Source organism: Microbacterium aoyamense, from assembly GCF_023155855.1.
Taxonomy (GTDB): domain Bacteria; phylum Actinomycetota; class Actinomycetes; order Actinomycetales; family Microbacteriaceae; genus Microbacterium; species Microbacterium aoyamense.
This window is the reverse complement of the sequence record NZ_JAKNUT010000005.1, coordinates 286433-337369: the sequence shown is the minus strand read 5'-3', so window position 1 is coordinate 337369 and position 50937 is coordinate 286433. Positions and strand designations below refer to the sequence as shown.

At 69.4% G+C, this 50937-nt stretch carries 45 protein-coding genes and 1 riboswitch (1 of these 46 running past the window's edge); of the genes, 22 read left to right on the top strand and 23 right to left on the bottom strand.

What is annotated here, in order from left to right; genetic code table 11:
• The 5 genes from MA876_RS14865 to MA876_RS14845 form a co-directional block, all read left to right on the top strand.
• Positions 1–686, top strand: a 686-nt coding sequence (locus MA876_RS14865; protein WP_248151108.1) for an RHS repeat-associated core domain-containing protein, incomplete at its 5' end; no start/stop codon positions are given.
• 251 nt (positions 687–937) lie between these two features.
• Positions 938–1345, top strand: a complete 408-nt coding sequence (locus tag MA876_RS14860; protein ID WP_248151105.1) for a hypothetical protein — start codon at positions 938–940, stop codon at positions 1343–1345.
• A 142-nt stretch (positions 1346–1487) separates the two neighbouring features.
• On the top strand, positions 1488–1928 hold the full coding sequence (locus MA876_RS14855) for a nitroreductase family deazaflavin-dependent oxidoreductase (RefSeq protein ID WP_248151102.1): 441 nt from the start codon (positions 1488–1490) through the stop codon (positions 1926–1928).
• A gap of 15 nt (positions 1929–1943) precedes the next feature.
• Positions 1944–2474: a hypothetical protein gene (locus tag MA876_RS14850; protein ID WP_248151101.1), complete on the top strand. Its 531-nt coding sequence runs from the start codon at positions 1944–1946 to the stop codon at positions 2472–2474.
• Positions 2471–4024 carry a polysaccharide deacetylase family protein gene (locus MA876_RS14845; protein WP_248151098.1) on the top strand — a complete coding sequence of 518 codons (1554 nt, stop codon included), beginning with the start codon at positions 2471–2473 and terminating at the stop codon, positions 4022–4024. Before MA876_RS14850 ends, MA876_RS14845 begins: the two co-directional genes overlap by 4 nt.
• On the opposite strand, the gene MA876_RS14840 is transcribed toward MA876_RS14845, so the two are convergent.
• A complete protein-coding gene (locus MA876_RS14840) occupies positions 4015–5481 on the bottom strand; it encodes an NCS2 family permease (protein WP_248151093.1) in 1467 nt (488 codons plus the stop codon). The genes MA876_RS14845 and MA876_RS14840 overlap by 10 nt on opposite strands.
• A 100-nt stretch (positions 5482–5581) precedes the next feature.
• On the opposite strand from MA876_RS14840, the gene MA876_RS14835 reads away from it, so the two are divergent.
• From MA876_RS14835 to MA876_RS14805, 7 genes are all read left to right on the top strand, one after another.
• Positions 5582–6964, top strand: a complete 1383-nt coding sequence (locus tag MA876_RS14835) for a cell division protein PerM (protein ID WP_248151090.1) — start codon at positions 5582–5584, stop codon at positions 6962–6964.
• Between the two features lie 4 nt (positions 6965–6968).
• On the top strand, positions 6969–7565 hold the full coding sequence (gene purN, locus MA876_RS14830) for a phosphoribosylglycinamide formyltransferase (protein WP_248151088.1): 597 nt from the start codon (positions 6969–6971) through the stop codon (positions 7563–7565).
• A gap of 16 nt (positions 7566–7581) precedes the next feature.
• Positions 7582–9186: a bifunctional phosphoribosylaminoimidazolecarboxamide formyltransferase/IMP cyclohydrolase gene (purH, locus tag MA876_RS14825; protein WP_248151086.1), complete on the top strand. Its 1605-nt coding sequence runs from the start codon at positions 7582–7584 to the stop codon at positions 9184–9186.
• Between the two features lie 200 nt (positions 9187–9386).
• The gene (locus MA876_RS14820; RefSeq protein WP_248151083.1) at positions 9387–10865 is read left to right on the top strand and encodes a DNA-3-methyladenine glycosylase 2 family protein; all 1479 of its coding nucleotides are present in this window, start codon (positions 9387–9389) and stop codon (positions 10863–10865) included.
• Entirely contained in the window at positions 10862–11359 is a 498-nt protein-coding gene (locus MA876_RS14815; protein ID WP_248151080.1) for a methylated-DNA--[protein]-cysteine S-methyltransferase, read from the top strand. The genes MA876_RS14820 and MA876_RS14815 overlap by 4 nt, the downstream gene beginning before the upstream one ends.
• Before the next feature lie 328 nt (positions 11360–11687).
• Complete coding sequence (locus MA876_RS14810; protein WP_248151077.1) at positions 11688–13547, top strand: ABC transporter ATP-binding protein; 1860 nt, start codon at positions 11688–11690, stop codon at positions 13545–13547.
• A complete protein-coding gene (locus tag MA876_RS14805; RefSeq protein WP_248151074.1) occupies positions 13544–15361 on the top strand; it encodes an ABC transporter ATP-binding protein in 1818 nt (605 codons plus the stop codon). Before MA876_RS14810 ends, MA876_RS14805 begins: the two co-directional genes overlap by 4 nt.
• A gap of 119 nt (positions 15362–15480) precedes the next feature.
• Here MA876_RS14805 and MA876_RS14800 read toward each other — a convergent pair whose 3' ends face one another.
• A complete protein-coding gene (locus tag MA876_RS14800; protein ID WP_248151072.1) occupies positions 15481–16353 on the bottom strand; it encodes an endonuclease domain-containing protein in 873 nt (290 codons plus the stop codon).
• A gap of 323 nt (positions 16354–16676) precedes the next feature.
• The gene (locus tag MA876_RS14795) at positions 16677–17129 is read right to left on the bottom strand and encodes a GNAT family N-acetyltransferase (protein ID WP_248151070.1); all 453 of its coding nucleotides are present in this window, start codon (positions 17127–17129) and stop codon (positions 16677–16679) included.
• 144 nt (positions 17130–17273) lie between these two features.
• Here MA876_RS14795 and MA876_RS14790 point away from each other — a divergent pair, with 144 nt between their 5' ends.
• Entirely contained in the window at positions 17274–19493 is a 2220-nt protein-coding gene (locus tag MA876_RS14790) for an NADP-dependent isocitrate dehydrogenase (RefSeq protein ID WP_248151068.1), read from the top strand.
• A gap of 62 nt (positions 19494–19555) precedes the next feature.
• Here the strand turns inward: MA876_RS14790 and MA876_RS19340 are convergent, their stop codons facing one another.
• Together MA876_RS19340 and MA876_RS14780 are read right to left on the bottom strand one after the other, a co-directional pair.
• The gene (locus MA876_RS19340; RefSeq protein ID WP_248151067.1) at positions 19556–21403 is read right to left on the bottom strand and encodes a L,D-transpeptidase family protein; all 1848 of its coding nucleotides are present in this window, start codon (positions 21401–21403) and stop codon (positions 19556–19558) included.
• Between the two features lie 68 nt (positions 21404–21471).
• Positions 21472–21942, bottom strand: a complete 471-nt coding sequence (locus tag MA876_RS14780; protein ID WP_248151066.1) for a hypothetical protein — start codon at positions 21940–21942, stop codon at positions 21472–21474.
• Between the two features lie 138 nt (positions 21943–22080).
• On the opposite strand from MA876_RS14780, the gene MA876_RS14775 reads away from it, so the two are divergent.
• The 6 genes from MA876_RS14775 to MA876_RS14750 all read left to right on the top strand — a co-directional run bounded on the left by MA876_RS14775 (position 22081) and on the right by MA876_RS14750 (position 28274).
• Positions 22081–23268, top strand: a complete 1188-nt coding sequence (locus tag MA876_RS14775) for an ROK family transcriptional regulator (protein ID WP_248151064.1) — start codon at positions 22081–22083, stop codon at positions 23266–23268.
• A gap of 71 nt (positions 23269–23339) precedes the next feature.
• Positions 23340–24599: an extracellular solute-binding protein gene (locus MA876_RS14770; RefSeq protein WP_248151063.1), complete on the top strand. Its 1260-nt coding sequence runs from the start codon at positions 23340–23342 to the stop codon at positions 24597–24599.
• A gap of 76 nt (positions 24600–24675) precedes the next feature.
• A complete protein-coding gene (locus MA876_RS14765; RefSeq protein WP_248151061.1) occupies positions 24676–25656 on the top strand; it encodes a carbohydrate ABC transporter permease in 981 nt (326 codons plus the stop codon).
• The gene (locus MA876_RS14760) at positions 25653–26618 is read left to right on the top strand and encodes a carbohydrate ABC transporter permease (RefSeq protein WP_248151059.1); all 966 of its coding nucleotides are present in this window, start codon (positions 25653–25655) and stop codon (positions 26616–26618) included. Before MA876_RS14765 ends, MA876_RS14760 begins: the two co-directional genes overlap by 4 nt.
• 43 nt (positions 26619–26661) lie before the next feature.
• On the top strand, positions 26662–27600 hold the full coding sequence (locus MA876_RS14755; protein ID WP_248151057.1) for an ROK family protein: 939 nt from the start codon (positions 26662–26664) through the stop codon (positions 27598–27600).
• Positions 27601–27614: 14 nt separating this feature from the next.
• Positions 27615–28274 carry a hypothetical protein gene (locus MA876_RS14750; protein ID WP_248151055.1) on the top strand — a complete coding sequence of 220 codons (660 nt, stop codon included), beginning with the start codon at positions 27615–27617 and terminating at the stop codon, positions 28272–28274.
• Position 28275: 1 nt separating this feature from the next.
• Here MA876_RS14750 and MA876_RS14745 read toward each other — a convergent pair whose 3' ends face one another.
• From MA876_RS14745 to MA876_RS14725, 5 genes are all read right to left on the bottom strand, one after another.
• Positions 28276–29658: an FAD-binding oxidoreductase gene (locus tag MA876_RS14745; protein WP_248151052.1), complete on the bottom strand. Its 1383-nt coding sequence runs from the start codon at positions 29656–29658 to the stop codon at positions 28276–28278.
• The gene (locus MA876_RS14740; RefSeq protein ID WP_248151170.1) at positions 29655–30029 is read right to left on the bottom strand and encodes a YrdB family protein; all 375 of its coding nucleotides are present in this window, start codon (positions 30027–30029) and stop codon (positions 29655–29657) included. The genes MA876_RS14745 and MA876_RS14740 overlap by 4 nt, the downstream gene beginning before the upstream one ends.
• 53 nt (positions 30030–30082) lie before the next feature.
• Positions 30083–31972, bottom strand: a complete 1890-nt coding sequence (locus tag MA876_RS14735) for a sigma-70 family RNA polymerase sigma factor (RefSeq protein ID WP_248151046.1) — start codon at positions 31970–31972, stop codon at positions 30083–30085.
• 399 nt (positions 31973–32371) lie between these two features.
• The gene (nagA, locus tag MA876_RS14730) at positions 32372–33514 is read right to left on the bottom strand and encodes an N-acetylglucosamine-6-phosphate deacetylase (RefSeq protein WP_248151044.1); all 1143 of its coding nucleotides are present in this window, start codon (positions 33512–33514) and stop codon (positions 32372–32374) included.
• The gene (locus tag MA876_RS14725; RefSeq protein WP_248151041.1) at positions 33511–35103 is read right to left on the bottom strand and encodes a beta-N-acetylhexosaminidase; all 1593 of its coding nucleotides are present in this window, start codon (positions 35101–35103) and stop codon (positions 33511–33513) included. Before MA876_RS14725 ends, nagA begins: the two co-directional genes overlap by 4 nt.
• Positions 35104–35193: 90 nt before the next feature.
• Positions 35194–35278: riboswitch (ZMP/ZTP riboswitch) on the top strand.
• Between the two features lie 52 nt (positions 35279–35330).
• Here MA876_RS14725 and glyA point away from each other — a divergent pair.
• Both glyA and MA876_RS14715 read left to right on the top strand, forming a co-directional pair.
• Complete coding sequence (gene glyA, locus MA876_RS14720) at positions 35331–36605, top strand: serine hydroxymethyltransferase (RefSeq protein ID WP_248151038.1); 1275 nt, start codon at positions 35331–35333, stop codon at positions 36603–36605.
• Positions 36606–36734: 129 nt separating this feature from the next.
• Positions 36735–37616 carry a bifunctional methylenetetrahydrofolate dehydrogenase/methenyltetrahydrofolate cyclohydrolase gene (locus tag MA876_RS14715; protein ID WP_248151035.1) on the top strand — a complete coding sequence of 294 codons (882 nt, stop codon included), beginning with the start codon at positions 36735–36737 and terminating at the stop codon, positions 37614–37616.
• A gap of 375 nt (positions 37617–37991) precedes the next feature.
• Here MA876_RS14715 and MA876_RS14710 read toward each other — a convergent pair whose 3' ends face one another.
• The 13 genes from MA876_RS14710 to MA876_RS14650 all read right to left on the bottom strand — a co-directional run bounded on the left by MA876_RS14710 (position 37992) and on the right by MA876_RS14650 (position 49943).
• Positions 37992–38726 carry an amino acid ABC transporter ATP-binding protein gene (locus MA876_RS14710; protein ID WP_308221665.1) on the bottom strand — a complete coding sequence of 245 codons (735 nt, stop codon included), beginning with the start codon at positions 38724–38726 and terminating at the stop codon, positions 37992–37994.
• Entirely contained in the window at positions 38723–39568 is an 846-nt protein-coding gene (locus MA876_RS14705; RefSeq protein ID WP_248151032.1) for an amino acid ABC transporter permease, read from the bottom strand. The genes MA876_RS14710 and MA876_RS14705 overlap by 4 nt, the downstream gene beginning before the upstream one ends.
• 22 nt (positions 39569–39590) lie before the next feature.
• Positions 39591–40448, bottom strand: a complete 858-nt coding sequence (locus tag MA876_RS14700; RefSeq protein ID WP_248151030.1) for an ABC transporter substrate-binding protein — start codon at positions 40446–40448, stop codon at positions 39591–39593.
• Between the two features lie 122 nt (positions 40449–40570).
• Complete coding sequence (locus MA876_RS14695; protein ID WP_248151027.1) at positions 40571–41620, bottom strand: RNA polymerase sigma factor; 1050 nt, start codon at positions 41618–41620, stop codon at positions 40571–40573.
• A complete protein-coding gene (locus MA876_RS14690; protein ID WP_248151024.1) occupies positions 41617–42000 on the bottom strand; it encodes a YciI family protein in 384 nt (127 codons plus the stop codon). Before MA876_RS14690 ends, MA876_RS14695 begins: the two co-directional genes overlap by 4 nt.
• Before the next feature lie 70 nt (positions 42001–42070).
• Positions 42071–42616, bottom strand: coding sequence for a hypothetical protein (locus MA876_RS14685; RefSeq protein WP_248151014.1), 546 nt, complete (start codon positions 42614–42616; stop codon positions 42071–42073).
• 20 nt (positions 42617–42636) lie between these two features.
• Positions 42637–43434: a transglutaminase-like domain-containing protein gene (locus tag MA876_RS14680; RefSeq protein ID WP_248151011.1), complete on the bottom strand. Its 798-nt coding sequence runs from the start codon at positions 43432–43434 to the stop codon at positions 42637–42639.
• 23 nt (positions 43435–43457) lie between these two features.
• Positions 43458–44258 carry an HpcH/HpaI aldolase family protein gene (locus MA876_RS14675; protein ID WP_248151008.1) on the bottom strand — a complete coding sequence of 267 codons (801 nt, stop codon included), beginning with the start codon at positions 44256–44258 and terminating at the stop codon, positions 43458–43460.
• On the bottom strand, positions 44243–45025 hold the full coding sequence (locus tag MA876_RS14670) for an FAA hydrolase family protein (protein WP_248151167.1): 783 nt from the start codon (positions 45023–45025) through the stop codon (positions 44243–44245). Before MA876_RS14670 ends, MA876_RS14675 begins: the two co-directional genes overlap by 16 nt.
• Positions 45026–45027: 2 nt before the next feature.
• Positions 45028–46191, bottom strand: coding sequence for a 3,4-dihydroxyphenylacetate 2,3-dioxygenase (hpaD, locus tag MA876_RS14665; RefSeq protein WP_248151005.1), 1164 nt, complete (start codon positions 46189–46191; stop codon positions 45028–45030).
• Between the two features lie 28 nt (positions 46192–46219).
• A complete protein-coding gene (hpaE, locus tag MA876_RS14660; protein WP_248151003.1) occupies positions 46220–47734 on the bottom strand; it encodes a 5-carboxymethyl-2-hydroxymuconate semialdehyde dehydrogenase in 1515 nt (504 codons plus the stop codon).
• A gap of 23 nt (positions 47735–47757) precedes the next feature.
• On the bottom strand, positions 47758–48492 hold the full coding sequence (locus MA876_RS14655) for a GntR family transcriptional regulator (RefSeq protein ID WP_248150998.1): 735 nt from the start codon (positions 48490–48492) through the stop codon (positions 47758–47760).
• Positions 48474–49943, bottom strand: a complete 1470-nt coding sequence (locus tag MA876_RS14650; protein ID WP_248150995.1) for a fumarylacetoacetate hydrolase family protein — start codon at positions 49941–49943, stop codon at positions 48474–48476. The genes MA876_RS14655 and MA876_RS14650 overlap by 19 nt, the downstream gene beginning before the upstream one ends.
• 115 nt (positions 49944–50058) lie before the next feature.
• On the opposite strand from MA876_RS14650, the gene MA876_RS14645 reads away from it, so the two are divergent.
• Positions 50059–50937 carry the 5' portion of an MFS transporter gene (locus MA876_RS14645; RefSeq protein ID WP_248150993.1) on the top strand. 498 nt of this gene lie beyond the right edge of the window, so the window shows 879 of its 1377 coding nt (coding positions 1–879); it begins with the start codon at positions 50059–50061; the stop codon falls past the right edge of the window.

Here is a 50937-nt window from a genome sequence, read left to right as displayed (position 1 = left end):
CGATCGGCACGCCCGCAGCGAACGAGTCGGGCGTCGCCGGCGATGGGACGCTCGCGTGGCATCAGGGTGCCGCGAAGCAGGCTGACACGTCGGCGGGTGGGGTGCTGATCGTGCAGATGGGTGCCCGGGTGTACCTGCCCGCACTCGGCAGGTTCCTGCAAGTGGATCCCGTCGAAGGCGGCGTCGACAACGACTACGTCTGGCCCACAGACCCCATCAACAAACACGACCTCACCGGGCAATTCTGGGACACACCCGAAGAGGTGCTCGGCGACATCTCACTGGTGCTCGGCGTCGCCGCAATATTCGGTTGTGCTGTGTGTGGAATAGTCTCCGCTGGCATCAGCCTCGGTCTTGCGATCAACGCCTTCGCCAAAGGCGACCCGCAGACCGGCGTCTCGGAGCTAGTCGCGGTGGCATCGTTTGGTGTCGGGGCTGCTGTGTCACGCGCTGTCACGAAATCGTTTCAGGGGATCGGCAAGCAGTTCCCGAAGGGTCTGACCGGTGGCCGCGCCAAAGCGATGAAGCGGGAGAGGCAACGCGCCGCCGCGGGCGTGAGAAGGTGGGATCGCAGCTGGGGTAATGCGATACGCGCGGGCGGGACCACAGTTGGCTATGTGCAGACCGCCCAAGGTCTCCACGACTTCTACAACCGCGCAACCTGGCGTGGTAGTCGGGCGGTGTGATGAAGTACCTAAAGTTCTTGCTAACTAGCGGTCATGGAGTGGGATGGCTGATCGCGTCGATCGTCGTTCTTTGCCTACCTGAGCCAATCGGCGTGCGGCTCATCTTCGTGGCGGTGATCACGGTTCTCGCCGCGGTAGCTTCCACATTCGCATTCACACGAGCGGACAAGCGCCATCGGTCGGGGCCGCGCCGTCGTGACTGACATACAACCCAACGCGCTGGCAGTGGGGATTCGGAAGAGGTACATGCGATGAGCGTGGACGAAGCCCTCGCTGTGCTCGAATCCCTTCGCCCCGAACGTAAAGGCCTGCGTTCAGTGGTGGAGGAGCGCAACGGCCTCGCCGGAATGGTGCTCGAACACCACGAGGGAGCGGAGAGGTGGGCAGCCGTTTCCACTCCCGGCACAGGGTGGTTCACACTCCAGCTCGATGGCGGGTTCATGTACGACATCGTGGATGAGGATGCTTCGTCCGAAGAGATCAGAGAGATTCTTCAACACTTGATCGCCATAGGGCAGGCGTATCTGGAAGGCAAGAGTGAGCTCACGACATCGAGGTTCCTCAAGGCGCCTACCCGCATCGTGCAACTCGGGGATCAACGGATCCGCATCCATCTGTCTCTTGACAAGTTGTGGCGCCGAATCTGGGGAAGATCGTAGGTCTGACTCGCGCCTGACTGGAAACGGCTGTGGCCGGAGTGCGTCCGGTGGCTCTCGGAAGCATGTGAGCTTCTGCTCGCCACGTTGGCCTCGACGGTACTGAGACCGGCCGCGAGGCCGAGGCCGCCATTAGGGTGGAGCCATGCCGTTGACCGGAGAATACGCACCGTCCACGTCCGAATGGGCCCGCGTGCAGGCCGAGAAGTTCGAGGCGTCCGCGGGCGCCGAGGCGAACACCCTGCGAGGCAAGCCGATCATCGTGCTCACGACGGTCGGGGCGAAGTCGGGCGCGCTGCGCAAGACGGCGCTCATGCGCGTCGAGCACGACGGACGCTACGCCGTCGTCGCGTCGAAGGGCGGAGCGCCCGACGAGCCGAAGTGGGGCGAGAACATGCGCCGCCACCCGCAGGTGGAGCTGCAGGACGGCGCCGACAAGCGCGACTACGTCGCCCGCGAGCTGTCGGGCGCCGAGCGCGACGAGTGGTGGGCGCGCTCGGTCGAGGCGTGGCCCGACTATGAGAACTACCAGGCGAAGACCGACCGGCTCATCGCCGTGTTCGTCCTCGAACCGGTCGAAGGCTGACATAGCCTGGGCCCCATGACGACGACGCGGGAGCCCTTCCCGGCGTCCCCGTGGGATCGCATCCTCGCCGGGATCGGCGCCGCCGCAGCGATCGTATTCGTCGCGCTCGCGCTCGTCACCGCGCTGCCACCCGTGCTCGCGCAGGCGGGTGCCCGGGTCTCGGACGGCGTCACGCCAGAGCCGGTGGGCGCGGCATCCATCGTCGTTCCCGAAGGCTGGGTCGTGCTCGGCGGCCCCGACGGGCTCACCGTCCGCACGCCCGACGGCGGGCTCGAGGTGCACGTCACCTCGCCGTCCGCGTCTCTGCAGGATGAACTGACGACCGCGTTCGGCGTCGTCCCCGACGTGACGATCGGGCCGGTGCGATCCGAGACGCTGTCGACGGGACTGCGGGTCTCGCACGCCGACGTGGGGGATGACAGCATCGTCGCCGTCGTCGAGACGGATGCGGCATCCGTCCTCTTCGACGTCCGCGTCACCGAGGGGCACGAGCTCGCGGACTACCGCGCCGCGTTCGGTGAACTGCTCGCCGGGGTGCAGCCGTGAACCGGCGCCGCGCGCTCACAGCGACGGTCATTGTCGCGGCGCTGTTCGCACTCACCGCGTGCGCGCCTGCCGTCGACGCCGCGTGGACACCGCCGACCTGGCCCGCGACCCAGACGCGGGTGATGGATGCCGCACCCGCGCCGCTGGATCCTGCCAGCGCGTCCGGCGTGACGGCGCAGCGCCTGCGCAACGACGCGGTGGGCATCGACGCGCGGTTCACGTACCTGCCGGGCAAGAGCGCGAAGGTCGCACGGTTCAATAAGGCCGTCGACGTCGTCGTCCGGCGCGCGATCGACGGGCGCGCCGCAGTCACGGGCACCGCCTATCGGCCCCAGGCATCCCCCGTCGGGGCGGGCCTGGGGGAGCGCGGCTGCGCGGCCGGCTCGACGCTCGCGCCGGCCGACGAGCTGCTCTCGGCACCCGGCGCCGTCGTGGTGTGCGACATCGTCGCCGCGGGCGGCACGGTGTTCGGCGAGCGGCTGCGGGTCGTGATGGCGACAGCCGACGGTGTCGCGTCGGACGCGGCATCCATCCTCTACACCGACACGTCGACGGGTGAGGTGGGCGCGGCGGGGGAGCTGTGGACGGATGCCGCGGCCGCCGCCCTCGGCGACGACGTGATCGAGGCGCTGCGGCGTGACGCCGGTGCGCTCAGCCTCACCCCACCCGACGGCGGGGGCGAGGAGGAGATCGCGGCGATCCGTGCGGCGCTCACCTCGACCGTGCCGACGCCCGACGGCACGCTCGCCTTCACGATCCCGGCGGGCTTCACGACCGCCGAGCTCACCGATCTGGGCGTCGCGGCGACGACGGAGCCGCTGACGATCGAGGTTCCCGCCGAGGTCGCTGCGAGCCTCGTGACCGACCTCGGCCGCGCGGTCCTCGCATCGGGCGGTCAGCCGTACGCCGGCCCGTCCGCCGTGCCGCCGTCGCAGGAGTGGCTCGACTGCGCCCTCGTGCCCTGCATCGCGCTGACCTACGACGACGGTCCGGGTTCGCTCACCCCCACGCTCCTCGACGAGCTGCGCGACGCGCACGTCTCGGCGACGTTCTTCATGCTCGGTGCGAACGCCGCGAATCGACCCGACACGGTACGTCGGGTCTCGCAGGAGGGCCACGAGATCGGCTCGCACACGTGGAACCATCCGCAGCTGCCCACCCTCGACGACGCCGCGATCGGCCGCCAGCTGCACGATTCGCGCGACATCCTGCAGCAGCTCAGCGGGCAGCCCGTCGCGATGTTCCGCCCGCCGTACGGCGAGTACAACGACAAAGTGCTCGAGATCGCCGGCATCCCCGCGATCCTGTGGAACGTCGACACGCGCGACTGGGCCGGTGTCACCGACGAGCAGCTGCTGCGCACCGCTGTCGACGGCGCCCGGCCGGGTGGCATCATCCTGTTCCACGACATCCACGAGAACTCCGTGCGAATGGCGCCCGATGTGATCGCGGGCCTGCGCGATCGCGGCTTCTCGACGGCGACGGTGACTCAGCTGTTCGGCGGAGAGCTGCCCCTGTCCGGCGCGTGGCGGTCGGCGCCTCAGCCCTGAAGCAGCGCCTCGATCGGCCCGCGGGCGAAGTAGAGCAGGAAGCCCGCTGCGACAATCCACAGAAGCGGGCTGATCTGCTTCGCCTTGCCCGAGAGCGAGCGCACGACGACCCACGAGACGAAGCCCGCGCCGATGCCGTTCGCGATCGAGTACGTCAGCGGCATGACGGTGACGGTGAGGAACACCGGCAGCAGCACCGAGAACTCGCTGAAGTCGATGAAGCGGATCTGGGACATCATCAGTGCGCCGACGATCACCAGGGCGGCTGCGGCGACCTCGCTCGGCACGATCGACACGAGCGGCGTGAAGAACATCGCGATGAGGAACAGCGCTCCCGTCACGACGTTCGCGAACCCGGTGCGTGCGCCTTCGCCGATGCCCGCGCCCGACTCGATGAAGACGGTGCTGGACGAGCTCGAGGTGAGTCCACCGGCGACCGCGCCGACACCTTCGACGATGAGCGCCGACTTGATGCGGGGGAAGTCACCCTTCTCGTTGGCGAGCCCCGCCTCTTTCGACAGGCCCGTCATCGTGCCCATCGCGTCGAAGAAGTTCGTGAAGACGAGCGTGAAGACGAGCATGAGGGCAGCCAGCACGCCGATGCGCTCGAACGAGCCGAACGACACCTGACCCAGCAGCGAGAGGTCGGGAAGGCTGATGAGGGATGCCGGCAGCTCGGGCACCGAGAGTCCCCAGCCGCCGGGGTTGACGCCGTCGTCGGTGAACTTCGGCCCGATGTTCCAGATCGCTTCGATGACGACGGCGAGCACCGTGCCGCTGACGAGACCGATCAGGATGCCGCCCTTGACCTTGCGCGCGACGAGGATGCCCGTCAGCAGCATGGTGATGACGAAGACGAGCGTCGGGATCGTCGAGACAGACCCGTTGATGCCCAGGCCGACCGGCGGCGACGACGCGCCGGTCGAGGTGACAAAGCCCGCGTCGACGAAGCCGATGAACGCGATGAAGAGGCCGATGCCGACCGTGATCGCGAGCTTCAGCTGGATCGGTACCGCGTCGAAGATCATGCGCCGCAGCCCCGTAGCCGCGAGCAGCACGATGATGAGGCCGTTGATGACGACGAGGCCCATCGCCTCGGACCACGTCACCTGCCCGACGACGCTGACCGCGAGGAACGAGTTGATCCCGAGACCGGCCGCGAACGCGAACGGCAGTCGCGTGACGAGTCCGAACAGGATCGTCATGACACCGGCGGTGAGCGCGGTCGCCGCAGCCACGGCGACGAAGGGCAGACTGTCGCCGTCGACGTCGACACCCGACGACAGGATGATCGGGTTCAGGATGACGATGTACGCCATCGTCACGAAGGTCACGACACCGCCCCGCACCTCGGTGCCGACGGTTGATCGCCGACGACTGATCTCGAAGAACCGGTCGAAGCCGTTCTTCGGCTCGGGCTCGACGGTGTCGGGGGCGGACGACGGCGCTGTTGTCATGGGTGGACCTCCGTGGATGAAGATAGCGGGTCGGTCAGTCGCCCGAGAGAGGCGTGCCGGTGAGGATGACGCGGCTCGCCGCGGATAGGGTCGTTGAGGCATGCATCGCCTGATCGTCTTCATCCTCGCCGCGGTCGACGCCGTCATCGCGGCGGCAGTGGGCCTTGCCGTCGTGCTCGCACCCCTCACTCTCGTGTGGGTGCTCGCCGGCGGCGGCGCCGCGGATTGGGGACTCCTGTGGCCGGCATCGGCCAAGGTGTGGCAGCTGGGTCACCTCGTGCCGCTGGAGATCTCTCTGCCGCCCGAGTACCTCGCCGTCACGGGGATCGATCCCGCCGCGGCATCCTTCACCGTCTCTCTCGCACCGCTCGCCTTCGCCGGCTTCACGGCGATCTTCGCGGCGCGATCCGGCCGCCGCGCATCGCAGGCCGGAGCGTGGATCACGGGCGTGCTCACCGGCGCGCTGCTCTTCACCGCGATCGCGGCGGCCGTCGCCGTCACCTCGCCGATCGACGTCGCCGACACCACGCTGTGGACGGCGATCCTGCTCCCGGGGCTCGTCTTCGCCGTCCCGGCGCTCCTCGGCGCCGGCGTGACGGAGTGGACCGAGGCCGGCGAGGGGCTGATCGCCCGCGCACGGGACGGCATCGAGGGCACGGCCTGGGGCGACGTCCCCGCGCTCATCGCGCGCGGCACGGCGGTCGTGGTGGTCGCGCTCGCGGGTCTCGCCGCGCTGCTCACGGCAGTCGCGCTCATCGGCCGCGGGGGCGAGATCATCGCCCTCTTCGAGTCCGCGCACGTCGATGCGCTGGGCGCGACGCTCATCACGATCGGACAGCTCGCTTATCTGCCGACCGTGGTGGTGTGGGCGATGTCGTTCCTCGCGGGCCCGGGCTTCCTCGTCGGAACGGGCACGACGGTTGCGCCCGCCGGTACCCAGGTGGGCGTGCTCCCCGGCATCCCCGTGCTCGGCGCCGTGCCCGAGTCGCTCAGCCCGTGGCTGCTCCTGCTCGCGCTCCTCCCCGTCGCGGTCGGAGCCTTCGCGGGGTGGATCGCGCGGTCGCGGCTCGTGCTGCGGCCGGTCGCTGATCGCGAACCTGAGGAGACTGCTCCGGATGCCACGCACACCGCCGTGCTCGCGGGCCTGATCGGGTCGTCCGACACGCCGAGCGACGACCCGCGCGACGAGCCCGAGCCGGAGTCCGACGGGGCGGGCGTGCGTCTCGTCATCGCGCTGGGGATCGCGGTCGCGGCGGCGGGCGCCGCTGCGCTCCTCGCCGCCCTCGCATCCGGATCCATCGGGCCCGGCAGTCTCGCCGATGTCGGTCCGGAGCCCGGCCCGGTCGCGCTCGCGGTCGGCCTCGAAGTGCTCGTCGGTGCCGGCATTCTGCTGCTGTCCCCACGCCGCCGCGATCGCACTCGCGGCGAGCGCGCGGAGCCGTCGGAGTCCGAATCGGTCGTCGACGTGCCGTCGGTAGACTAGGCGCGTGCTCACGGTCGCTGTCCTCATCTCGGGCGGGGGCTCCAATCTCCGGGCGTTGCTGGATGCTGCGGCAGACGCCTCCTTCCCCGCCGAGATCGTCGTCGTCGGCGCCGACCGCGAAGCGGATGGCTTCGCCCACGCCGAGGAGTACGGCATCCCGACGTTCCTCGTCCCGTGGGAGCAGTTCGCGACGCGCGAGGAGTGGGGAGCCGAGCTCGGTGCGCAGCTCTCTGTCTGGCGACCCGATCTGATCGTGCTGAGCGGTCTCATGCGTCTGCTGCCCGCCTCGCTCGTCGAGGAGTGGGCGCCGCGCATCATCAACACGCATCCCGCGTATCTGCCCGAGTTCCCGGGGGCTCACGGCGTGCGCGACGCGCTCGCCGCGGGTGCTGTGCAGACGGGGGCGAGCGTCATCGTGGTCGACACGGGCGTCGACACCGGTCCGATCCTCGCGCAGGAGCGCGTGCCCGTCCTCGAGGGCGACGACGAGCACAGCCTCCACGAGCGCATCAAACCCGTCGAGCGGCGCCTGCTGATCGACGTCGTCCGCCGCGTCGCGACGGGCGAGCTCGATCTCGCGACCGCAGCGAACACCCCCTGACGCCGAAGGAGTCCCCATGGCCGGCCCGAGCCACGACCCGAACCTCTACCGCGACCGCGATGTCGTCGCGGTGCGCCGCGCCCTGGTGTCGGTGAGCGACAAGTCGGGCCTCCTCGACCTGGCCGCAGCGCTCGACGCCGCCGGAGTCGAGATCGTGTCGACGGGGGGCTCCGCGGCTCTCCTGCGTGCCGAGGGGTATGCGGTGACCGACGTCGCGGCGGTCACGGGCTTCCCCGAGTCCCTCGACGGTCGCGTCAAGACCCTGCATCCCGGCGTCCACGCGGGACTCCTCGCCGACCTGCGGCTCGAAGACCACGAGCGTCAGCTCGCCGAGCTCGACATCCGGCCGTTCGAGCTCGTCGTGGTGAACCTCTACCCGTTCGTCGAGACCGTGGCATCCGGAGCATCGCCTGCCGACGTCGTCGAGCAGATCGACATCGGAGGCCCGGCGATGGTGCGCGCCTCGGCGAAGAACTTCGCCAACGTCGCGATCGTCGTCTCGCCCGAGTCGTACCCGGCCGTCATCGAGGCGATCTCGAACGGCGGCACGACCCTCGCGCAGCGCCGCGAGCTGGCGGCACGCGCCTTCGCGCACACGTGCGAGTACGACCGCGCCGTTGCGACGTGGTTCTCCGAGGGCACCCTCGAGCACGACGATCTCCCGGCGCACCTGACGATGAAGGCCGAGCGCATGACGACCCTGCGCTACGGCGAGAACTCGCACCAGCGGGCCGCGATCTACACGCGCCTCGGGGGTCACGGCATCGCCCAGGCGAAGCAGTTGCAGGGCAAGGAGATGTCGTACAACAACTACGTCGATGCCGATGCCGCCCTGCGTGCCGCCTTCGACATGGTGAAGCCCGCCGTTGCGATCATCAAGCACGCGAATCCGTGCGGCATCGCGGTCGCCGCACCCAGCGCGCTCGACCCCATCGCCTCGGCGCACCTGCGCGCGCACGAGTGCGACCCCGTCTCGGCGTTCGGCGGCGTCATCGCGGCGAACCGCACCGTGACGCTCAAGATGGCCGAGAACCTGCGCGACATCTTCACCGAGGTCATCGTGGCGCCCGACTTCGCGCCCGAGGCGCTCGAGGTGTTCGCGCTCAAGAAGAACCTGCGCGTGCTGCAGCTCCCTGCCGACTGGCAGCAGGAGCGCATGGACGTGCGTCTCGTGTCGGGCGGCCTGCTGCTGCAGGACGCCGATCGGTTCCCCGACGACATCGAGTCCGTCGCGAAGGACTGGGAGCTCGTCTCGGGCGAGCGCCCGGCCGACGAGGACATGACGAACCTCATCTTCGCGTGGAAGGCCTGCCGCGCGGTCAAGTCGAACGCGATCGTGCTGGCGAAGAACTCCGCGACCGTGGGCATCGGCATGGGCCAGGTCAACCGGGTCGACTCGTGCCGACTCGCGGTCGAGCGGGCGGGCGACCGCGCGGCCGGCTCGGTCGCGGCATCCGACGCCTTCTTCCCCTTCGCCGACGGCCCGCAAGTGCTGATCGACGCCGGCATCTCGACGATCATCCAGCCGGGTGGGTCGGTGCGCGATGCTGAGGTCATCGAGGCGGCGCGGGATGCCGGGGTCACGATGTTCTTCACGGGCGAGCGCCACTTCTTCCACTGACGGCCGGTCCGCGGCCACGCCCGACCCCTGCCCGCGAGAACTCATCTCCGGCGCGAGAACACCGCGCTCACCTGTGTTCTCGCGACGCAGTCGGGTTCTCGGTGTGCTGTGCGGTCGTGCAGGGGTGAGCGGGATGCCGCGCTGACCGCCGTGTCCGATTTCCGCGAGCCAGGGTCGGCGGGGCGTGTCAGGCTGGAGCCATGAGCCTGACGATGACCTTTGACGAGAGGTATCGCGCGATCGATTCGCGCGATGCCCGCTTCGACGGGCAGTTCGTCACGGCGGTGCGCTCGACGGGCATCTACTGTCGGCCGAGCTGCCCCGCGCGCACACCCAAGCCGTCGAACGTCACCTTCTACCCGACGAGCGCCGCGGCGCACGAAGCCGGCTTCCGCGCGTGCAAGCGCTGCCTGCCCGAGGCCGCACCGGGATCGCCGCAGTGGAACCTCCGCGGTGACACGGCAGGTCGCGCCATGCGCCTCATCGCCGACGGCGTCGTCGAGCGCGAGGGAGTCCCGGGCCTCGCACGCCGGCTCGGCTATTCACCGCGGCACCTCACGCGTCTGCTCACGACCGAGCTTGGCGCGGGGCCGCTCGCGCTCAGCCGCGCGCATCGCGCGCAGACGGCGCGCATGCTCCTCGTCGGCACCGACCTGCCTGCCGCCGACGTCGCGTTCTCGTCGGGCTTCGCCAGCATCCGGCAGTTCAACGACACGATCCGCGAAGTGTTCGGGATGCCGCCGCTCGAGCTCCGCGCGCGGCGCACGCTGCAGCAGGCGCACGCGGCGGTCCCCGGCTCGATCGACCTCGTGCTGCCCCATCGCGGGCCGCTGGACGCCGACGGGCTCTTCGCATGGATGGCGGCCCGGGCCGTTCCGTCGATCGAGACCGCCACCTCGACCTCGTTCGCGCGCGTGCTCCGCCTCGCCGGTGGTCCCGCGTGGTTCGAGCTCCGGATCGACGGGGCCGGCCGGGTGCGCCTGTGCGCACAGCTCGCGCAGCTGACCGACCTCACCTCGCTCGTGACCCGTGCCCGGCGCCTGTTCGATCTCGACGCCGACCCGATCGCGATCGACGACTTCCTCTCCGCGGAGCAGGCGCTGGCCGCCGCCGTCGCCGGGATCCCCGGCATCCGCGTGCCCGGTGCCGCCGACCCGCACGAGATGCTGATCCGCGCCATGGTGGGCCAGCAGATCACGGTGGCCGCCGCCCGCACCGCGCTCACGGCGCTCACGACCGAGCTGGGCGAACCCGTCGACGGCTTCGGCGGGGCGACCCGGCTCTTCCCGACGATGGCGGCGATCGCCGAGCGCGGGCACGAGGTGCTGCGCGGCCCGGCCGCCCGCATCCGGTCGATCCTCGGCGCAGCGGCCGCGCTCGCCGACGGTTCGCTCGCGCTCACGACGGGAGACGACGGCGCCGAGCAACGCGCCGCGCTCCTGGCCATGCCCGGCATCGGCCCGTGGACTGCTGACTACGTCCGCATGCGCGTCCTGGGAGATCCCGACGTGATGCTTCCCGGCGACGTGGCCGTCCGATCGGGAGCGGCCGCTCTCGGCATCCCGTCCGATCCCACCGGTCTCGTCGCCTGGTCGGCCCGTCTCGCGCCCTGGCGCAGCTATCTCACCGCACACCTCTGGCGGGCCGTCCCGCCGCGCATCCCGAAGGAGCCGTCATGACGACCGCCACCATCCAGACCATCGACACCCCCGACGGCGCCTTCACGATCCTCGCCGACGAACGAGGACACGTGCTCTCGAGCGGCTGGACCCCCGATCGCGAGGTGATCCTCGCCCGCCTCTCGGCGACGGCGCAGCCCCGCGACGTGCGCGAACGGGAGACGGATGCCTCGGCCGCCGCGCGTGCCTACTACGACGGTGATCTGTCGGCGATCGACGACGTCGAGGTCGCGCAGTCGGGAACGGCGATGCAGCTCGCGGGATGGAAGGCGCTGCGCGCCATCGTGCCGGGGGAGCCGCTGTCGTACGCGGAGTTCGCGGTGGCGCTCGGGCAGCCCAGCGCCGTGCGGGCCGCGGCATCCATCTGCGCCCGCAACGCCCCCGCCCTCTTCGTGCCGTGCCACCGCGTGCTGCGCTCGGACGGCTCGCTCGGCGGCTTCGCGTGGGGCCTCGACGTGAAGCGCTCGCTGCTCGCGCGCGAGGCTCGGATCTGAGCTTGCACCCAGCGATCTCCCAGGGATAGGCTGGAGGGCTGTCGCGCTCGCGACCGCGCCGTCGCAGAGAATCCAGGAGGATGCCATGACCTATGCCGCCATTGACACCAAGGCCGCCGTCATCCTCCGTGGCCGCACGCCCGTCTCCGGGCTCACGCGGCCGCTCGCGGGTTAACCCCTCCGCCCTCGCCCGGCACCGCCGGGCATAGCGCCTGACCGCGAAGCGTTCCCAGGAGGAAAGCCCGCGCTCCGTCACGCCTGCCGCACCGCAGGCACCCCTGTCGCCTTCGCCGCGGCATCCGCTCCACCCCTCGTCCCCACAAGGATCATGACCACCACCGCTGAACCGCAACGGTCTCAACTTTCCACCCTGAAGGCGCTCGGCAGGCTCCTTCCCTTCGCCAAGCCCGTGCTTCCGCGCCTCGTGCTGGGCGCCGTCAGCGCGCTCATCGCGAGCCTGCTGGCGCTGGGCATCCCGCTCGTCCTCCAGGAGGTCGTCGAGGGCCCGATCGCGTCGGGCGAGATCGTCGCGCTCCTGTGGGGGTCGCTTGCGATCCTCGGACTCGGCCTCGCCGAGGCCGTCATGGTGTGGCTGCGCCGCTGGTTCGTCCTGGGCCCCGCCACGATGGTCGAGTACGAGATCCGTCAGGAGTTCTACACGCGCCTCCAGCGCCTGCCGGTGGCCTTCCACGACAAGTGGCAGTCCGGCCAGCTGCTCAGTCGCATGATGCAGGACATCAGCATGCTGCGTCGCTGGCTCGCCTTCGGTCTCGTGCTGCTCGTCGTGAACATCCTCACGATCATCATCGGCTCGGCCCTCCTGTTCCGCTGGCACTGGCTGCTGGGGGTGACGTTCCTCGTCGTGTCGGCGCCGCTGTGGTACGCGGGGTACCGCTTCGAGAAGACGTACGGCACGCTCGCCCGCCGGAGCCAGGACCAGGCCGGCGATCTCGCGACCGCCGTCGAGGAGAGCGTCCACGGGATCCGCGTGCTGAAGGCGTTCGGTCGCGGAAAGCACGCCCTGCTGAAGTTCACGCGCCAGGCCGAGTCGCTCCGCGAGACCGAGCTCAGCAAGGCGCGCGCCGTCGGCTGGATCTGGTTCTGGCTCGTTCTGCTCCCCGACATCGCGTTCGCGCTCTGCCTCGGCGTCGGCGTCTACCTCACGGCGCTCGGGCAGCTCCAGAGCGCCGAGCTCGTCGCGTTCTTCTTCATGGCCACCGTGCTGCGCTGGCCGATGGAATCGATCGGATTCCTCTTCTCGTTCCTGCTCGACGCGCGCACCGCCACCGACCGCCTCTTCGAGGTGTTCGACGAGCAGAACTCCATCGTCGACCCCGCCGAACCCGTCACGCTCGACTCCTCCCGGGGCGAGCTCGTCTTCGAGGGAGTCCACTTCCGCTACCCCGATGCGGGCAGGACGGAGGCCGATCTCATCGACGGTGTCGACCTCGTCCTGCGGCCGGGCGAGACGATGGCCCTCGTCGGCCTCACGGGCAGCGGCAAGACGACGCTCACGACCCTTCCCACGCGCCTCTACGACGTGACGGCCGGCCGTGTGACGCTCGACGGCGTGGATGTGCGGGACCTCCGACTGAGTGATCTGCGTCGGCACATCGGGATGGCGTTCGAAGATGCGACCCTCTTCTCCCAGAGCGTGCGCGACAACGTGCTGATCGGGCGCGAGGATCTCGAGCCGGGAAGCCCCGAGGCCGAGCGCGTCCTGCGTGAGGCGCTCGGCGTCGCGCAGGCGGGCTTCGTCGACGAGCTCCCCAACGGCGTCGACACGATCATCGGCGAAGAGGGCCTGTCGCTCTCAGGCGGACAGCGCCAGCGCCTCGCTCTGGCGCGCGCCGTCGCGGCACGGCCGAGCGTGCTCGTGCTCGACGACCCGCTGTCGGCGCTCGACGTCGACACCGAGGCCCTCGTCGAGGACGCGTTGCGCGAGGTCATGCACGACACCACGGCGCTCGTCGTCGCCCACCGCCCGTCGACGGTCATGCTCGCCGACCGCGTGGCGCTCCTCGAGGCCGGTCGCATCACGGCGGTCGGCACGCACTCCGACCTCCTCCGCGAGAGCGAGCACTACCGCCACGTCATCTCGAGCCTCGAGGTCGAAGAGGCCAGATTGCAGGAGATGCGCTTCGACCCGTACGGATCGGCGCACGAGACCGAGGAGGTGAACCGATGACGAGTGCAACCGTCTCCGGCACGACCGGCGAAGACCGTTCGGACTACACGCGCGAAGAGAGCCGCGACATCCGTCGTCGTTCCCTCCGCCTGCTGGGCTCGCTCGTCGCACCCCTGCGCTGGCAGCTCGCGCTGGCGGGCGGCGTGCTCATCGTCTCGACGGCGCTACGCGTCATCGGGCCGCTCCTCATCGCCTATGGCATCAACACGGCGCTACCCGCCGTCGTCGACGAGATGAACTGGATGCCGACGATCGGCGTCGTGGCGGTGTATCTCGTCTCCGGCGCGGGCGGTGCCGCGCTCATCGGCTGGTACGCCGTCGTGTCGGCACGCCTCACGCAGGCGATCATGCTCGAACTGCGCAAGCGGATCTTCCTCCACACCCAGCGGCTCAGCCTCGAGTTCCACGAGTCGTACACGTCGGGCCGCATCATCTCCCGACAGACGAGCGACCTCGACACGATCCGCGAGCTGCTCGACGGCGGGCTCAACGAGCTCGTCTCGGGAGTGCTCTACGGACTGTTCACGCTCGGGGCGCTCTTCCTGCTCGATTGGCAATCGGGTCTCATCCTGTTCGCGGCCGGCATCCCGCTGTTCTTCCTCATGCGGTGGTTCTACCTGCGGTCGCAGGTCGTCTACCGCGAGTCCCGCGTCGTCAGCGCGAAGGTCATCGTCAAATTCGTCGAGACCATGACGGGCATCCGCGCGGTCAAGGCGTTCCGCAAGGAGGGGCGTAACGACGAGGAGTTCGGTGACCTCGCGCTGCAGTACCGCGACGTCAACATCCGCTCGATCCGGCTCTTCGGAACCTTCGAGCCGGGGCTCATGGCCATCGCATCCATCGCTCTCGCACTCATCGTGTTCTGGGGTGGCCTGCGCGTAGCCGACGGGGCGATCCTGCTCGGCACGCTCGCGTCGGCCGTCCTGTACGTGCGGAACTTCTTCTCGCCCATGCAGGAGGTCGCGTTCTTCCTGAACTCGTACCAATCCGCGACCGCGGCGCTCGAGAAGGTCTCGGGCGTGCTCGAGGAGCAGCCCACCGTGCCCGACCCGAAGCATCCCGTCGACCTGTGGGAGGCGAAGGGCCACGTGCGCTTCGACGACGTGCTCTTCGGGTACTCGAATGACCGCGTCATCCTGCCGGACTTCTCGCTCGACATCCCGGCCGGTCAGACGATCGCGCTCGTGGGTACGACGGGAGCCGGCAAGTCGACGCTCGCGAAGCTCGTGTCGCGGTTCTACGACCCGACCCGCGGCTCGGTGTCGCTCGACGGCGTCGATCTGCGGTCGCTGCATCCGAAGGACCTCCGCCGCGCGATCGTCATGGTCACGCAGGAGGCCTACCTGTTCAGCGGCACGGTCGCCGACAACATCGCGCTGGGCAAGCCCGACGCGACGCTCGACGAGATCAAGGCGGCGGCGCGCGCGGTGGGGGCGGATGCCTTCATCGAGCGGCTTCCGGACGGCTACGGCACCGACGTCAACAAGCGCGGCGGGCGCGTCTCGGCGGGCCAGCGTCAGCTGATCTCGTTCGCGCGGGCGTTCCTCGCGAACCCGTCGGTGCTGATCCTCGACGAGGCGACGGCGTCGCTCGACATCCCGTCCGAGCGCATGATCCAGGACGCCCTGCAGACGCTCCTCGCCGACCGCACGGCGATCATCATCGCGCACCGCCTGTCGACGGTCGCGATCGCCGATCGCGTGCTGGTCATGGAGCACGGCGAGATCATCGAGGACGACACCCCCGAGCAGCTCATCAGCGGCACGGGCAAGTTCGCCCAGCTGCACGCCGCCTGGCGCGAGTCGCTCGTCTGAGTCTGATTCCGGATGCCTCGGCCGCGCCTTCGGGCGGGCCGGGGCATCCGTCGTCGGGGCTTGCCGCGGTGCCCGTCCGGTCGGAGAATGTCGGCGATGCCGGAGAATTCTCGCCGAGATCATCCGACCGCGATGACATTCTCCGACCGGACGGTGCGAAGGTGGAGTCCGGCCGCGATGGCGCGGGCGATCGTCCGTTCCACGGCCGGCCAGTCGTGGATGATCTGCGCGTAGGTGAAGTGCAGCACGGTGTACCCGCGGAGCGTCAACTCGGCGTCGTGTGCGACATCGCGCGTGCGTGCCGCGGCTGACGAGTGGTGCGCGTAGCCGTCGATCTGGATGACGAGACTGTCGCCGATCACGAGATCCACGAACCGACCTGCCAGACGGAGCTGTTGGCGCAGGGGCAGGCCCCAGGGGCCGAGGCGTGTGACGAAGATGCTCTCGAGACCTGAGTCGGACAGTTCGGTGATCTCGTCGGCGAGGCGTCTGGCGGCGAGGCCGGTCCACTGCACCCGTTGGAGTGCGGCCGCGGACAGCTTCTCGACGCGGGCCGCAGACTCCCAGATCGCGTGGGCGGATTCATAGGGCGCGCACTCGGCGATGTGGGCGAGAGCATCCTCGACGGACTCTCGGAGGGCATATCGGGAGACGGGCGCGAGAGGTTTCGTCCAGTGGATGACATGTTCCGGGCTCTCGCCCGGGTTTCGAGCATGCGGCTTCACACTGAGGTGCCGGCGATCGTCGGCACCTTCCGGCATCCACCATCCCCTCTCTCTCGCGAGAGTCACGCACCCGATGCGACCACCGGCGGCCGCAGCCGCACGGAGATCCAGCGGCGCATCCGCGGTGGCGAGCCAATCGCGGCGGATGACCTGAATCGCGCCGGCGCCGACGGCCGCCCGGAGCCCGCGCGCACGCCAACCTGCATCCAGGGCTTCGGCGCGGTGGACGATGCCACCTTTCAGGGTGATCCACTCGGCGATGTTCATGCCACGACCATGACGGAGTCCCCAGACGCTGTGCCTCACAATCGATGCGCCTGTGGAAGTCGGTGCCGACTTCGCTCATGGGGAGGAGGCACTCCTCCCGTCGGAGCATGTCACCGAAGTCGGAGAATTCTCACCGAAACCGACCGACCGCGATGACATTCTCCGACCGCGCGGCGCGGCGCTCTCCCACTCGTCTCGCGTGCGGGAGAGGTGAAGCGACGGGGCCTCGGTGGGGGAGGGGTATCCGAGGCCCCGCCGCAGCACATGCGACCAGGGAGAAGGCCCCGAAGGTACGAACTCACCCAGATTCGCGTCGCCGAGCGCTAGAGGCGGATCTCGGCGATGACCTCACCGTACTCGGTCTCACCCACCGGGGTGAAGCCCACACGCTGGAAGAATGCTTCGGGTCCGCCGTCGCCGGCCTCGTAGATCACGTCGACCCGGTCGAGTCCGCGGGCTCGGGCCTCTTCGAGGAGCTTCTCGACGGCGAAACGACCGACACCGCGGCCCTGGTCGTCCGCGTCGACGTTGATGCGCCACAGCACGGAGCGGAAGTGCTCCTGCGGTGCCTCGTCGTCGAAGTTCGCGCTGACGAAGCCCACGACCTCGTTCGCATCGAGGACCACGCGCTGCCACGAGGTCTGCGGATTGATGACTGTCGCTGCGATGCCGTAGCTCACGGGAGCGAGGAACTGCTCCTGCCCCGGCTTGAGGGACATGTTGTTGACCGCCACGATCGTGGCGGCGGACAGTTCGACCAGTCGAAGCTCGTGCATACGCACAGGCTAGCCCGGATGACGGCATCCGGTATCGCCGAAGGTCCGTTCTTAACGCGGATTTCATGATCCGAGATATCTCGACGTCAAGATACTTTGGCTCGGTGCGATAGGCTGGGCGCAGACCGAACGGAGACAGCTCAGGTGACCGACTCGACCATCATCTACACCTACACCGACGAGGCGCCGGCGCTGGCCACCGCCTCGTTCCTGCCGATCGTGCAGGCCTTCACGCGGCAGGCGGGGGTCGACATCGAGACGCGCGACATCTCGCTCGCGGGTCGCATCCTGGCGGCGTTCCCGCAGAAGCTGACGCCCGAGCAGCAGGTGGGCGACGCGCTCGCCGAACTCGGCGGCCTCGCGACGCTCCCCGAGGCGAACATCATCAAGCTCCCGAACATCTCGGCGTCGATCCCGCAGCTCAAGGCCGCGATCGCCGAGCTGCAGGCGGACGGCTTCGACGTGCCCGATTATCCGGACGAGGCCGACACCGTCGAGGCGAAGGACGTCCGCGCCCGCTACGACCGCATCAAGGGCTCCGCCGTCAACCCGGTCCTGCGCGAGGGCAACAGCGACCGCCGCGCGCCGCTCTCGGTCAAGAACTACGCGCGCAAGCACCCGCACCGCAACAAGGCGTTCGCGGACGGCTCGAAGACCCGCGTCGCGACGCTCGGCCACGACGACTTCAAGGCCAACGAGAAGTCGTGGGTCGCCGCGCACGACGACGTGCTGACGATCCGCCACACGGCCGCCGACGGCACCGTGACGGTGCTGAAGGACAACCTCAAGGTCCTCCCGCGCGAGATCGTCGACGCGACGTTCCTCTCGGCCGCGGCCCTCGACGCGTTCCTCGCCGAGACGCTGGCCACCGCAGCCGCCGACGACGTGCTCTACTCGGTGCACCTCAAGGCGACGATGATGAAGGTCAGCGACCCGATCATCTTCGGCCACGTCGTGAAGGCGTTCCTGCCCGAGACGTTCGCGACGTACGGCGACCAGCTCGCAGCGGCGGGTCTGACCCCGAACAACGGCCTCGGCTCGATCCTCAGCGGACTCGCCGACCTCGAGGGCGGCGAAGAGATCCGTGCCGCGATCGACGCCGAGCTCGCCAAGGGTCCCCGGCTGTCGTACGTGAACTCCGACAAGGGCATCACGAACCTGCACGTCCCGTCGGATGTGATCGTGGATGCCTCGATGCCCGCGCTGATCCGCAACGGCGGCAAGCTGTGGGGTGTCGACGGAGGAGAGGATGACACGCTCGCCGTCATCCCGGACTCGTCGTATGCCGGCGTCTATCAGGCCGTCATCGACGACGTCATCGCGAACGGCCCGCTCGACCCGGCCACGATCGGCACCGTGCCGAACGTCGGACTCATGGCGCAGGCGGCCGAGGAGTACGGCAGCCACGACAAGACGTTCGAGATCGCCGCGCCCGGCATCGTCCAGGTGCTCGACAGCGACGAGACCGTGCTCATCGAGCACGAGGTCGGCGCGGGCGACATCTGGCGCGCGACGCAGACGAAGCACATCGCCGTCATGGACTGGGTCAAGCTCGCCATCGGCCGCGCGAAGGCGACGGGTTCGCCGGCGGTGTTCTGGCTCGACATCAACCGTTCGCACGACGCGCAGCTCGTCGCGAAGATCTACCAGGCGCTCGCGACGATGGACACCCACGGGGTCGAGTTCAGCATCCTGTCGCCCACCGAGGCGACCCGCTACACGCTCGCCCGCATGCGTCACGGCCTCGACACGATCTCGGTCACGGGCAACGTGCTGCGCGACTACCTCACCGACCTCTTCCCCATCCTCGAGGTCGGCACGAGCGCCAAGATGCTCTCGATCGTGCCGCTGCTCGCGGGCGGCGGTCTCTTCGAGACCGGTGCCGGCGGCTCCGCCCCGAAGCACGTGCAGCAGCTCGTCGAGGAGAACTACCTGCGCTGGGACTCGCTCGGCGAGTTCTTCGCGCTCGCGGCCTCGCTCGAGCACCTCGCGACGTACACGGGCAACGTGCGGGCGCAGGTGCTGGCGGACACGCTGGATGCCGCGACCGGCACGTTCCTCGAGAACGACAAGTCGCCGGGCCGCGCGCTCGGCACGATCGACAACCGCGGAAGCCACTTCTACCTCGGCCTCTACTGGGCGCAGGAGCTCGCGGCGCAGACGGCCGACCCCGAGCTCGCCGCGATCTTCGCGCCGATCGCGGAGTCGCTCGCGGCCCAGGAGCAGACGATCGTCGCCGAGCTCAACGCCGTGCAGGGCTCGCCCGCCGACATCGGCGGCTATTACCGTCCGTCCGACGAGCGCGTCGTGACTGTCATGCGTCCGTCGGCGACGCTGAACGGCATCATCGACGCGATCGGCTGATCGCACGAGAGAGGGGGACGGGATGCCGCGGCATCCCGTCCCCCTCGCACGTTCTCAGCGGGTCACGTGTGGACGTTGACCTCGGTGCCGTTGGCGGTCCAGTCATAGACCCACTTCGCGTCGCTGTCCCACATGTTGACGCAGCCGTGGCTCTGCGGGAACCCGAGGCTCGAACGCAGCGAGCTCGCGCCGTGGAAGCCCACGTCGGGCGCGAACCAGGTCACCCACGGCACGTTCTCGACGCAGTAGGGTGCTCCGTCGAAGCAGCCCATGTTCTGCGAGCGGGAGTAGCCGTTGACGGTCCACCTACCCTGCGGGGTCGCGGATCCCGAAACGCCGGACGACATGATGATGTCCCTGACCAGCACGTCGTTCTCGTAGAAGTACGCGCGCTGCGTCGAGAGGTTGACGTCCACCCGGCGGGCGAGGGTGACCGTCGTGAAGGGCACCTCGGTCATCGGGAGCTCGAACACGGGATCGAAGTGCGTGAGCTGTTCGGCGTAGTCCGCGGCGAAGTCGGACGTGTCGTCCACCGCGCGGCCCGGTGTGCCGTTGGACTCTTCGCGAAGAACCGTGCCCGCGGAGTTGGTGATGACCGAGTTGTTCACCGGAGCGACGTCGACGGTCGCGGCGATCGTGTCGACGACGGGCTGGATCGCCGCAGCGTCGACCGACACATCGAACGAGCCGCGATCGCCGGGGGTGACGGTGAGCCAGGATGCCGCGACCTCGCGCGACACGGGGACGACCCGCTCGGTGCCGATGTAGAAGCCGGCGCGGTCGATGATGTCGTTGAGCCCCTTCGCGGTCGCCTCGACGACGTGCGCCTGCGTCTCGGGCTGCACGTCCGCCTGCACGGGCGTGAACTCGACCCGTGAATCGCCGGCGACGAAGGCCGCCTGGATCGCTTCGCGCACGGCTTCGACGTCGACGCCGGTACCGAGTTCGCCCGGAGTCGTGATGTACGACACGGTCGCTTCGTCGAACTCGAGGGTCGCATCCACCGGATCGGTGTAGAGGCTGGGCGCGGCGGCGCGCAGGACCGGTGTCGCAGCGGCCGCGTCGAGGTGGACGATCGCGTCGATCGGCTCCGAGAACCACTGCGTCACGTTCCACGCGGGATGCTCGGCATAGGCCGTCGCCGCCAGCGCATCGGCGTCGATCGAGGCGCCGAGGTCTGCGGCCGTGAGTTCGACGTCGCCGCCTTCGCCGGTCAGCACGATCGTCGTCTGGTCGAGCCGCTGAGTCAGGGCGTCGCTGGCTGCACCTTCGGTGAGGAAGCCGACTCCGACGCCGGCCACCGACGTGCCGGGTGCGATGAGGACGATGGATGCCGCGACCAGCCCGATGACGGCGGCACCCGCCGCGAGACCGATCCACAGACCTGTGCGACGCTTCTTCGGCGCGGGTTCGGCAGGCGCCCACGCGTAGGTGGCGTCCGTGGGTTCACCCCCGTCGACCTGCGGCGCGGGAACGGGAGCGAGCACGGCGGTCGCCTCCGCGAGGGCGGCAGTGGCCGCCGTGGAGTCGGACCCTGCGTCAGCTGACGGATCGAGTGCGACGGGGGACTCGACCGCTTCGACTGCCGTGTCTTCGACGGCGACGTCCGACTCTATGGCGACGGCGGTTTCGAGAGCTTCGTCTTCGACGGCGACCTCCGACTCTTCGACGACGGCGGTCTCGAGGGCTTCGTCGTCAGCAGCAGGCTCGTTCTCGGCTTCGGCGATCGCGTCTTCGGTGACGGCATCGTCCTCGAACGAGTCCGCCTCAGCGTCGGGCTCGGGTGCGGCATCCGTGTCGTCGACGATCTCGTCGGTCGCATCGACATCGTCGATGATTTCGGCGTCTGCGTCGGGCGCAGCGTCGTCGGAAGCACTGTCGGCCCCGTGCTTGGTAGCGAGATCCGTCACGCCGTCACCCCCCGGATGCGAAGATTCGTCCCTCTATGGTAATGGACGGCCCGGGCGCCGTTCACCCGTCAGGGCGCGCAGACCTCTTGGAACCGCTGAGTCGTGGTCTGGAAGCTCTCGCCCAGCGCCGAAAGATCATCGAGCTTCGACACGTCGCCCTCGACGATCGCCGTCATCGTCTCGCCGACCTGCGCGAACATGTCCTGCAGTGACGGCACGATCGCGGCCACCTCGTCGTTGGTGATCTGCGACGACACCTCGCCGATCTTCTGCGACGCCGCCTGCACTGAATCGACGACGGCTGCCGGGTCGGCGCCCTCGCCGAGATCCTCGAACCCGGACGTGACTTCGGTGATCGTGCCCTGCACGAGGGCGCATGCGTCCTCGACGCTCTGCCCGTCGTCGCCGGCCGCATCACTGCTGACGCTCGTCGGTTCGGGGGAGGGAGTGGATGACGAGGTGCACGCCGCGAGCCCGAAGGCCGCGGTGGCGGTCAGGGCGACGAGGGCGAGACGTCGGGCGATGGCGAGGCGCGTCATCCTCCGAGCCTAAGCGCGAGGGAGAGGGCAGGCATCGCCGATGCACGGTGTCCGCTGAATGTAACGGTTTTGTAAACGCTCCGTTCAAATACGTTTCATCGGTTGCGCGGATTATGTTCGTAAGGTCTACTAACAAACATGACGGCATCGGACCTGCAGCGCGATCGCAGCTCGTCTACGGAGAGCGCGCACACCCAGGGGGCGACCGGGGCCTTCGGTCGCTCGCTGCGCCGGGGGACCAAGGTCCTCCCCGAACACGCTCGGGGTCACAACCGCTCTCTGGTCCTGCAGACGCTCTTCCACGACGGTGCGATGAGCCGGGCGGACCTCTCGCGCGAGACGGGTCTCACACGGGTCACGATCTCGGACCTCGTCGCCGAGCTCATCGCGGACGGATTCGTCGCCGAGCTGGGCATGCGCGAGTCGACCGGCCCCGGCAAGCCCGCGATGCTCATCGATCTCGACCGTGCCGGTCACCGGATCGTCGGCATCGACCTCTCGGGCACCGACGTCATCACGGGCGGCGTCCTCACCCTCGACGGCGACATCGTCTTCCGTCGCGACGTGCCGCTGCCCGCGGCCGACGACGTCGTGGAGACCGTCGTGTCCCTCGCGCGGGAGCTCGTCGCCGAGTCGCACGCGCCCGTGCTGGGCATCGGCGTCGGCACGCCCGGTGTCGTCGACGAGCGCGGAGTCATCCTCGCGGCGCCCAACTTCGGCTGGGTCGGGTTCGACCTCGAAGGCGCGCTGCAGGACGGGCTCGGGCTTCCGGTGCTTGTCGCGAACGACGCCAACGCCGCGGTCCTGGCCGAGTACACCTTCGGTGGAGCCGGTGATGACGTGCTGCTCGTCAAGGTGGGCCGCGGTGTCGGTTCCGGCCTTCTCGCCGCCGGCCAGCCCATGCGCGGACCGCGCTTCGCCGCAGGTGAGATCGGGCATGTCACCGTCGGCACGGACGGTGGCCCGCTGTGCTCGTGCGGCAAGATCGGCTGCCTCGAGGCCTGGCTGTCGGTGCCGTCGCTCACCAAGCGGTTGGCCGAGGCATCCGCCTCGGAGAAGGACGGCGTCCTGCGCGATGCGGGGGAGCGGTTGGGCATCGCCCTGGCTCCCGTCGTCGGCGCCCTCGACCTGTCGGAGATCGTCCTCTCCGGCCCCCCAGAGCTTCTCGATGGTCCCCTCGCGGATCAGGCCGTCGAGACCCTCCGCACTCGTACGCTCGCCGCGTTCCACGACGGCGTCCGGATGCGGATGACGGAGCAAGGGCAGGACATCGTCCTGCGCGGTGCGGCCGTCATGGTCCTCTCAGACCGGCTCGGGGTGTCCTGACACCCCAACATCCCCCCGGACGGGTCACCCGGCCCTCCCGGTACCACCAAGAGAAACGAAGGATGACACCAATGAACAAGAAGCTCGGAGCCCTCGCGCTCGTCGGTGCTTCCGCTGTCGTGCTCGCCGGCTGCGCCGGCGGCGGCGGTGCAGCACCCGAAGCCGAGACCGGTGAGATCACGGTGTGGCTCGTCGGCACCGACACCCCCGACACCGCGCGTGACTACCTGAAGAAGACCTTCGAGTCCGAGAACGAGGGCTGGACCCTCAAGATCGAGGAGAAGACCTGGGCCGACACGAACGAGACGTACGTCGCGGCACTGTCGTCCAACGACTCGCCCGATGTCGTCGAGGTCGGCAACACCCAGGCGCTCGGCTTCATCGACCAGGGCCTGTTCGCCGACATCACCGACATCAAGGGCGACCTCGGTGGCGACGACCTGCTTCCCGGACTCGTGGACGCGGGCACCTACGACGGCAGCTTCTACGCCGCTCCGTACTACGCCGGTGGTCGTATCGTGTTCTACTCGCCGCAGCTCGTCACCGGCGCCGTCCCCGAGACGCTCGACGACTACGTCGCAGCGGGCATCGCGATGGAGACGCCGACCATGTCCGGCATCTACGCGCCGGGCAAGGACTGGTACAACGCGCTTCCCTACGTGTGGGCGCACGGCGGCGAGATCGCCGTTCAGGACGGCGACACGTGGGACGCGCAGTTCTCGAGCGACGAGAGCATCGCCGGACTCGAGCAGCTCCAGGAGGTCTACCTCAACGCGACGAACGCTCCGGCGGACGGCGACGAGGCCAACCCCCAGGTGCCGTTCTGCGCGGGTGAGGTCGGCTACCTCTCGGCTCCCGGCTGGGTGAAGTGGTCGATCCTGGCCGAGCCCGACGCAGAGAACCCGGGCTGCCCCGACACCTACGGCAAGGACCTCGCCGCGTTCCCGCTCCCGGGCATGACGGCGGGCGAGACGGCTCCGATCTTCGCGGGTGGCTCGAACGTCGCCGTGGCGCAGAAGAGCGCGAACCCCGAGAAGGCCAAGGCCGCGCTCGAGGTGCTCCTGTCCGAGGGCTACCAGCAGCTGCTGGCCGAAGGCGGGCTGACGCCGGGAATCATCTCCGCGGCATCCTCGCTGCCGGACGACCCGATCACGCAGGCGCAGGCGACCGCGCTCGCGAACTCGAAGTTCACGCCGATGAGCCCGAACTGGACCGAGGTCGAGGCCTCGCTCATCATCCCCGACGCGCTCGTCAAGATCGCGCAGGGCGGCGACGTCACCGAGATCGCCACGGCGCTCGACGAGCAGATCGAGTCGATCCTCAACAAGTGATCATGTCGGCGGGGGTCCCCTGCGGGACCCCCGCCGTTCACTGCCCGCACAACCCGTCAGAACGAAAGCACACACCATGAGCGACCGCCAGACCGGCACCGCCACCGTGGAGCGCCCCGGCCGCACAGGTGCCGCCCCCGTGCGGGGCTCCCGAGAGAAGGCGCGCGCCCGCCGCGAAGCGCGCGGCGGATGGAGCCTGCTGGCGCCGTCGGTCATCATCCTCGGCGTGATGGTCGGGTACCCGGCCGTGCTGATGGTGATCCAGTCCTTCACCGACTACGGCGTCAAGAACAAGGTCCAAGGCACCCTGCCGGACTTCGTCGGCCTCGACAACTACATCGATCTGATCACGAAGTCCGACTTCCCGGCGGTCCTCCTGCGCAGCCTCTCGCTCATGGTCGTGATGACGGTGCTCATCATCGGCCTGGGAGTGCTCGTCGCGGTTCTCATGACGCGTCTGAGCCGCGGATGGCGCATCACGGTTTCCGTCGGGCTCCTGCTGGCCTGGGCGATGCCGCCGCTTGCCGCCACCACCGTCTGGGGCTGGATCTTCGACACCCAATACGGCCTCGTCAACTGGGCGCTCAACACGATCACCGGCACATCGAACTGGACGAACCACTCCTGGCTGATCGACCCGATGTCGTTCTTCTTCGTCCTCATCGTCATCGTCGTGTGGCAGGGCGTCCCCTTCGTGGCCTTCACGACCTACGCCGCACTCGGTCAGGTCCCCGGGGAGGTGCTGGAGGCGGCATCCCTCGACGGTGCGACGGGTATCAAGCGCTTCCGCTTCGTCGTCTTCCCGTACCTGCGCAGTGTGCTGGTCGTCGTGCTCGTCCTCGAGATCATCTGGAACCTGCGCATCTTCACGCAGGTCTACGCACTGCAGTCCCGCGGCGGCCTGGCCTCGGAGACGAACGTGCTCGGTACGTACATGTTCCGTCAGGGGCCGGGCGACTTCGGCTTCACGAGCGCGATCGGCGTGGTCATGGTCGCTCTGCTGCTGATCCTTTCCTGGCGCTACGTGCGCACGACCCTGAAGGAGGAGGAGCTGTGAGCACCCAGATCAACGCGGGCACGCAGCTCGGCACGATCGGTGTCGACGAGGTCCTCGAGAGCGGCGGCAAGGCCAAGGCTCCCCGGCGAGGCTCCATCGAGGCCCGGCGGCCGTCCGGCAAGCGCGTCGTGACGCGGACGTTCCTCAACATCGCGGCGCTGATCGTCTTCGTATGCTCGGTCTTCCCGGTGTACTGGATGATCAACATGTCGCTCACGCCGAGCAACCAGATCATCAGTCGCACGCCGAGCCTGCTTCCGCTCGACCTGACCTTCCGCAACTACATCACCGCCTGGACGCGCGAGGCGGCGCCGGGTCAGACCGACTTCCCACACGGGCTCCTGACCTCGACGATCGTGACCTTCGGGGTCCTCGTCGCGACGCTGCTCTTCGCCTTCCTCGCGTCGGTCGCCCTCGCCCGGTTCGCGTTCAAGGGCCGGCGCCTGTTCATCGTCGCGGTGCTGGTGATCCAGATGATCCCGGGCGAAGCGATGATGTTCACCCTCTACGGGATGATCGACGACTGGCGCCTCATGAACACGATGCTGGGCCTGGGGATCGTGTACCTCGCGTCCGTCATCCCGTTCACGATCTGGACGCTCCGCGGATTCGTCGCCGGTGTCCCCGCGGACCTCGAAGAAGCGGCGATGATCGATGGATGCACGAAGTCGCAGGCGTTCTGGAAGGTGACCTTCCCCCTGCTGGCACCGGGTCTCGTCGCTACGGGCATCTTCGCCTTCATCCAGGCGTGGAACGAGTTCACGATGGCGCTGCTGCTGATGAAGGGCTACAACCTTACGCTCCCGACCTGGCTGAACTCGTTCCAGTCGGCCACCGAGGCGACCAACTGGGGTGCCGTGATGGCGGGCGCCACGCTCATCTCGATCCCGGTCGTCATCTTCTTCCTCATCGTGCAGGGACGCATGACCGGCGGACTGGTCGCAGGGGCGGTCAAGGGCTGATGCACACGCACGAAGCAGCCGCCTTCCGACGGGAGGACGGCCGATGAGGATCGGGCTGGACGTCGGAGGCACGAAGACCGACGCGCTCGCGATCGACGAGTCCGGCGTCGTCACCGCACGCGCGCGACTCGCGACAGGATGGGGGTCGGATGCCGTTGTGCAGACGGTGCTCGATGCCGTCGCGGCACTCACCGGCGAGGGCGGGATCGACCGCGCGTCGGTGCGCTCGGTCGGGATCGGGATGCCGGGGCAGGTCGAGCCGGGTACGGCGCGCGTCGTGCACGCCGTCAACCTCGGCGTCGCCGAACTCGACCTCGCGGCGGTCGTGGGCCCGGCTCTGGGAGTGCCCGTCCGCGTCGAGAACGACGTCAAAGCGGCCGCGCTCGGCGCCTACGTCCTGCATGGCGGCGTCGGCACGACCGGCTACCTCAACCTCGGCACGGGCATCGCGGCGGGCATCGTCCGTGGCGGAGAACTCTGGCGCGGAGCGCGCGGCACGGCGGGAGAGGTCGGCCACATCTCGGTCGATCCGCACGGGCCGCTGTGCCGCTGCGGGCAGTTCGGCTGCATCGAGGCCTTCGCGGGCGGCGGAGCGATCGCCGAACGCTGGGCGCGCCCCGGCGCGCTGCCCGTCCGAGACGTCTTCGACGCGGCCGATGCCGGCGATCCCGCCGCGATCGCGCTGCGATCAGGTCTCGCGCGCGGCGTCGCGGCGGCCGTACGCGTGCTCGTGCTGACCGCCGACGTCGACGCCGTCGTGCTGGGCGGGGGAGTCACCGCGCTCGGCGACCGGTTGATGGCGGATGTCTCGGCCGAACTCGCGGCGAGTGCCGCGGCATCCCCCTTCATGCGATCTCTTCACCTCGAGGAGCGGGTCGAGCTCCTGCCCGCCGGTTCGCCCGCGGCCGCGCTCGGAGCCGCGCTCATCGGCGACGTTCGCGACACGGAGCTCGACGGAGCCGCGGCCCTCACGTCGTCCTGATCTACGCTGAAGGCATGACGGATGCACCCTCCGCCGCAGCGCTGCGGCGCACACTCACCGTCGGCGGGGTGCTCCTGATCGCCGGCGCGGTCCTGACGTTCGCGCAGCCGACCTTCTTCTCGCTGTCGATTCCGCTGGCCGAGGTGATGTCGTGGCTCGCCGTCGGGGCCTACTCGGCGACCCTGCTGGTGTTCGCGTTCGGTCTCGGCCGCAGCGGGAGCATCGTGTCGCGGCGGCCGCTCGCTGTCACTGCCGCGGTGATCGTCGCGGCGTGGCCGTTGGTCCAGCGCATGGTGTCGTGGCTGGTGCCCGTCGAGAGCGCGCTGGACTTCTACCGCGCGTGGGGGTACATCAGCTGGACCGTGACGCTCGCCGCGACCATCGTCTTCGTCGTGCAGATCGCGCGTGCCGGCGTGCTCCGCGGACGCGTGCGGTGGATGCCCCTGTGGGGCCTCGTCATCGTGGTGGTGCCGCAGATCCTGACCCAGGCGGTCATCGTCGCCGCGGGCATCGACTTCAGCACACGCGCGGACGAGTGGATCTTCCTCTTCTTCGGACTGGAACGGCTGTGCGCCTTCGCGGTTCCCGTCGCGCTCGGGATCATCGCGCTTGTCATCGCGAACCGTGCGGCGCCGGTCAGCGACCCCGTGCAGGTCTATCCGCCCTCGACGTGAGTCAGAAGACCTTGCCGGGGTTGAGGATGCCCTGCGGGTCGAAGACGCGCGTGATCTCGCGCTGCAGTCGCCACTGATCGTCGCCGAGCTCGTCGGCGAGCCATCGGCGCTTCAAGACGCCGACACCGTGCTCGCCCGTGAGGGTTCCGCCGAGGCGCAGGGCGGCGCGGAACAGATCGTCGGCGGCGTCCCAGATGTAGGCGGGAGCCTCGACCACGCCGAACTCGTCGGGTTCCGCGTCGAAGATGAAGTTCGGATGCAGGTTGCCGTCGCCGGCGTGCGCGACGGTCGGGATCGTGACGCCGCGCTCACGCTCGACCCTGGCGATCTCGTCGAACATCGCGGGCATCGCGCTGCGGGGCACCGAGACGTCCTCGATGAGGGTCGTGCCGAGCGTTTCCATCGCGGGATGCATCGACCGCCGGATCGCGAGCAGCCGCTCGCCCTCCTCGCGGTCGTGCGACACCGCGACGATGCCGCCCGCTCCGCGCAGAACGTCGGCGATCGTGTCGGCCTCGGCGCCGGCGGCCGGACCGTCGGTCTGGATCGTGAGCTGCGCCGCTCCGGGTGCGGGCGCCTCGAGATCGAGCAGGGCGTGCACGGCCGCGAGGGACGCGGCATCCATCAATTCCATGATCGACGGCTGGACGCCGGACGCCGTGACGGCGGCGGATGCTTCGGCCGCCGTCCGCACGTCGGGGAACGTCGCGGCGACCGTGCACACGTCGCCGGGCACGAGGCGGCGGAGCTTGAGCGTCGCGCCGACGATGACGCCGAGCGTGCCCTCGGAGCCGATCACGAGCGACGTGAGATCCAGACCCGTGACGCCCTTGACGGTGCGATGGCCGAGCGTGAGCAGTCGCCCGTCGGCGAGGACGACGTCGACGCCGAGCACGGCATCCCGCACGACGCCGTACTTCGCGCACAGCAGCCCGCCTGCACCCGTCGCGATGTTGCCGCCGACCGTCGAGATCGCGCGGCTCGCCGGGTCGGGCGCCCACCACAGCCCGTGCTCGGCGAGCGCGGCGTTGAGATCGGCGTTGAGGATGCCCGGCTCGACGACGGCGAGCTGGTCGTCGGCACGCACCTCGAGAATGCGGTCCATGCCGCGCACCGAGAGCGAGATCTCGCCCGCGCCGGCATTCGCGCCGCCTGCGAGCCCTGTTCCCGCGCCGCGGGTCACGACCGGCGTACCGGTCGCGGTGGCGATCCGCAGCGTCGCCTGGACATCGGCGACGGATGCCGCGTGCACGACGGCGATCGGCGCACCGGATGCCGCGTGCCCGGACTTGTCGGCGCGCGCCGTCTGCAGCGCGGCGGGCGAGGTGTCGACGCGATCGCCGAGTCCCTCGCGCAGGCGGGCGACGACCGATGCGGCGCTCACGTGAACCGGCGACGGCCGGCCATGACGCCGACCGTGACGGCGACGACGCCGAAGACGAGACCGACCCACGCGGCGCCCATGCTCCACCACGCGATCGTCGCCGAGACGTAGACGAGCAGTTCGACGATGGCCCGTACGAACGGATGCACCGCGAAGACGGCGCGCGGCGACACGAAGAGCGCCCACACGATGATCGCCGCAACGGGGGCGGCGATGCCCACCACGATGTTCCACGGGAACGGCCAGAAGACGAAGCCCCAGAATGCGAGCGTGCCGAACGCGAACAGTTCGCAGGCGAACGCGAGGACGTCGATCGCCGACAGCGGCGCCCGCGTTCCGGGCGCGGGCTGCGCGGGGGTCACGGGGCGCATCTCGGTCACCTGCCGATTCTACGCGGGATGGATGCCGCGCCCGCCCGCGGGCGTCAGAGCCCGAAGAAGCCGAGGATGAGTGCCCAGATGCTGACGAAGTCGGTGAGTCGGCTCTCCGTCACGGGGCCCGCGTCGGCGCCCGCCGCGTAGTTCACGCTCAGTCGGGAGTTCGAGATCACGTCGCGCAGGGTCAGCGGCAGGTCGACTGTCGCGGTGCCCGCCGAGCTCAGCGTCACGGTACCGAGGCTGCGGCCTCCGAACGTCACTGCGACGACGGAGTCCGGTGCGCCCGAGAGGGGCACGTGAACCGTCGCACGCGGTTCGAGAGTGAACGTGGCCGAACCGATCGTCGGTGATCCGGCGGGAAGCGTCGGGTCGGTGGGGTCGGTCGGATCGGTGGGGTCGACCGGGTCCGTCGGGTCGGTGGGGTCGACCGGGTCGGTGGGGTCGACCGGGTCGGTGGGGTCGACCGGGTCGGTCGGATCGGTGGGGTCGACCGGATCCGTGGGATCCGTGGGATCCGTGGGATCGACCGGGTCTGTGGGGTCCGTCGGATCGGTGGGGTCGACCGGGGCGGCGGGATCGATCGGGTCCGTCGGATCGGTCGGTTCGACCGGGTCGGTCGGCGACGCTCCCGGGTTCGCGGGCGGCTCAGGTGCCGTGTCGGCGATGGGGAGCTCGATCGGGTCGGGGACCTGGTCCGGCACGTCCTCCTGGACGACCGGCTCGGTCGAGTCGGACGACCCGGCCGGCAGCGAGGGCGATTCGTCGGCGATCGCGGATGACCCCGGACCGTCGGCGACCGGGGTGGTCAGCTGCGGAAGGATGATCGCCCCCGCGACGACGGCGCCCACGACGACGATGGCCGCGGCGACGAGCGCGATGGTCGCGCCTATTCCGATGAAGGCGCCACCCGCGGTCGCCGCGGTGCCGGCCGCAGCCGCGCCACCGCCTGCAGCGAATCCGCCGCCGGCGCTCGCAGCGCCGCCCCCGGACGCGCTCCCGGCGCCCGACGCGCTCCCGGCGGACGCGCCCACCGGAACGGGGGCCGCGGGGAGGACGGTGACGGCGCCCTCGATGCTCCCCGGCATCGCGGCGAGCGCGAGCACCGGGATTCCGCCGCCCTGCAGCATCGAGAGGTAGCCCGCCGTCCCGGCGGCACCGATCGTGAGTGGCAGAAGGACGAGGGCGAGCCGGCTGCCGACCTCTTTCGCCTCGCTCGCGACGATCGCACATCGTGCGCATTCGGCGAGGTGCGCGTCGACTTTGCCGAGATCACGGCGGCCGAGGTTGTGACGGGCATACGCCCCGAGGCGCTCGATCGTCCACTGGCAGTCGGAGCCGTCTTGGACCGACCGCAGGTGTGCCTGGATCCAGGCTTCGCGCAGCCCTTCCCGGGCGCGGAACGTCAGCTGTGCGACGGCGGTGGCCTTGAGCCCGAGGAGCGGCGCGATCTCGGCCGGCTTCATCTGCTCGATCTCGGAGTACCAGAGCACCTCCTGCCACCGCGTCGGCAGACTGCGGAACGCCTGGTGTGTGAGGCTGCGATCCAGCGCTTCGACCGTCGCGTGCTCGTTGGATGCGGGGTCCTCGACGGCGTCGAGCTCGTCGATCGCGGTCTCCTTGCGCGCGCGACCCCAGCCCGCCGCGGTGTTGCGGATGCTCGTGAACAGGTAGGCGCGGAACGAGCCCGTGGGCCCTCCGCCCTTCTGGATGGACTGGTAGATGCGGGTGTACGCCTCTTGGACGAGGTCGTCGGCGTCGAGCGATGACGACACCGAGCGGGCGACGGCGACGCCGGAGCGGTAGTGGCGGCGCCACAGCTCGGCGAATGCCTGCGGGTCGCCCGAGCGCGTGCGCAACACCAGGTCGGAGTCGCCCAGTTCGGCCACCCCGACGGCGTCGTCGTTCATCGTCATGCGTTCCCCAGAAATGCTCGGCATGAGGCATCCCACTGCCTCCACCGGAAGAGACGCGCGAAAGCGGGTTCTATCACGCGACTTCGCCCATTCTCTCCTGAACCGGGCATTTTGTCGCGCTCTCGGGGGCGATCGGGGCGCTGAGAGAAAAGTCGAAAGAAATCCTGGGAACCGCGTAATAGATCCGCCGCACCCGCGTCTCATCAGCAAGAGATCGTTGCTCGCTTCCCGCCGGGGGGCAGGGGAGCGAGCGCCGGTGGCAAGAGCCGGGCGGATTCCGCCCGCGTCATCGGGAGGCGGGTCCGGAGAATTCTCGGGGGAGGGTTCTCCGGGCCGCCCATCTCGACAGACGGGTTCTGGGGAATCTGGGGAAGACGGAAGCGGTCGCTGCGATCTGGGGGATGCAGCGGCCGCTCGGTCTTTCTAGAGGCGGGTCCCCGCGCGCCACACGCTGCGCACGGTCAGATCGTCGTCGAGCAGCACGGCGTCGGCGAGACACCCGGGCTCGAGGCGCCCGAGGTCGTCGCGGCCGAGGACGCGGGCAGGCGTGCGTGTGAGCGCATCGACCGCGTCGGGAAGCGGGATGCCGTAGCCGACGACATTGCGCAGCGCGGCATCCTGCAGCAACGTCGAGCCGGCGATCGCGCCGCCCTCGACGAGCCGTGCCGTACCGTTCTCGACGTCGACCTCGAGCGCTCCGAGCAGATACCTGCCGTCGGCGGCGCCTGCGGCGGCCATCGCATCCGTCACGAGCGCGATGCGGCCGGGCGCCGCGGCGAAGGCGATGCGCACGACGGCGGGATCCACGTGCACGCCGTCGGCGATGAGCTCGAGCACGACACGGGGGTCGTCGGTCGCTGCCCCCACGGGTCCGGGCGCGCGGTGCGCGAGGCCCGGCATCGCGTTGAACGCGTGGGTGAGGAGCGTCGCACCCGCATCGAACGCGCGGGCCGCGGCATCCATCGACGCATCCGTGTGCCCGACGGCGGCGACCGCTCCCGCGGCGACGACCGCGCGAACTGCCTCGACGCCACCGGGCAGTTCAGGCGCAAGGGTCACCTGCCGCACGGTGCCGCGGCCGGCGTCGAGCAGCAGGGCGACGTCTTCGGGGGCGGGATGCCGCAGCAGCGCCGGATCGTGGGCCCCTTTGTGTCCGGGGTCGAGGAACGGGCCCTCGAGGTGCGATCCGAGGATGTCGGGGTCGCTGGAGGCCAAGTCGGCGATCACCGCGACGCGATGGGCGAGATCGTCGATCGGCGCCGTCACGAGCGAGATCACGGCGCGCGTCGTGCCGTGGGTGCGGTGCAGGGCGCGCGCGGCGCGGATCGCCTCCGCGCCGTCGTCGTACGACGATCCGCCACCGCCGTGCCCGTGCAGGTCGATGAAGCCGGGAGTGAGGAAGCACCCCTCGCCGTCGACGACGGTGTCGCCGGCGCCGCTCGCGAGCGGCATCCAGTCATCCCCCGTCCCCGCGCCGGCGACGCGCTCGCCGTCGAAGGCGACCCACGCGTCATCGGTCACGAGCCCGCCGTCGACGAGCCGCACGGAGTGGATGACGGTGGTCACTCCGAGGTCGCCCAGGGGATCTCGTCGGACGACGCGAAGCCGATGCCGAGGCTCGTCCACAGGGGACCCATCGCGCCGACGCGCTCGCGGAACGAGTCCCACGTGCGCAGGTCGCTCTCGGTCGTGGCGGGCGACCACGCGGCTTCGGCGGCCGACGCGATGCGCGGGAACGCCATCCGGTCGATGTCGTCGAGGTTCGTGATCGTCTCGGTCCACATGGGCGCTTCGACGCCGAGGATCGAGGCGCCGGGCACGATGTCGGCCGGTTCCCACGAATACGAGCGCTCGACGCTCGTCGGGCCGTTCGCCCACGTCAGTCCGAGGTCGCTCGCCGCCGTCGGCTTCATGTCGAGGTAGATCGCGTCGGCCGGCGACAGGATGACCTGCGCGAACGCGCGAGCCTTGTCATCCATGCCGTCGGTCGGCGTCATGTACCCCCAGTACTGCCCGACCGTGTCGTCGGCGAGACCTGCTGCCGAACCTGCCTCGTGCCACGCCACGGGGGTCTTGCCCAGGTTCGAGATGATCTCGCTCACGCGACTCACGAACACGTCGAAGTCCTCGTCGCTCGTGGCGAGGGACTCGTCGCCGCCGAAGTGGAGGTACGGCCCGGGGGTGATGCCCGCCAGCTCGCCGAAGACGTCGGCGACGAAGTCGTAGGTCGCCTCGTCGTGGATCTTGAGCGATGAGAAGCCGACGGCCATGCCCTCGTAGTCGACGCCGTTGACGGGCAGATCTCCACCGTGGGTCGCGGCGATGTCGCGCATATGGTCGTCGATGACCGGCTCTTCCATCAGCTCGGGGTAGGCGAGGGTGATCGCGTGCGTGTGGCCCGGCATGTCGAACTCGGGCACGACCATCATGTGGTGCGCCGACGCGTAGGCGACGATGTCCGCGTAATCGGCCTTCGTGTAGAAGCCGCCGGGGTCGCCGCCGACCGACGAGCTGCTCGAGAGCTCGGTGAGCAGCGGTCGCGACGCGAGCTGGAGGCGCCAGCTCTGATCGTCGCTGAGGTGCAGGTGCAGGGCGTTGAACTTCAGCCCCGACGCGCGATCGATGTACGCCTTGATGGTGTCGACGGTCTGGAAGTGCCGTGCCACATCGAGCATGACCCCGCGATACGCGAATCTCGGGGCATCCGCGATCCGCACCGCCGGAACGATCCAGCTCCCTCCGTCGGGCCGTACGAGCTGCCCGAGGGTCTGGACGCCGTAGAACAGGCCCGCGGCATCCGCTCCCGTGACGACGATGGATGCCTCGTTCGCCACGAGTTCGTACGACTCGGGCGCTCCGCCTCTCTCGATTCGCAGGACGATTCCGGGCTCGTCGCCGGTCGCGCCGGGGATCCCCGTGCGCGCTTCGAGCAGCGCGGTCAGAGCGGCCGCGGCATCCTTCTCTCCGTCGATCACGGTCTCGTCGGTGAAGCGGAAGGGTGCACCGGCCGTCGTGTCGACGGAGGCGGGGAGGGGGACGAGTGCGGGAAGAGTCACGGTGTCTCCATTCTGGCCGCCCGGAACGCACGCGGCCAGCGCCGCGGCGAGGACGATCACGAGGGTCGCGGACGTGAGGCGTCGTTGCCGACGGTTCATGTAAAGCGTCCTAACAAAAGGGGATGACATCACTCTACCGGTTGCGGTGCTTGACGCACAGGGTCGGTCGAGGCGGGCGATCCGTTATGCTCGGAACGTCGCGACTGGCGTTGAGGTGGACCACCACCGGGGAGCGGCTGACAACGGCATTCGACCGCGCGCCTGGGCCGATGTTCTGCACCCATCCGTGGTGCGCGAAACCGCAAGCCGTCGTCAAGGAGATCGTCATGACCGATCAGTACTTCAACGCCCCGCTCGCCGAGGTCGACCCCGAGATCGCCCAGGTCCTCGAGCGCGAGCTCGAGCGTCAGCGCGGCTATCTCGAGATGATCGCGTCCGAGAACTTCGTCCCCGTCTCGGTGCTGCAGTCGCAGGGCTCGGTGCTCACGAACAAGTACGCCGAGGGCTACCCGGGTCGTCGCTACTACGGCGGCTGCGAAGAGGTGGATGTCGCCGAGGAGCTGGCGATCCAGCGTGCGAAGTCGCTCTTCGGCGCGGAGTTCGCCAACGTCCAGCCGCACTCCGGCGCGACGGCGAACGCCGCCGTGCTGCACGCGATCGCCCGCCCCGGCGACACGCTGCTCGGCCTCTCGCTCGATCAGGGCGGTCACCTGACGCACGGCATGAAGATCAACTTCTCGGGCCGCCTGTACGACATCGTCGCGTACGGCGTCGATCCCGAGACCTCCACGATCGACATGGACGAGGTGCGCCGGCTCGCCCTCGAGCACAAGCCCAAGGTGATCATCGCCGGCTGGTCGGCCTACCCCCGCCAGCTCGATTTCGCCGCGTTCCGCTCGATCGCCGACGAGGTCGGCGCGCTCCTGTGGGTCGACATGGCGCACTTCGCCGGTCTCGTCGCGGCGGGCCTGCACCCGAACCCGGTGCCGCACGCGCACGTCGTCTCGTCGACGGTGCACAAGACGATCGGCGGCCCGCGTTCGGGCTTCATCCTCACGAACGACCCCGACATCGCGAAGAAGATCAACACCGCGGTCTTCCCCGGCCAGCAGGGCGGACCCCTGATGCACGTGATCGCCGCCAAGGCGACGGCGTTCAAGCTCGCCGCAACGCCCGAGTTCAAGGAGCGTCAGGAGCGGGTCCTCAGCGGCGCGCACCTGATCGCCGAGCGACTTTCGCAGCAGGACGTCAAGGACGCCGGCATCGCCGTGCGCTCGGGAGGCACCGACGTGCACCTCGTGCTCGTCGACCTGCGCGACGCCGAGATCGACGGCAAGCAGGCGGAAGACCTGCTGCACGACATCCACATCACGGTCAATCGCAACGCCGTTCCCAACGACCCGCGCCCGCCGATGGTCACGTCCGGTCTGCGCATCGGCACGCCCGCCCTCGCGACGCGCGGCTTCGGCGATACGGAGTTCACCGAGGTCGCCGACGTCATCGCCCTCGCGCTGTTGCCGGGTGCAGACGTCGAGGCGCTGCGCGCCCGCGTCGCCGCGCTGACGGCCGCGTTCCCGCTCTACCCCGGCCTGCAGCAGTAGGCCCGGCATCCACTTCTCGTCGAACCCGGGTTCTCTCGTCGAATCCGGGGGCGGCGGAGTCGGTTTCGACGAGAATGCCCGGGTTCGGCGGATGGTCCGGACCGGTGAGGGACGTGAAGGAGGCGCGAGATGACAGCGATCAGACTCGACGGAAAGGCCGCGGCGGCCGAGATCAAGGCCGAACTGAAGGAGCGCGTCGATGCACTGCGCGCGCGCGGAATCGTCCCGGGGATCGCGACGGTGCTCGTCGGCGCGGATCCGGCATCGCAGCTCTACGTCGGGATGAAGCATCGCGAGTCCGAGGCGATCGGCATGAACTCGATCCAGATCGAGCTGCCCGCTGACGCGACGCAGGCCGAGGTCGAAGCCGTCATCGACGGGTTGAATGCGGACGATGGATGCCACGGCTACATCGTCCAGCTGCCCCTGCCCAAGCACCTCGACACCGACGCGATCCTCGAGCGGATCGATCCGGCGAAGGATGCCGACGGCCTGCACCCGACGAACCTCGGCCGCCTCGTGCTCAACGTCAACGCGCCGATCACGACGCCCCTGCCGTGCACGCCGCGCGGCGTCATCGAGCTGCTGCTGCGCAACGACTACGACCTGAACGGCAAGCACGTCGTCGTAGTCGGCCGGGGCGTGACGATCGGCCGATCGATCGGTCTGCTGCTGACGCGCCGCGAGATCAACGCCACGGTCACCCTCACCCACACGGGAACGACCGACCTCGCCGCGCACCTCGCGCTCGCCGATGTCATCGTCGCCGCAGCGGGCGTCAAGCACATCGTGCTGCCCGAACACGTCATGCCCGGCGCGGCTGTGCTCGACGTGGGCGTGACGCGCGAGATCGACCCCGAGACGGGCAAGAGCCGCGTCTACGGCGACGTGCATCCGGATGTCGTCGAGGTGGCAGGCTACGTCTCACCCAACCCCGGCGGTGTCGGGCCTATGACGGTGGCCCTGCTCATGACGAACGTCGTCGAAGCGGCCGAGCGCGCGGCATCCTGATCCCCGCGTTCAGGGTCTGACACGGCAATCGACCCACCTGCCGCCCGGCGGCTACGTCGTCCGGTCGGAGAATCCGCGGTCGGTCGGAGGATTCACGTGGAATCCTCCGACTTCGGCGACATTCTCCGACGCAGCGGCTCGCGGGGCGTTGCGTTGGGCGGGCAGGGGACGGATGACGGAGTCGGGCCACGCAACGGGCGAGCCACTCACGGGTCGGCGGGTCGCGTCGGAGAATCGGCGGTCGGTCGGAGAATTCACGTGGAATCCTCCGACTTCGGTGACATTCTCCGACGCAACTCCGCGGAGAGTGGACCGCGGAGCGCCGCGAAAAGCATGCCGCGGTGGGCGACGGAGCCGCGGGGATGGATGCCAGGGCTACGCGGTGAAGCGGGCGAGGAACTCGCGCGTGCGCGCTTCGCGCGGTGCCCCGAAGAGCTCGGCGGGCGGGCCCTGCTCGACGATGCGGCCGCCGTCGAGGAACACCACGCGGTGGGCGACGTCGCGCGCGAACGCCATCTCGTGCGTCGCCATGAGGATCGTCGCGCCGTCCTCGGCGAGCTGCCGGACGAGCTCGAGCACTTCGCCCACGAGCTCGGGGTCGAGCGCCGAAGTGATCTCGTCCAGCAGCAGAACCTCGGGGTCCGTCGCGATCGCGCGCACGATGGCGGCGCGCTGCTGCTGCCCGCCGGAGAGGCGGTCGGGGTGCTCGCGGGCCTTGTCCGCGAGCCCGACGCGGTCGAGCAGCAGAAGCGCGCGAGCCTCGGCATCCTTCTTCGCCTCTTTTCGGACGACGCGCGAGGCGAGCGTCACGTTGTCGAGCACCGACATGTGCGGGAAGAGGTTGTAGCTCTGGAAGACGACGCCGAATCGGGAACGCACGCGGTTGGCATCGACGCGGGGGTCGGAGATGTCGTCGTCGCCGAGCAGGATGCGACCGTCGTCGATCGGCTCGAGCAGGCTGAGGCAGCGCAGGAGCGTGGACTTGCCCGAGCCGCTCGCGCCGATCACTGCGACGACCTCGTGGGCGGCGAGTTCGACCGAGACGCCCTGGAGCACGGCGCGGTCGTCGAAGGACTTCCACAGGTCCTCGGCGCGCAGCAGGGCGGTCACAGGATCGCCCCCGTCTGCTCGCGACGACGGAGGCGCGCGGTGTACCAGTCCGTGAGACGGATCGTCGGGATCGCGAGGAGGACGAACAGGATGCCGGCGACGACGTACGGCGTGAAGTTGTACGTCTGCGAGGCTTCGATCTTCGCGGCGAGCACGGCATCCATGATGCCCAGGATCGAGATGAGGCCGACATCCTTCTGCATCGCGACGAAGTCGTTCATGAGCGGCGGAGTGATCTTGCGCAGCGCTTGGGGGAGCACGACGCGGCGCAGCGTCTGCGTGTAGCCGAGGCCGAGTGCACGTGCCGCGAGACGCTGCGAGGGATGCACGGCCTCGATCCCCGCGCGGATGACCTCGGCGACGTATGCCGAGTAGGTGAGCGTCACGGCGAGCGTGCCGAGGAGGACGAGTGGGATGCGCGTGTTCGTGAGCGTCGGGATGCCGAAGCCCACGATGTAGAGCACGATGATGAACGGCAGTCCACGGAAGATGTCGGTGTATGCCGCGGCGAGTACGCGCAGCGGGAGGAACACCGGCCCGGGCAGGGTCCGCAGCACCGCGATGAGCAGCGCGACGATCGAGACCGTCACGAGCGAGAACGCCAGCACCTGCAGGTTGACCAGGAACCCCTCCCAGATGCGGGGGAGGGAATCGAGAGCGATCTGCGGGTTGAAGAACGCCTGCTGCACCGCTGACCAACCGGGCGTCGCGATGACCGTGATCCACACGATGGCCGCGAACGCCAGGGTCGAGGCGATCGCGACGAGCACCGAGCGCTGCGACTGGCGCGCGCGGAACGCGCGGCGCTCGAGTTCGAGCGCGCTCGGGGTGTGGGTGCTCACCCGTCGACCGTACCGGAGGGCGTTACTGCAGCAGCGTGACGCTCTCGTACTTGTCCATCCACTCCGCAGTCAGCGCCTCCAGCGTGCCGTTCGCGCGCAACGCGTCGATCGCCGCACTGACGCGCTCCGTGAGCGGGGAGTCCTTGCCGAGCACGACACCCCACTCGTCGGCGATGTCGCCCTTGGGCAGCTGGCCGACGATGAACGAGTTGTCGATGTACATCTCCGTCGCGAGGAAGGCGCTCGGCACATCGACGACGATGGCATCGATCTGCCCCGCGCTGATGGCGGCGACGGCGTCTTCGTTCGAGCCGTACAGCTGCGGAGCGACGTCGGGTTGAATGACCTCTTCGACCGTCTGGGCGCTCGTCGAGCCCGCCATGGCGCCGATCGTCAGCCCCTTGAGACCATCGAGCGTGTCGACGCCTTCGGCCGGACCGCCCTCGATCGCCACGATCGCCTGGCTCGCCGCATAGTACGGCGACGAGAAGTCGACGGCCTGCTTGCGCTCGTCGGTGATCGTGTACTGCTGGATGTTGAAGTCGAAGTTCTTCGGCCCGGGCGCGATCGCGGCTTCGAAGCTCGTTCCGACCCACTCGACGTCGTCGGGTGCGAAGCCGAGCTCATCGGCGATGGCGTACGCGAGGGCCGACTCGAAGCCTTCGCCCGACGACGGGTCTTCGCCGACGACGTACGGCTCGTAGACGACGTCGCCCGTCGCGATGGTGAGCTTGCCCGGAGTGATGTAGCCGTCTTCTGCAGCGGGGGCGTCCGTCTCGCCGCCGCTGGGGGCGCCGCCCGAGGCGCAGCCCGTGAGGGCGAGCGCGGCGAGGGCGATGCCGACGGCGGCGGTGCGAAGGAAGGGGGTGCGACGGGACAAGACGGTGCCTCCAGAGATTCGGGGTCCACGGCGCGCTCGTGCTGTCGGCACGCTGGACTCAGTCCATTTTGTCGTGTTGGCGGGGCAGGAAGGGCCGCGGGGGTCGCTTTGTTACGCGGTCGTCATGGATGCCGCGGTGCGCCGCGCCGCGCGCGCACCGCCGTCAGCGCATCGTGCGCCCCGCGGGTCGGGGCGATCGCGACGAGCCCCGCGTACAGCTTCTCGAGGGCATCCAGGTCGACGACGCCCGTTCGCCGACGGTCGCAGTGCACCGCCTGGATCGCCGCCTCGAGCTGGAAGCGGCCGAGTGGGGCGCCGAGCGCCGACGCCCGCCGGAGGAGAGCCGCGGCCTCGGCGATGAGGGCGGCATCCCAGAGCGCAGCGTCCTGCTCGTCGAGCGGCGGCCAGTCCGCGCCGATCCGCGCGGGCGCGCGCGACTGGGCGTAGGTGAGCAGTGCGGCGAGCCCCCAGGCCTCGGGTTCGTCGTCGAGCAGACTCGCGGTCAGCACGGCGAGCCAGCGTGCTTCATCGGCCAGAGATCGCCGCACGTCATCGCCCTGATCGAGCCAGCCGATCGCGTAGGCGCCGTAGATCGCCTCGAGCACCGTCGAGAGACGTTCCGGCATCTCCGCGCGGGACGGAACGCGGAAGGGGATGCCCGCGTCGCGGATGCGGCGCTTCGCGCGCACGAGCCGCTGTGCCATCGTCGCGGGCTCGACGTCGAAGGCCCGAGCGATCTGCGCGGCGTCGAAACCCATGACAGCCTGCAGCATGAGCGGCGTGCGCACGGCCGGGTCGATCGCGGGGTGCGCACAGGCGAAGAGCAGCTCGAGCCGTTTGTCGGGGATCCCGTCCCGACCCGCCGCGATCGCCTCGGGTCCCGCGTCGGCGCTCGCTGCCCCGTCCAGGTCGACCTCGACGCCCGTGCGGTGCGCGGCCGAAGAGAGGACGTCGCGCAGTCGATTGCGGGCCACGGTGAGGATCCATCCGTCGGGGTTGCTCGGGATGCCGGCATCCGGCCACGTGCGCAGCGCGCGCTCGAAGGCGTCGGCCAGCGCGTCTTCGCTGAGCGCGAGGTCGCGAGTGGATGCCGCGAGCAGAGCCAGGATGCGACCGTACGAGGCGCGCGCCGTTCGTTCGGCGACGGCGCGCACCTCGTCGGGCGAGGTCATCGGTAGTCGAACTGCGTCCAGCGGCCGTTCGCGAAGTACGTGCCGGACGGCCGCACCTCGACCGCTCCCCACGAGACGGACGGAGCCTTGCCCGCCCATTCGATCGCCGCATCGAGGTCGGCGACATCGATGACGAACGTCCCGCCGAGCTGCTCCTTCGTGTCGGCGAACGGGCCGTCCTGCACGCGCAGCGATCCGTCGATCGCGCGCACCGTCGTCGTGAGGGTCGAGGGTTGGAGGACCTCGGCGCTCACGAGCACGCCCGCCGCATCCAGCGCCTTCGCGTACTCGTCGAACTCGCGCATGCCCTCGGCGAGAGCTTCGGGGCCGAGGTCGTCGGCGGTCATCTCGGGGTAGTGGAGCAGGAGCGCGTAGCGCATGATGTCATTCCTTTCGTCGTGGAGTCTCTGACACAGGGATGACGATCGAACGCGCGCCGAATCGACAGGTTCAGCCCAACTCGTCGAGCATCTTCCGCTGCTCGTCGGTGAGTCCGTCCTTCAGTTCACGCGCACCCGCCTGCGCCTCGGGCGACGGCACAGCCGCAGCCTCCGCGGTCGCGGGTGCGCTCTTCGAGCCGGTGGCCCTGTCGTAGAGCGCGCCGGCGTGCGCCTCGACACGGTCGTCGATCGCGTCGTAGATCGCCCAGCCGATGACGAGGATCACGGGCGGGAGGATGTAGCCCCAGAACCAGTTGCCGGCGCTCACACCCGAGAGCAGCACGGTGAGGATCCACACGATGAAGGCGACCAGCAGCACGAGGAAGAACTGGACGACCTTCTCGCCCGCCTTCGTACGCTGCCCCGCCGACCTCGCGGCCATCGACTGGAACCACTTCGTGATGAGCGGCTTGATCCAGATCGTGGCGGCGGTGAGGATGATTCCCGCCCAGATCGCGGCCCACCCGACTCTCGCCGGCGTGAGCCAGCCGATGATGAGGAGCACGACGACGTTGAAGACCAGCAGCGAGACGAAGCGGACGACCCATTTCTTCATGGCATCACTGTATTGCGGCTTCAGCTGATCGATACCAGTTGCGTGACATCGTCGTCGGGAAGGGAATCGACCGTCGCGGTGACCGTGACGTCGACGAGATCCGCGCGGCCCGAGAGCACGTTGAGGAACGCCGTGTCTGCGGCATCCCGACCCGTTGCGATGCGGACGAGCGTCGAGCGGGGCGCGAGGGTCGTGGCGTCCACGACTCGCCACGCGTCATCCACCCAGGCTTCGGTCACGGCGTGGAAGTCCATCGGCGAGAGTCCCGGGGCGTAGACCGAGACGACCCGGGAAGGGACGCCCCTCGCCCGCAGGAGCGCCACGCAGAGGTGAGCGTAGTCGCGGCACACGCCCTGGCGGGCGAGAAGTGTGCGGGTCGCGCCGTCGGTCGGGAGGGACGACCCGGGCACGTAGGCGAGGCGGGTCCCCACCCACGACGAGACCGCGGCGAGGAGCTCGGCGTCGTCGTCGATGCCCCCGAACTCGGCCGCGGCGGTGGCGGCGAGTTCGTCGCTCTGCGCGTATCGGCTCGGCCGGAGGTAGGTGAGCACGTCCACGTCGTGGGCGATCGCCGTGTCCCCGGCACCGAGGAGGAGAGCGGAGTAGTCGACTTCGAGCCGCCCGACTCCCGCATCCACCCGGTGCAGCCGAGTGCCGTGCACGTCGAAGATCTCGGTGCTCGGGATCGGCACACCGTCGACCGCGGCGGCGAACACTTCGTGATTGGGCGCGTAGTGGCCCGACACGGCGACCGAGAACACGAGGTCGGCGGGTTCGGTCACGTCCAGGATGATGCGGCTCGACACGTCTCTCTGCATGAGCCCAGCATCGCAGTTCAGCGTCAGTAGGACGTGCCCTTGACATCGCCGGAAGCTCCGAACCGCGCGGCGAGTGCTTCGGAGCCTCGTGCGAGCAGCGCGACGTCGGCGCCGACGAGCACGAACCTCGCCCCGGCCGCGAGGTACCGATCAGCGGTCGCGGGATCGAAGGCGTTGACGCCGACGGGCTTGCCCGCCGCCAGGACGGCCTCGAACGTGCGCAGGACGGCGGCCTCGACGTCGGGATGCCCCTGCTGGCCGAGGAGCCCCATCGACGCCGCGAGGTCGGACGGTCCGACGAAGATGCCGTCCACACCGTCGACCGCCGCGATCTCGCCGGCGGCCTCGACGCCCGTCGTCGTCTCGATCTGCACGAAGAGCGACGTGTGGTCGTCGGCGTCGGCGAGGTAGTCGTCGACGCGGTTCCAGCGCGCGGAGCGGGCGAGCGCCGAGCCCACGCCGCGGCGACCGCGCGGGGGATAGCGAACGGATGCGACGACTTCCTCGGCCTCGGCGGCCGACGAGATCATGGGCACGAGCAGGTTCTGTGCGCCGAGGTCGAGCACCTGCTTGATCGTCACGATGTCGCCGATCGGCACGCGGACGACGGGCGTGATCGGGTAGGCCGCGACGGCCTGCAGCTGAGCGAGCACGGACTCGAGGCCGTTGGGGGAGTGCTCCATGTCGATGAGGAGCCAGTCCAGACCCGAGCCGGCGCAGATCTCGGCGACGAGTGCGCTGCCCGAGCTGGCCCACATGCCGGCGAGCGGTCGCTCCGCCGTGCGGAGTCGTTCGCGAAGGGTGGGCGTCAGACGAAGCGGCATGAGATCGTCCCCATCGGTCCGTAGTCGCACAGGACCTCGTCGCCCCGCGACACCCACATCGGGCGTGTGAACGAGCCTGCCAGGATGATCTCGCCCGCTTCAAGGCGTGCACCGTGCTGATGGAACTTGTTCGCGAGCCACGCCACGCCCCGCGCGGGGTGGTCGAGCACGCCGGCGGCCACGCCCGTCTCGGTGATCTCGCCGTTGCGGTAGAGCAGGCCGGGCACCCACCGCAGGTCGATCTCGTCGGGGCGCTTGCGCACCTCGCCGAGCACCATCGCGCCGTACGCGGCGTTGTCGGCGATCGTGTCGATGATCGTGCGGCCCTCGAGTTCGATGTGGGAGTTGAGGATCTCGAGCGCCGGCACGGCGTAGTCGATCGCCGCGAGTGCGTCCTCCAGCGTGCAGTCCGGTCCCTCGAGCGGGACCTTCAGCACGAAGGCGAGCTCCACCTCGATGCGGACGTTCGAGAAGTGTTCGACGGGGATGTCGGAGCCGCTCGGGTAGACGGTGTCGTCGAACATGACCCCGTAGTCGGGCTCGGTGATGCCCGTGGCATCCTGCATCGCCTTCGAGGTGAGACCGATCTTGCGACCCACGAGCGTGCGGCCGGCCGCGATGTTCGCATCGCGCCACACCCCCTGGATCGCGTAGGAATCCTCGATCGTCGCTTCGGGGAACCGTGCCGTGATGCGGGGGATGACGCCGTGAGCGCGGTCGGCCGCGGCGAGCTCGTCCGCGATCGCCGCGATCTCGTCGGAGTGCAGCGTCACAGCTGATGACCCAGCTTGTACTCGCCCTGCTTCCACTCCGGCATCGCGGCGTCGTCCTGGGGCCTCGTGTAGCTGAAGCCGTCGGCTCCGATCGTCACCGCCATCTCGCTCGAGTCGGTGCGGGCGACGACGGGTTGTGGGTTGCCGTCGAGGTCGAGGACGAGTGATCCGTCGGTGTACCAGGACGGCACGACGGGGTTGCCCCACCAGTCGCGACGCTGGTTGTCGTGGACGTCCCACGTCACGACCGGGTTGTCGGGATCGCCCGTGTAGTAGTCCTGCGTGTACACCTCGACGCGGTGCCCGTCGGGGTCGCGCAGGTAGAGGTAGAACGCGTTCGACACGCCGTGACGACCGGGGCCGCGCTCGATCGCGTCGGATCGGCGGAGGGCGCCGAGCTTGTCGCAGATGGCGAGGATGTTGTGCTTCTCGTGGGTCGCGAAGCAGACGTGGTGCATCCGCGGCCCATCGCCGCCGGTCATCGCGGTGTCGTGCACGGTGGGCTTGCGGCGCATCCACGCGGCGTACACCGTGCCCTCTTCGTCCTGGATGTCCTCTGTGACGCGGAACCCCAGCGACTGCATGAAGCCCACCGCGCGAGGAACGTCGGGCGTGATCTGGTTGAAGTGGTCGAGGCGCACGAGCTCGCCCGGAACGTGGAGGTCGTAGCGCCAGGACAGCCGCTCCTGGTGGTCCGTCGCGTAGAAGAACTCGTACGGGAACCCGAGCGGATCGATGACGCGGACCGAGTCGCCGATGCCCTTCGTGAAGCCGCCGGGTTCGCGGCGCACATCGCAGCCGAGCTCGGTGTAGAAGGCGACGGCCTTGTCGAGGTCGTCGTCGCTGCGCACACGATACGAGAACGCGGCGACAGCGGCGAGCGAACCCCTGCGCAGGACGAGGTTGTGGTGGATGAACTCCTCCGTCGAGCGCAGATAGATCGCGTCGTCGTCCTCCTCCGTCACGTGCAGACCGAGGATGTCGACGTAGAAGACGCGCGACGCCGCGAGGTCGGTGACGACGAGCTCCATATACGCGCAGCGCAGGATGTCGGGCGGAGAGGCCTCGGGCACAGGGATCGGGTCGCTCGAGGAGATCGGTGCCTCCTGGCTCACGTAGTAGCCCGAGGAGGTGAGGGTCATCTCGTCACGGTGGCTCATGTCATGCGTCCTTGCGTGCGTGGGCGGATCAATGGGCGGCGGGCGCGTCGCCCTTGCCGAACGTGGGGTTGTGAGGCTCGTACGCGAGCGTGATGTGCACGGCTTGCTGGTCGGTGTAGAAGTCGATCGAGCGGTAGCCGCCCTCATGGCCCAGGCCCGACGCCTTCACTCCGCCGAACGGTGTGCGCAGGTCGCGGACGTTGTTCGAGTTGAGCCAGACCATTCCCGCCTCGAGCGACTGCGCGAAGTTGTGCGCGCCCCGCAGATCGTTCGTCCACAGGTAGGCGGCGAGACCGTACTTCGTGTCGTTCGCGAGGGCGAGGGCGTCCTCCCAGTCGTCGAACGGGGTGATCGCCACGACAGGCCCGAAGATCTCCTCCTGGAAGATCCTCGCGTCCGGCGCGACGTCGGCGAAGACCGTCGGCTGCACGAAGTTGCCCGTCGGGAAGCCTTCGGGTCGTCCACCGCCCGCAACGAGCCGGCCTTCGGACTTGCCGATCTCGATATAGGACATGACCTTCGCGAAGTGCTCGGGATGCACGAGCGCCCCGACCTCCGTCTTCGGGTCGTGCGGATCGCCCACGATCACGCGCGACGCCTGTGCTGCGTACCGCTCGACGAACTCGTCGTAGATCGAACGCTCGACGAGGATGCGACTGCCGGCGGTGCAGCGCTCGCCGTTGAGCGAGAAGACGCCGAAGATCGTCGCGTCGATCGCCGCCTCGAGATCGGCGTCGGCGAACACGATCGCCGGCGACTTGCCGCCGAGCTCCATCGAGAGGCCCTTGAGGTAGGGAGCGGCGTTCGCGAAGATCAACTGGCCCGTAGAGCTCTCGCCCGTGAACGAGATGAGCGGAACGTCGGGATGCTTCACGAGCGCATCGCCGGCATCCTCCCCGAGTCCGTTGACGAGGTTGAACACGCCTTTCGGGAGTCCCGCCTCTTCGAAGATCCCCGCCCACAGCGATGCCGACAGCGGGGTGAACTCGGCGGGCTTGAGGACGACGGTGTTGCCCGTCGCGAGCGCCGGGCCCAGCTTCCACGACTCGAGCATGAACGGCGTGTTCCAGGGCGTGATGAGGCCCGCGACGCCGATCGGCTTGCGGTTGACGTAGTTGAGCTGACGACCGGGGACCTTGAACGCGTCGTCGGTCTGGGCGACGATCAGGTCCGCGAAGAAGCGGAAGTTCTCGGCCGCCCGACGTGCCTGGCCGAGCGCCTGCGTGATCGGCAGGCCGGAGTCGAACGACTCGAGCTCGGCGAGCCGCGCGTCGCGCGATTCGACGATGTCGGCGATGCGGTGCAGGATGCGGGACCGCTCGCGAGGCAGCATCCGCGGCCACGGCCCCTCGGTGAAAGCGCGTCGCGCCGCGGCGACGGCGAGGTCGACGTCGGCCTTCTTGCCCGCCGCGGCGGTGACGTACGTCTCGTTCGATACGGGATCGAGCACGTCGAAGGTGTCGCCGTCGACGGAGTCCGTGAACTCGCCGTCGATGTAGTGACGGATGCGGTCGGGCAGATCTGCCGGGATGTGCGGGGCCATGCGTGCTCCTTCGGTGGAGTGGGTCAGAACGCCGGGAGGCCGAGGGCCTCGTCGGGGTGCTCGTGGATCATGTAGGCGTCGAGCGTGGCCGAGCGATGCCGCCGGGCCGCTTTCTCGATCTCGCCGAGCGGAGCCGACGTCTCGATGAGTTGCACGATGTTCTCGTGTTCGCGCACCGACTCGGCGGCACGGCCGGGGACGAAGCTGAATGTCGAGTCGCGCAGGTGACCGAGCCGCGCCCATTCCGAGTGCACGAGGTCGAGCATCCGCGGGTTCGGGCACTTCTCGTACAGCGCCGAGTGGAACTCCTGATTGAGTCGCGTGAACGCCCGCGGGTCGAAGTGGTCGAGCGTCTCGACCATGAGGTCGTTGATGCTGCGGGCATGCCGGATGTCGTCGGCGGTGAGACGCCGCGCGGCGAGCGCCGTGGCCGCTCCCTCGAGAATCGACAGCGACTGCATGCTGAACCGGTACTGCGAGTCGTCCACCATCGACACACGTGCGCCCACGTTGCGCTCGAACATCACGAGCCCCTCGGCCTCGAGCCGGCGGATCGCCTCGCGCACGGGCACGACGCTCATGTCGAGTTCGCCGGCGATCGAGCTCAGCACGAGACGATAGCCGGGAGTGAATTCCTGGGACGCGATGCGCTCCTTGATCCAGAGGTACGCCTGCTGCGACTTGCCGAGCGTCGCCCTGGTGGCATGCTCGAGCCCGGATTCGCCAAGGGCGTCGAGGTTCAGTTCTCGGCGCGCCATGCGTCGTACCTCGCTCTCCACTCGGTGTTCATCGGGAAGAGTCCGTCGACGGGATGCCCCGCCCGCACCTGCTCGGCGATCCAGGCATCCTCTTCCTCCTGCGCGAGCGCCGCCTCGACGACGTCGTCGACCAGCGCGGGTGGGATGACGATCACGCCGTCTGCGTCGCCGACGATGACGTCGCCGGGCTGCACCGTCGCACCGCCGCACGCGATCGTGAGGTCGACGTCCCACGGGACGTGCTTGCGGCCCAGCACCGCGGGGTGGGCGCCGACCGTGTAGACGGGGATTCCGACGGCCGTGATGGCATCGAGATCGCGGACGCCGCCGTCGGTCACGATTCCGGCGGCGCCGTTCGCGTGCGCGCGAAGGGCGAGGATGTCGCCGAGCGTGCCGGAACCCGCCTCGCCGCGGGCTTCGATCACGATGACTTCGCCGGCTCCGACGGCATCGAACGCGCGCTTCTGGGCGTTGTAGCCGCCGCCGTGCGATGCGAAGAGGTCTTCGCGGTGCGGCACGAAGCGCAGGGTGCGCGCCGGGCCGACGAGCTTGGCGGACGGATGCAGCGGCCGCACGCCGTCGATCGTGACGTCGTTCAGGCCGCGCTTGCGCAGCTGCTGCGACAGCGCAGCCACGGGGAGGGACTCGAGCTTCGCCCGCAGTTCCGGCGACAGTCCGCGTTCGTCGGCGGGCGGGAGCCCCGCGGCTTCGCGCGAGCCCCACGCCTCGGCGCGCTGCGTGTCGTCGACGGTGGGGAGCGAACCGAGGGACGCGTCGAACACCGCCGACCCCTGCACGACGGTCGTGACCAGGCGACCGCTCGAGGCGCCCGACCCGAGAGCCTCGACCTCGACCTCGACGACGTCACCGGGGGTGACGACGGAGGAACCGGCCGGCGTACCCGTGAGGATGACATCCCCGGCCTCGAGCGTGAAGTGCTGGGAGAGATCGGCCACGAGCTGGGGGAGCGGGAAGATCAGCCCGGCCGTCGTGTCGTCTTGCGCGAGGGTGCCGTTGACCCAGGTCCGGACGCGCAGTGCGGCAGGGTCGACCGTGGCCGCATCGATGACGCGCGGGCCGAGGGGCGTGTAGCCGTCGCCGCCCTTGGACCGGACGTTGGAGCCCTTGTCGTTCGCGCGCAGGTCGTACAGGCCGAAGTCGTTCGCCGCCGTCACGGAGGCGACGTGCGCCCACGCCTCGTCGGCCGAGACCCGGCGGGCATCGGTGCCGATGACGAGCGCGATCTCGCCCTCGAACGCCAACAGCTCGGTGCCGGCGGGTCGCTCGATCGTGGCGCCCGACGGGGCCACCGAACTCGACGGCTTGAAGAAGTACGACGGGTGCGCGGGGCGGCGTCCGCGCTGATCGGCGCGGGAGGCGTAGCTCAGGTGGATCGCGATGATCTTGCCCGGTCGGACGGGCAGTGCCGCGGCATCCTCTTCGTGTGTCATGAGCTCCCTCGCTCTTGCGTCGTATTCGAAATCGTATATGATCGGTCGTCATCGGGCAAGTGTTCGCACATCCCGACCCGCACAGAGATGTCGGCACGACGAGGGAGTCACACACATGAGCGCACAGCAACCCGGGTTCACCCCGACAGGCACGATCGCGACGGCGGCCGATCGGCGACGCGTCGTCTTCGCCACCGTCGTCGGCACGACGGTCGAGTGGTACGACTTCTTCATCTACGCGACGGCCGTGGGCCTCGTCTTCGGGCAGCTGTTCTTCGCGCCGCTCGGCGCCAACAGCGTGCTCGTGGGCTTCGCGACGGTCGGCATCAGCTTCCTGTTCCGCCCGCTCGGTGCGTTCCTCGCCGGCCACTTCGGCGACAAGTACGGGCGCAAGGTCGTGCTCATGTGGACGCTGATCCTCATGGGCGTCGCGACGGCGCTGATCGGCGTCCTGCCGACGTATGAGGCGATCGGCATCGCGGCGCCCATCCTGCTCGTGCTGCTGCGCATCCTGCAGGGTCTGTCGGCGGGCGGCGAGTGGGGCGGTGCGGTGCTCATGGCCGTCGAGCACGCGCCCAAGAAGCGACGAGGCGTCTTCGGCGCGTCGCCGCAGATCGGTGTGCCGCTCGGACTGCTGCTGGCCTCGGGCGTCATGGCGCTGATGGCGATGATCGCCCCGGGCGACGCCTTCCTCGCGTGGGGCTGGCGCGTGCCGTTCCTGCTGAGCGTCGTGCTGATCCTCGTCGGCTGGTACGTGCGTCGCCGCGTCGAGGAGAGCCCGGTCTTCACCGAGCTCGCCGAGCGTCGCGAGAAGGCGCAGATGCCGATCGTGCAGCTCTTCAAGAAGCACGCTCTGCTCGTCGTGATCGCGGCGCTCGTGTTCGCCGGCAACAACGCCGTGGGCTACATGACGACGGGCGGCTACATCCAGAACTACGCGACCAACCCCGAGGGGCCCCTCGCGCTCGAACGCGGACCGGTTCTGTGGGCCGTC

Excerpts from the sequence above, each read along its gene's own strand:
- MA876_RS14860 (WP_248151105.1), top strand. The coding sequence starts at position 938 with ATGAGCGTGGACGAAGCCCTCGCTGTGCTCGAATCCCTTCGCCCCGAA.
- MA876_RS14855 (WP_248151102.1), top strand. The coding sequence starts at position 1,488 with ATGCCGTTGACCGGAGAATACGCACCGTCCACGTCCGAATGGGCCCGC.
- MA876_RS14850 (WP_248151101.1), top strand. The coding sequence starts at position 1,944 with ATGACGACGACGCGGGAGCCCTTCCCGGCGTCCCCGTGGGATCGCATC.
- MA876_RS14840 (WP_248151093.1), bottom strand. The coding sequence starts at position 5,481 with ATGACAACAGCGCCGTCGTCCGCCCCCGACACCGTCGAGCCCGAGCCG.
- MA876_RS14835 (WP_248151090.1), top strand. The coding sequence starts at position 5,582 with ATGCATCGCCTGATCGTCTTCATCCTCGCCGCGGTCGACGCCGTCATC.
- purH (WP_248151086.1), top strand. The coding sequence starts at position 7,582 with ATGGCCGGCCCGAGCCACGACCCGAACCTCTACCGCGACCGCGATGTC.
- MA876_RS14820 (WP_248151083.1), top strand. The coding sequence starts at position 9,387 with ATGAGCCTGACGATGACCTTTGACGAGAGGTATCGCGCGATCGATTCG.
- MA876_RS14815 (WP_248151080.1), top strand. The coding sequence starts at position 10,862 with ATGACGACCGCCACCATCCAGACCATCGACACCCCCGACGGCGCCTTC.
- MA876_RS14810 (WP_248151077.1), top strand. The coding sequence starts at position 11,688 with ATGACCACCACCGCTGAACCGCAACGGTCTCAACTTTCCACCCTGAAG.
- MA876_RS14805 (WP_248151074.1), top strand. The coding sequence starts at position 13,544 with ATGACGAGTGCAACCGTCTCCGGCACGACCGGCGAAGACCGTTCGGAC.
- MA876_RS14800 (WP_248151072.1), bottom strand. The coding sequence starts at position 16,353 with ATGAACATCGCCGAGTGGATCACCCTGAAAGGTGGCATCGTCCACCGC.
- MA876_RS14795 (WP_248151070.1), bottom strand. The coding sequence starts at position 17,129 with ATGCACGAGCTTCGACTGGTCGAACTGTCCGCCGCCACGATCGTGGCG.
- MA876_RS14780 (WP_248151066.1), bottom strand. The coding sequence starts at position 21,942 with ATGACGCGCCTCGCCATCGCCCGACGTCTCGCCCTCGTCGCCCTGACC.
- MA876_RS14775 (WP_248151064.1), top strand. The coding sequence starts at position 22,081 with ATGACGGCATCGGACCTGCAGCGCGATCGCAGCTCGTCTACGGAGAGC.
- MA876_RS14770 (WP_248151063.1), top strand. The coding sequence starts at position 23,340 with ATGAACAAGAAGCTCGGAGCCCTCGCGCTCGTCGGTGCTTCCGCTGTC.
- MA876_RS14765 (WP_248151061.1), top strand. The coding sequence starts at position 24,676 with ATGAGCGACCGCCAGACCGGCACCGCCACCGTGGAGCGCCCCGGCCGC.
- MA876_RS14755 (WP_248151057.1), top strand. The coding sequence starts at position 26,662 with ATGAGGATCGGGCTGGACGTCGGAGGCACGAAGACCGACGCGCTCGCG.
- MA876_RS14750 (WP_248151055.1), top strand. The coding sequence starts at position 27,615 with ATGACGGATGCACCCTCCGCCGCAGCGCTGCGGCGCACACTCACCGTC.
- MA876_RS14740 (WP_248151170.1), bottom strand. The coding sequence starts at position 30,029 with ATGCGCCCCGTGACCCCCGCGCAGCCCGCGCCCGGAACGCGGGCGCCG.
- MA876_RS14735 (WP_248151046.1), bottom strand. The coding sequence starts at position 31,972 with ATGCCGAGCATTTCTGGGGAACGCATGACGATGAACGACGACGCCGTC.
- MA876_RS14725 (WP_248151041.1), bottom strand. The coding sequence starts at position 35,103 with ATGAACCGTCGGCAACGACGCCTCACGTCCGCGACCCTCGTGATCGTC.
- glyA (WP_248151038.1), top strand. The coding sequence starts at position 35,331 with ATGACCGATCAGTACTTCAACGCCCCGCTCGCCGAGGTCGACCCCGAG.
- MA876_RS14715 (WP_248151035.1), top strand. The coding sequence starts at position 36,735 with ATGACAGCGATCAGACTCGACGGAAAGGCCGCGGCGGCCGAGATCAAG.
- MA876_RS14695 (WP_248151027.1), bottom strand. The coding sequence starts at position 41,620 with ATGACCTCGCCCGACGAGGTGCGCGCCGTCGCCGAACGAACGGCGCGC.
- MA876_RS14690 (WP_248151024.1), bottom strand. The coding sequence starts at position 42,000 with ATGCGCTACGCGCTCCTGCTCCACTACCCCGAGATGACCGCCGACGAC.
- MA876_RS14685 (WP_248151014.1), bottom strand. The coding sequence starts at position 42,616 with ATGAAGAAATGGGTCGTCCGCTTCGTCTCGCTGCTGGTCTTCAACGTC.
- MA876_RS14680 (WP_248151011.1), bottom strand. The coding sequence starts at position 43,434 with ATGCAGAGAGACGTGTCGAGCCGCATCATCCTGGACGTGACCGAACCC.
- MA876_RS14675 (WP_248151008.1), bottom strand. The coding sequence starts at position 44,258 with ATGCCGCTTCGTCTGACGCCCACCCTTCGCGAACGACTCCGCACGGCG.
- hpaD (WP_248151005.1), bottom strand. The coding sequence starts at position 46,191 with ATGAGCCACCGTGACGAGATGACCCTCACCTCCTCGGGCTACTACGTG.
- hpaE (WP_248151003.1), bottom strand. The coding sequence starts at position 47,734 with ATGGCCCCGCACATCCCGGCAGATCTGCCCGACCGCATCCGTCACTAC.
- MA876_RS14655 (WP_248150998.1), bottom strand. The coding sequence starts at position 48,492 with ATGGCGCGCCGAGAACTGAACCTCGACGCCCTTGGCGAATCCGGGCTC.
- MA876_RS14650 (WP_248150995.1), bottom strand. The coding sequence starts at position 49,943 with ATGACACACGAAGAGGATGCCGCGGCACTGCCCGTCCGACCGGGCAAG.